59 protein-coding genes, 1 tRNA gene, 1 other RNA gene, 1 pseudogene, 1 riboswitch and 1 other annotated feature (2 of these 64 running past the window's edge) are annotated in these 57,671 nt (G+C 36.4%); of the genes and pseudogenes, 21 read left to right on the top strand and 41 right to left on the bottom strand.

Annotated features, from left to right (window positions below):
• Window positions 1–570 carry the beginning of an alanine/glycine:cation symporter family protein gene (locus DN394_RS08805; protein ID WP_064057605.1) on the bottom strand. It extends 861 nt beyond the left edge of the window, so 570 of the gene's 1,431 nt are visible here — the first part of the coding sequence; it begins with the start codon at window positions 568–570; its stop codon lies off the left edge, out of view.
• A gap of 300 nt (window positions 571–870) precedes the next feature.
• On the opposite strand from DN394_RS08805, the gene DN394_RS08800 reads away from it, so the two are divergent.
• Window positions 871–1,509: an NAD(P)-dependent oxidoreductase gene (locus DN394_RS08800; RefSeq protein ID WP_064473125.1), complete on the top strand. Its 639-nt coding sequence runs from the start codon at window positions 871–873 to the stop codon at window positions 1,507–1,509.
• A gap of 24 nt (window positions 1,510–1,533) precedes the next feature.
• Here DN394_RS08800 and DN394_RS08795 read toward each other — a convergent pair.
• The 4 genes and pseudogenes from DN394_RS08795 to DN394_RS08780 all read right to left on the bottom strand — a co-directional run.
• Window positions 1,534–4,662, bottom strand: a pseudogene (locus DN394_RS08795) (putative mucin/carbohydrate-binding domain-containing protein); the annotation flags it as partial.
• A gap of 536 nt (window positions 4,663–5,198) precedes the next feature.
• Window positions 5,199–6,119 carry a thioester domain-containing protein gene (locus DN394_RS08790; protein WP_098953694.1) on the bottom strand — a complete coding sequence of 307 codons (921 nt, stop codon included), beginning with the start codon at window positions 6,117–6,119 and terminating at the stop codon, window positions 5,199–5,201.
• A gap of 112 nt (window positions 6,120–6,231) precedes the next feature.
• Window positions 6,232–7,071 (bottom strand): aldo/keto reductase, encoded by an 840-nt coding sequence (locus DN394_RS08785; protein ID WP_098849068.1) that lies wholly within the window; start codon window positions 7,069–7,071, stop codon window positions 6,232–6,234.
• 16 nt (window positions 7,072–7,087) lie between these two features.
• Entirely contained in the window at window positions 7,088–8,251 is a 1,164-nt protein-coding gene (locus DN394_RS08780) for an MFS transporter (protein WP_176373392.1), read from the bottom strand.
• 373 nt (window positions 8,252–8,624) lie between these two features.
• On the opposite strand from DN394_RS08780, the gene DN394_RS08775 reads away from it, so the two are divergent.
• The 3 genes from DN394_RS08775 to DN394_RS08765 all read left to right on the top strand — a co-directional run bounded on the left by DN394_RS08775 (window position 8,625) and on the right by DN394_RS08765 (window position 11,068).
• Entirely contained in the window at window positions 8,625–8,969 is a 345-nt protein-coding gene (locus DN394_RS08775) for a winged helix-turn-helix transcriptional regulator (RefSeq protein ID WP_087982997.1), read from the top strand.
• A 435-nt stretch (window positions 8,970–9,404) separates the two neighbouring features.
• Window positions 9,405–9,845 (top strand): DUF1641 domain-containing protein, encoded by a 441-nt coding sequence (locus DN394_RS08770; RefSeq protein WP_001115312.1) that lies wholly within the window; start codon window positions 9,405–9,407, stop codon window positions 9,843–9,845.
• A 44-nt stretch (window positions 9,846–9,889) separates the two neighbouring features.
• Window positions 9,890–11,068, top strand: a complete 1,179-nt coding sequence (locus tag DN394_RS08765; RefSeq protein WP_097915657.1) for an NAD(P)/FAD-dependent oxidoreductase — start codon at window positions 9,890–9,892, stop codon at window positions 11,066–11,068.
• Between the two features lie 189 nt (window positions 11,069–11,257).
• Here DN394_RS08765 and tyrS read toward each other — a convergent pair whose 3' ends face one another.
• From tyrS to DN394_RS08740, 5 genes are all read right to left on the bottom strand, one after another.
• A complete protein-coding gene (gene tyrS / locus DN394_RS08760) occupies window positions 11,258–12,520 on the bottom strand; it encodes a tyrosine--tRNA ligase (RefSeq protein ID WP_001021111.1) in 1,263 nt (420 codons plus the stop codon).
• A 50-nt stretch (window positions 12,521–12,570) separates the two neighbouring features.
• Window positions 12,571–12,786, bottom strand: a binding site (T-box leader).
• A 108-nt stretch (window positions 12,787–12,894) separates the two neighbouring features.
• Window positions 12,895–13,809: a UDP-N-acetylmuramate dehydrogenase gene (murB, locus tag DN394_RS08755; RefSeq protein ID WP_001057099.1), complete on the bottom strand. Its 915-nt coding sequence runs from the start codon at window positions 13,807–13,809 to the stop codon at window positions 12,895–12,897.
• Between the two features lie 388 nt (window positions 13,810–14,197).
• Window positions 14,198–14,593, bottom strand: coding sequence for an SET domain-containing protein (locus DN394_RS08750; RefSeq protein ID WP_000573650.1), 396 nt, complete (start codon window positions 14,591–14,593; stop codon window positions 14,198–14,200).
• Between the two features lie 211 nt (window positions 14,594–14,804).
• Complete coding sequence (locus tag DN394_RS08745; RefSeq protein ID WP_098953693.1) at window positions 14,805–16,307, bottom strand: DUF4077 domain-containing protein; 1,503 nt, start codon at window positions 16,305–16,307, stop codon at window positions 14,805–14,807.
• Window positions 16,308–16,341: 34 nt separating this feature from the next.
• The gene (locus tag DN394_RS08740) at window positions 16,342–17,400 is read right to left on the bottom strand and encodes an endonuclease/exonuclease/phosphatase family protein (RefSeq protein WP_097915649.1); all 1,059 of its coding nucleotides are present in this window, start codon (window positions 17,398–17,400) and stop codon (window positions 16,342–16,344) included.
• Window positions 17,401–17,618: 218 nt separating this feature from the next.
• A riboswitch (Fluoride riboswitch) is annotated at window positions 17,619–17,678 on the top strand.
• Window positions 17,679–17,732: 54 nt separating this feature from the next.
• Between DN394_RS08740 and crcB (DN394_RS08735) the strand changes: the two genes are divergently transcribed.
• Both crcB (DN394_RS08735) and crcB (DN394_RS08730) read left to right on the top strand, forming a co-directional pair.
• A complete protein-coding gene (gene crcB / locus DN394_RS08735) occupies window positions 17,733–18,137 on the top strand; it encodes a fluoride efflux transporter CrcB (protein ID WP_179953646.1) in 405 nt (134 codons plus the stop codon).
• Window positions 18,134–18,490 (top strand): fluoride efflux transporter CrcB, encoded by a 357-nt coding sequence (gene crcB, locus DN394_RS08730; protein WP_000568598.1) that lies wholly within the window; start codon window positions 18,134–18,136, stop codon window positions 18,488–18,490. Before crcB (DN394_RS08735) ends, crcB (DN394_RS08730) begins: the two co-directional genes overlap by 4 nt.
• Before the next feature lie 33 nt (window positions 18,491–18,523).
• Here crcB (DN394_RS08730) and DN394_RS08725 read toward each other — a convergent pair whose 3' ends face one another.
• The 6 genes from DN394_RS08725 to DN394_RS08700 all read right to left on the bottom strand — a co-directional run bounded on the left by DN394_RS08725 (window position 18,524) and on the right by DN394_RS08700 (window position 21,545).
• Window positions 18,524–18,763, bottom strand: a complete 240-nt coding sequence (locus tag DN394_RS08725) for a DUF3947 family protein (protein WP_046960050.1) — start codon at window positions 18,761–18,763, stop codon at window positions 18,524–18,526.
• A gap of 63 nt (window positions 18,764–18,826) precedes the next feature.
• Entirely contained in the window at window positions 18,827–19,039 is a 213-nt protein-coding gene (locus tag DN394_RS08720) for a DUF3955 domain-containing protein (RefSeq protein WP_097915647.1), read from the bottom strand.
• A gap of 53 nt (window positions 19,040–19,092) precedes the next feature.
• Window positions 19,093–19,299 (bottom strand): DUF3955 domain-containing protein, encoded by a 207-nt coding sequence (locus DN394_RS08715; protein WP_088123718.1) that lies wholly within the window; start codon window positions 19,297–19,299, stop codon window positions 19,093–19,095.
• A 183-nt stretch (window positions 19,300–19,482) separates the two neighbouring features.
• Window positions 19,483–19,998 carry a spermidine N1-acetyltransferase gene (gene speG / locus DN394_RS08710; RefSeq protein ID WP_071723872.1) on the bottom strand — a complete coding sequence of 172 codons (516 nt, stop codon included), beginning with the start codon at window positions 19,996–19,998 and terminating at the stop codon, window positions 19,483–19,485.
• 142 nt (window positions 19,999–20,140) lie between these two features.
• Window positions 20,141–20,542 (bottom strand): phosphate-starvation-inducible protein PsiE, encoded by a 402-nt coding sequence (psiE, locus tag DN394_RS08705; protein ID WP_000671178.1) that lies wholly within the window; start codon window positions 20,540–20,542, stop codon window positions 20,141–20,143.
• Between the two features lie 43 nt (window positions 20,543–20,585).
• Complete coding sequence (locus DN394_RS08700; RefSeq protein WP_098705592.1) at window positions 20,586–21,545, bottom strand: nuclease-related domain-containing protein; 960 nt, start codon at window positions 21,543–21,545, stop codon at window positions 20,586–20,588.
• 418 nt (window positions 21,546–21,963) lie between these two features.
• Here DN394_RS08700 and DN394_RS08690 point away from each other — a divergent pair, with 418 nt between their 5' ends.
• On the top strand, window positions 21,964–22,929 hold the full coding sequence (locus DN394_RS08690) for a DUF4822 domain-containing protein (RefSeq protein ID WP_098705591.1): 966 nt from the start codon (window positions 21,964–21,966) through the stop codon (window positions 22,927–22,929).
• Window positions 22,930–23,122: 193 nt separating this feature from the next.
• On the opposite strand, the gene DN394_RS08685 is transcribed toward DN394_RS08690, so the two are convergent.
• On the bottom strand, window positions 23,123–23,554 hold the full coding sequence (locus DN394_RS08685) for an Lrp/AsnC family transcriptional regulator (RefSeq protein ID WP_097915642.1): 432 nt from the start codon (window positions 23,552–23,554) through the stop codon (window positions 23,123–23,125).
• 167 nt (window positions 23,555–23,721) lie between these two features.
• Between DN394_RS08685 and DN394_RS08680 the strand changes: the two genes are divergently transcribed.
• The 3 genes from DN394_RS08680 (at window position 23,722) to DN394_RS08670 (ending at window position 26,213) form a co-directional block, all read left to right on the top strand.
• Window positions 23,722–24,303: a beta-class carbonic anhydrase gene (locus DN394_RS08680; protein ID WP_000926491.1), complete on the top strand. Its 582-nt coding sequence runs from the start codon at window positions 23,722–23,724 to the stop codon at window positions 24,301–24,303.
• Between the two features lie 52 nt (window positions 24,304–24,355).
• Window positions 24,356–24,805, top strand: coding sequence for a cyanase (gene cynS / locus DN394_RS08675; RefSeq protein WP_033662787.1), 450 nt, complete (start codon window positions 24,356–24,358; stop codon window positions 24,803–24,805).
• Between the two features lie 127 nt (window positions 24,806–24,932).
• Window positions 24,933–26,213 carry a purine/pyrimidine permease gene (locus DN394_RS08670; RefSeq protein ID WP_098953691.1) on the top strand — a complete coding sequence of 427 codons (1,281 nt, stop codon included), beginning with the start codon at window positions 24,933–24,935 and terminating at the stop codon, window positions 26,211–26,213.
• Window positions 26,214–26,264: 51 nt separating this feature from the next.
• On the opposite strand, the gene alo is transcribed toward DN394_RS08670, so the two are convergent.
• The 6 genes from alo to DN394_RS08640 all read right to left on the bottom strand — a co-directional run bounded on the left by alo (window position 26,265) and on the right by DN394_RS08640 (window position 33,254).
• On the bottom strand, window positions 26,265–27,803 hold the full coding sequence (gene alo, locus DN394_RS08665) for an anthrolysin O/cereolysin O family cholesterol-dependent cytolysin Alo (RefSeq protein WP_046960058.1): 1,539 nt from the start codon (window positions 27,801–27,803) through the stop codon (window positions 26,265–26,267).
• 493 nt (window positions 27,804–28,296) lie between these two features.
• Window positions 28,297–29,049: an iron ABC transporter ATP-binding protein gene (locus DN394_RS08660; protein ID WP_046955601.1), complete on the bottom strand. Its 753-nt coding sequence runs from the start codon at window positions 29,047–29,049 to the stop codon at window positions 28,297–28,299.
• Window positions 29,046–30,110, bottom strand: a complete 1,065-nt coding sequence (locus DN394_RS08655) for an iron chelate uptake ABC transporter family permease subunit (protein ID WP_097915640.1) — start codon at window positions 30,108–30,110, stop codon at window positions 29,046–29,048. Before DN394_RS08655 ends, DN394_RS08660 begins: the two co-directional genes overlap by 4 nt.
• Window positions 30,107–31,123, bottom strand: a complete 1,017-nt coding sequence (locus tag DN394_RS08650; protein ID WP_098953690.1) for an ABC transporter permease — start codon at window positions 31,121–31,123, stop codon at window positions 30,107–30,109. Before DN394_RS08650 ends, DN394_RS08655 begins: the two co-directional genes overlap by 4 nt.
• A gap of 19 nt (window positions 31,124–31,142) precedes the next feature.
• Entirely contained in the window at window positions 31,143–32,159 is a 1,017-nt protein-coding gene (locus DN394_RS08645; RefSeq protein ID WP_097915636.1) for a siderophore ABC transporter substrate-binding protein, read from the bottom strand.
• 417 nt (window positions 32,160–32,576) lie between these two features.
• Window positions 32,577–33,254, bottom strand: coding sequence for a response regulator transcription factor (locus DN394_RS08640; RefSeq protein WP_098091911.1), 678 nt, complete (start codon window positions 33,252–33,254; stop codon window positions 32,577–32,579).
• A gap of 824 nt (window positions 33,255–34,078) precedes the next feature.
• On the opposite strand from DN394_RS08640, the gene DN394_RS08635 reads away from it, so the two are divergent.
• Together DN394_RS08635 and DN394_RS08630 are read left to right on the top strand one after the other, a co-directional pair.
• Window positions 34,079–35,029, top strand: coding sequence for a nucleoside hydrolase (locus DN394_RS08635; RefSeq protein WP_001125076.1), 951 nt, complete (start codon window positions 34,079–34,081; stop codon window positions 35,027–35,029).
• 884 nt (window positions 35,030–35,913) lie between these two features.
• Window positions 35,914–36,351: a hypothetical protein gene (locus tag DN394_RS08630; protein ID WP_141498566.1), complete on the top strand. Its 438-nt coding sequence runs from the start codon at window positions 35,914–35,916 to the stop codon at window positions 36,349–36,351.
• Window positions 36,352–36,519: 168 nt separating this feature from the next.
• Here DN394_RS08630 and ssrA read toward each other — a convergent pair.
• Both ssrA and smpB read right to left on the bottom strand, forming a co-directional pair.
• Window positions 36,520–36,874: a transfer-messenger RNA gene (ssrA, locus tag DN394_RS08625) on the bottom strand.
• Between the two features lie 125 nt (window positions 36,875–36,999).
• Window positions 37,000–37,467: an SsrA-binding protein gene (smpB, locus tag DN394_RS08620; RefSeq protein WP_001123908.1), complete on the bottom strand. Its 468-nt coding sequence runs from the start codon at window positions 37,465–37,467 to the stop codon at window positions 37,000–37,002.
• 123 nt (window positions 37,468–37,590) lie between these two features.
• On the opposite strand from smpB, the gene DN394_RS28910 reads away from it, so the two are divergent.
• Window positions 37,591–37,761: a hypothetical protein gene (locus DN394_RS28910; RefSeq protein ID WP_176522699.1), complete on the top strand. Its 171-nt coding sequence runs from the start codon at window positions 37,591–37,593 to the stop codon at window positions 37,759–37,761.
• Window positions 37,762–37,842: 81 nt separating this feature from the next.
• On the opposite strand, the gene rnr is transcribed toward DN394_RS28910, so the two are convergent.
• The 5 genes from rnr to DN394_RS08595 all read right to left on the bottom strand — a co-directional run bounded on the left by rnr (window position 37,843) and on the right by DN394_RS08595 (window position 42,699).
• On the bottom strand, window positions 37,843–40,269 hold the full coding sequence (gene rnr / locus DN394_RS08615; RefSeq protein WP_149293741.1) for a ribonuclease R: 2,427 nt from the start codon (window positions 40,267–40,269) through the stop codon (window positions 37,843–37,845).
• Between the two features lie 142 nt (window positions 40,270–40,411).
• Window positions 40,412–41,152 carry a carboxylesterase gene (gene estA / locus DN394_RS08610; protein WP_170930161.1) on the bottom strand — a complete coding sequence of 247 codons (741 nt, stop codon included), beginning with the start codon at window positions 41,150–41,152 and terminating at the stop codon, window positions 40,412–40,414.
• Between the two features lie 161 nt (window positions 41,153–41,313).
• Window positions 41,314–41,547: a preprotein translocase subunit SecG gene (gene secG / locus DN394_RS08605; protein ID WP_000557264.1), complete on the bottom strand. Its 234-nt coding sequence runs from the start codon at window positions 41,545–41,547 to the stop codon at window positions 41,314–41,316.
• A 94-nt stretch (window positions 41,548–41,641) separates the two neighbouring features.
• Window positions 41,642–42,334, bottom strand: a complete 693-nt coding sequence (locus DN394_RS08600) for an LrgB family protein (RefSeq protein ID WP_000078299.1) — start codon at window positions 42,332–42,334, stop codon at window positions 41,642–41,644.
• A complete protein-coding gene (locus tag DN394_RS08595) occupies window positions 42,331–42,699 on the bottom strand; it encodes a CidA/LrgA family holin-like protein (protein WP_000673212.1) in 369 nt (122 codons plus the stop codon). Before DN394_RS08595 ends, DN394_RS08600 begins: the two co-directional genes overlap by 4 nt.
• A 334-nt stretch (window positions 42,700–43,033) precedes the next feature.
• On the opposite strand from DN394_RS08595, the gene DN394_RS08590 reads away from it, so the two are divergent.
• A complete protein-coding gene (locus DN394_RS08590; protein WP_046955593.1) occupies window positions 43,034–43,984 on the top strand; it encodes a nucleoside hydrolase in 951 nt (316 codons plus the stop codon).
• 50 nt (window positions 43,985–44,034) lie between these two features.
• Here the strand turns inward: DN394_RS08590 and eno are convergent, their stop codons facing one another.
• The 11 genes from eno to DN394_RS08535 all read right to left on the bottom strand — a co-directional run bounded on the left by eno (window position 44,035) and on the right by DN394_RS08535 (window position 54,090).
• Window positions 44,035–45,330, bottom strand: coding sequence for a phosphopyruvate hydratase (gene eno, locus DN394_RS08585; RefSeq protein WP_000103948.1), 1,296 nt, complete (start codon window positions 45,328–45,330; stop codon window positions 44,035–44,037).
• Between the two features lie 30 nt (window positions 45,331–45,360).
• Window positions 45,361–46,890, bottom strand: a complete 1,530-nt coding sequence (gene gpmI / locus DN394_RS08580) for a 2,3-bisphosphoglycerate-independent phosphoglycerate mutase (protein ID WP_001231145.1) — start codon at window positions 46,888–46,890, stop codon at window positions 45,361–45,363.
• Window positions 46,887–47,642, bottom strand: a complete 756-nt coding sequence (gene tpiA / locus DN394_RS08575; RefSeq protein ID WP_001231045.1) for a triose-phosphate isomerase — start codon at window positions 47,640–47,642, stop codon at window positions 46,887–46,889. Before tpiA ends, gpmI begins: the two co-directional genes overlap by 4 nt.
• Before the next feature lie 32 nt (window positions 47,643–47,674).
• Window positions 47,675–48,859: a phosphoglycerate kinase gene (locus DN394_RS08570; RefSeq protein WP_001036333.1), complete on the bottom strand. Its 1,185-nt coding sequence runs from the start codon at window positions 48,857–48,859 to the stop codon at window positions 47,675–47,677.
• Window positions 48,860–48,998: 139 nt separating this feature from the next.
• Window positions 48,999–50,003 carry a type I glyceraldehyde-3-phosphate dehydrogenase gene (gap, locus tag DN394_RS08565; protein ID WP_000161234.1) on the bottom strand — a complete coding sequence of 335 codons (1,005 nt, stop codon included), beginning with the start codon at window positions 50,001–50,003 and terminating at the stop codon, window positions 48,999–49,001.
• A 26-nt stretch (window positions 50,004–50,029) separates the two neighbouring features.
• Window positions 50,030–51,058 carry a gapA transcriptional regulator CggR gene (cggR, locus tag DN394_RS08560; protein WP_001258183.1) on the bottom strand — a complete coding sequence of 343 codons (1,029 nt, stop codon included), beginning with the start codon at window positions 51,056–51,058 and terminating at the stop codon, window positions 50,030–50,032.
• 135 nt (window positions 51,059–51,193) lie between these two features.
• The gene (locus tag DN394_RS08555; protein WP_000869731.1) at window positions 51,194–51,439 is read right to left on the bottom strand and encodes a glutaredoxin family protein; all 246 of its coding nucleotides are present in this window, start codon (window positions 51,437–51,439) and stop codon (window positions 51,194–51,196) included.
• Between the two features lie 9 nt (window positions 51,440–51,448).
• A complete protein-coding gene (gene rpoN, locus DN394_RS08550; RefSeq protein WP_149293740.1) occupies window positions 51,449–52,756 on the bottom strand; it encodes an RNA polymerase factor sigma-54 in 1,308 nt (435 codons plus the stop codon).
• 272 nt (window positions 52,757–53,028) lie between these two features.
• A complete protein-coding gene (locus tag DN394_RS08545; RefSeq protein WP_149293739.1) occupies window positions 53,029–53,325 on the bottom strand; it encodes a hypothetical protein in 297 nt (98 codons plus the stop codon).
• Window positions 53,326–53,505: 180 nt separating this feature from the next.
• Window positions 53,506–53,581, bottom strand: a tRNA-Arg gene (locus tag DN394_RS08540).
• Window positions 53,582–53,736: 155 nt separating this feature from the next.
• Window positions 53,737–54,090 (bottom strand): YxeA family protein, encoded by a 354-nt coding sequence (locus DN394_RS08535; RefSeq protein WP_149293738.1) that lies wholly within the window; start codon window positions 54,088–54,090, stop codon window positions 53,737–53,739.
• A gap of 205 nt (window positions 54,091–54,295) precedes the next feature.
• Between DN394_RS08535 and DN394_RS08530 the strand changes: the two genes are divergently transcribed.
• From DN394_RS08530 to DN394_RS08500, 7 genes are all read left to right on the top strand, one after another.
• A complete protein-coding gene (locus DN394_RS08530; RefSeq protein ID WP_000216166.1) occupies window positions 54,296–54,502 on the top strand; it encodes a DUF1657 domain-containing protein in 207 nt (68 codons plus the stop codon).
• A gap of 93 nt (window positions 54,503–54,595) precedes the next feature.
• On the top strand, window positions 54,596–55,081 hold the full coding sequence (locus tag DN394_RS08525; RefSeq protein ID WP_046955592.1) for a YhcN/YlaJ family sporulation lipoprotein: 486 nt from the start codon (window positions 54,596–54,598) through the stop codon (window positions 55,079–55,081).
• A gap of 29 nt (window positions 55,082–55,110) precedes the next feature.
• On the top strand, window positions 55,111–55,587 hold the full coding sequence (spoVAC, locus tag DN394_RS08520; RefSeq protein WP_000095399.1) for a stage V sporulation protein AC: 477 nt from the start codon (window positions 55,111–55,113) through the stop codon (window positions 55,585–55,587).
• Entirely contained in the window at window positions 55,588–56,604 is a 1,017-nt protein-coding gene (gene spoVAD / locus DN394_RS08515; protein ID WP_149293737.1) for a stage V sporulation protein AD, read from the top strand. It abuts the gene before it with no gap.
• Window positions 56,601–56,951: a stage V sporulation protein AE gene (gene spoVAE / locus DN394_RS08510; protein ID WP_000575918.1), complete on the top strand. Its 351-nt coding sequence runs from the start codon at window positions 56,601–56,603 to the stop codon at window positions 56,949–56,951. Before spoVAD ends, spoVAE begins: the two co-directional genes overlap by 4 nt.
• A gap of 11 nt (window positions 56,952–56,962) precedes the next feature.
• Window positions 56,963–57,169, top strand: a complete 207-nt coding sequence (locus DN394_RS08505) for a DUF1657 domain-containing protein (RefSeq protein ID WP_000215899.1) — start codon at window positions 56,963–56,965, stop codon at window positions 57,167–57,169.
• 20 nt (window positions 57,170–57,189) lie between these two features.
• Window positions 57,190–57,671, top strand: partial view of a DUF421 domain-containing protein gene (locus DN394_RS08500; RefSeq protein WP_046955590.1) — the 5' portion only. It continues 388 nt past the right edge of the window; 482 of the gene's 870 nt are visible here — the first part of the coding sequence; its start codon is at window positions 57,190–57,192; its stop codon lies beyond the right edge, outside the window.

The following is a 57,671-nucleotide window of genomic DNA, read 5'->3' as shown; positions in this document are numbered from 1 at the left end:
AAGTACAATCCCTACAACATAACGCTCAATACCAAATGCATTTTTAAATGCTAATGTCACTGTATTCGCTTGTACTGAGTTGAAAATTAAACCGTAACTAATTGTAATAAGGATAGAGAACCAAATTCCCATCCAACGTTTATTTAAACCTTTTTCCATATAATAAGCAGGACCACCACGGAAGCCACTGCCATCTTTTATTTTATAAATTTGCGCAAGCGTACTTTCCACGAAACTTGAAGACGCTCCGATAATTGCAATAACCCACATCCAAAATACCGCTCCAGGTCCTCCCATAGAAATAGCTAACGCTACACCGGCTAAGTTCCCGATTCCAATACGAGCTGCTGAACTCATACAGAACGCTTGGAAAGAAGATACACTACCTTTTTTACGCGTCTTTCCAGTTAATCCATCACTCATTAGTCGAACCATTTCCCCTAAATGAGTAATTTGTACGAATTTCAATTTAATAGAAAAATAAAGACCTAAACCAATTAACATTGCAATAAGAATATATGACCAAAGAATTGTATTCGTTGATGAAACAAATTGCTCTAAAATATTCATACAATTAACCCCTCCTTTTCTCCATAAAACGAATTATATTTAAAAAACATTTAAAAATCAACATTTTTCGACAATTTGCAATTTCCAAATATTAGCCAAACACGAAGTAACAATATCTTTATGACTCTCCTCCCTCTAACTGTGCATACTAAAATAAAAAGTAAATCTACAAACTACCCCATTGACAAAAATACCAACCTGTAACTATAATGATTACATCAGATTGTAACAAACCTTATTACAACAAATTCATTTACTTTCAGATATACACTTTAACAAAACACTTTGGAGGGATTTATTATGAAAATCGGAATCATCGGAGCAGCTGGTAAAGCAGGAAGTCGTATTTTAAAAGAAGCATTAGATCGCGGACATGAAGTAACTGCAATCGTAAGAAATGCTGCAAAAATTACAGAAGAAAATGTAAAAGTTTTAGAGAAAGATGTATTCGCTCTTACATCTAATGACCTACAAGCATTTGATGTAGTTGTAAATGCATTCGGCGCTCCAGCAGGCCATGAACACCTTCACGTAGATGCAGGAAACGTACTAATTGAGGCTATGAAAGGTGCACCTAACACAAAATTACTTGTAGTTGGCGGAGCTGGAAGCTTATTTGTAGACGAAGAGAAAACAACACGTGTATTTGAGACACCAGGTTTCCCAGGCGAATACCTTGCAACAGCTCAAAACCAAGGTAAAAACTTAGAAATCTTGCAACAAACAAACGATATTACTTGGACATTCATCAGCCCTTCTGCACTATTTGCATTAGGAAAACGCACAGGCTCTTATACAGCTGGCAAAGACAACCTGCTTGTTAACGCAAAAGGTGATAGCTATGTAAGTTACGAAGACTTCGCTGTTGCAGCACTTGATGAAATCGAAAATCCAAAACATGTAAACGAACGCTTCACAGTTGTTTCTGAAGCTGAATAATAAAAAAGCTCGTAAAACGTTATGTTTTCCAACGAGCTTTTTATTTTTGTACCAGCTTAAACGATCTGATTCGGCATGATACACTTTCACTACATCTCCATACTCAAATGCCATATTATTTACTTGTTCTGCAAAATTCCGCGAAGTTTCTTGCCCTTCCGCTGTTACATGCTTTTTCTCTTTTCCGTTTTGATCATATAACGTAATTCCCATATATAATTCGTTGTTAAAGTAACTATGAATTTGTTCATTTGTAGACGTTACATGTAGTTTCTTGTCATCATGATTTAACGTTACAATAGAACGCACAACATTACTAAGCCCTTGGTATACAATGCTATCTCCATATGTTACTTCTACTGGTACTTCCGTTACTTTCTTATTCCCAAAACGATCTTTCGTTTCTACTTTTACTTTTTGTTCTCCGATTTTTATTGTAGTTGGTTTCTCTACAAACCCAACTACTTCTCCATCTTTTACTTCAACAAAGTTCTTCGCTTCTAACTTTTCAACTTCTGTTCCTACTACTACTTTTTGCGGTTTCGCCGTTACTTCTTGCAACATATCCATTCTCTCAAAGCCCTTTTCTGTCACTTTGAAGAATAGTTCTTTTGACCCTTTTTTCTCACCTTGACCAGTAAGGGTATTATTTTGATACCATTTCAAACGATCCGGTTCTGCGTGGAATACTTTTACTACATCTCCATACTCGAATTGCATACCATTCACGTGCTTCGCAAAGTTCTCTGATGTTTCTTGTCCCTCTGCTGTTACATGTTTTTTTTCTTTTCCATCTCGATCGTATAACGTGATACCCATGTATAGCTCTTTATTAAAATACTCATGAATCTCGCTATCCATATCAGTCACATGGAATTTCTTCTCTTCGTGCTTTAAAGTTACAATTGAAGCAATATCATCGCCATATCCTGCGTATACAATACTATCTCCATAAACCACTTCTACAGGTACCTCTGTCACTTGCTTATTCCCAAAACGATCTTTCGTTTCTACTTTTACTTTTTGTTCACCAATTTTTGTTGTATTCGGTTTCTCTACAAATCCAACCACTTCTCCATCTTTTACTTGTACGAATTCTTTCGGATCTAGTTTGTCTACATCCATTCCAACTACTACTTTTTGCGGTTTCGCCGTCACTTCTTGTAAACTATCTTTTAATTCGAACCCTTGCGGAGTAATTTGGAATAATTTATCTTTTTTGTTTTTAGCTTTCGTTTGATCTACAAGTGCATTATTTTTGTACCACTTCAAACGACCTGGTTCTGCGTGGAATACTTTTACTACATCACCATATTCAAAATCCAATCCATTTAGTTCAAGCGCAAATCGTTTTCCATTTTCTTGCCCTTCTGCCGATACACTTTTCTTTTCAATCCCATTTCGATCATATACCGTGAAACCCATATATTTTTCTTTTTCAAAACGGTAATGTATTTCATTATTAGTAAAGTTCACATTTAACTTCTTCTCATTGTGACGAAGCGTTACTGTCGACATTACAACATCTGAAAGTCCTTGAAAAACTATACTGTCACCATAAACTCCATTGACTTGAACAGGAATTGAATTTTTATTTCCTTTTTCATCCTCAATTTCTACTAACACTTCCTGTTTTCCACGCTCTAATTTAGACCATACAATCTTACCTGTTACTTTTACATTCTCACCTAAATTTTGAACGAGCTTACTTGCTTCATTCTCATCAGACTCTGTACCAACTACAAGATTTTGCACCTCATTAGCAGGTTCACCATACGGAACCTTATATGGTTCAACTTGCTTTTCACGAATATCATTACTATCTGTAGCTTTCCAGATTTCCTTCTCTAATTTAGGTAACTTTAATTTTTCTATTTTCTCTCTAATATCATGATTTGGCGTTAATCCCCATTCCTCAAAGAAAGGAATTAAATTTTGCCCTGCCACTTTTGATGTCATATAAACAAACATTTGCTTTTTCTCTTCATCAGACGCGGGCATTTCACTCTGTGGTAACAAACGATAAGCTTGATGTAACCTAGGATAGAAATATTCTCCATACACTACATTTAATTGCCAAAACATTGTAAGAGGATTAATGTCATCAATGATCCTTTCTGCTTTAGGCTTCTCTAAATATTCAAATGAGTTTTTATAGTGCTCATCCATTTCTAATCGGTTCCCTAACGCCTTTTGAACGGCTAATGAGTAAATATTTACTGTGACTTCGCTTACTTTAGACCACTTCCAAGGTGCTTGCTGATGTAAGTGTCCAACTTCATGCCATGGTCCCCATCCATCCTTTTCAAGCACTTCTATATCTAAAACTCTATTCATTGCGCTTGGAATATACCCTGTATGATAATTTGTCGCAAACATAAAGTCATCTTCATCAGGATTCCGTTTTTCAACAAACTGAACGTAATGATTTGGAGATTTTGCAACCCCAACACCGTCTTCAGATAATCCTGCTACTGCATTTTCCAAACGAATAATCTTATCGTGTAATTTCATTAACTTTGTTGGATCTGTATCGTTCATATGATCTTGAACAGCATTATAACTCGCAGTAATTAAACTTCTCTCACCTTTTAATTCAACTGCATAAGGATCCTTATATTTCTTCAACATTTCATCAAAATCTTTTTTCGTATGCTTACCTAAAATAAATAAAGGGAAGTGACTACCACCATTCGTAACTGAAGCTGTTACTTCTCCTTCGTTATTCATATTATAAAAATATAAAATACCGCCTCTTGGAGATGAAATAACATTTTTCCCTGGTTTTAAATCAAACTCTTCCGGGTCCTTTTCATCATAAGATCTCGTTCCAATAAAAGCTTGAATAGACTGCGTTCCTTTTATGTCAATTGTAATCTCTTCATTTGGCTCTGCATAAATTCCAGTCGGTTCATTCGCAGAAAGTTTCCAACTAACTCTTAAACGTTTATTTTCTTCATCCACGCTACCTTTACCAGGTAAATGAAACACTCTTTGCTCAAATTTATTCGCTTTAACCTCTTCTAAATTCCCGCCCTTATTCTCTTCCAAAGGTGCGGCATATCCTTTCGATGCTTCGAAAGCTACTGGTGATAATAATGTAGATATACATATACCAGCTACTAATACCCTACTCGTCTTTTTCTTCGACATAATCTGTTTCCCCTGTTCCTTTATTTAGAGAAACTATCCTATATATCCATTTAATAAGTAATCCTATTATTTTTATAAAAACATTTAATGAATAGACTAACACCTCGCGCACCTGTATCAATTACTACCGCATTCCTCTATATTGTGTCCTCCTCACTTCTCTATATTTGTGATGAGTTCTCTTCCTACATAAAAAGAGGATAATAAAAGATATTTTTATGTCTTGTCATCTATACATCTAAAAATGTGAATAATAATAGAAAATTACATTTTCTTCATATATGACCATCTATAGGTAGTTTTTTCAACTGAATTTTACACGCTTTCCACCTTGTTTGATAGCCTTTTCAATTAGAATAATGTTACAATTTTGTGAATTTAATCTATTAATCTTAACGTTTAGATTTTATTATATTTTGTTATTTCTAAATAGTTTTCCTAACATAAAAACAGTGTTTTATCTAGTTAATAATTATCTTGATATAATTTTAAATTTCATATATAAAAAGCATTGGTTAACACCAATGCTTTCATCCTTACCTTTTATATTGATTCGGTTTATGTGGTTCATTTGGAGTATGTGGTTTATTATTATCATGACCATTTGTTGTTTTCCAACTTACGGATAACTCCGGACTTGTTTCTTCTTCACTGCGCTCAAGTAATACGACTGCATTTTGAATTGTCGGTGTACCTTTATGTGCGATACCTTGTAGCCTCGTTAATTTTCCGATTACTTTAAAGCTAAATCCACCAGCTGGTGTTTGTTTAGGAATTAAGATGCGGAACTTTTCTCCTACATTAAATTCTGTTTTTGCTTCGCCTTTTTCGTTTACAAATTTCGCTCCCGCTGGTGCACCTGTTGCTTGTACTTTATACGTTCCACTTTTTGCATTTGTTTCTACTGTATATAAGCCTGTTTCAAAGAAATCATTTTTCAATACTGCTTGTTGTTCTTCTGCTGGTACGACACTCATCGTAATTTCTTGTAACTCTTCACTAGCACTTGCTTTTGCAACGATATCTTTCGTTACCTTTTCTACATTTTTATTACGGAAATCTAAATCATTAATATCGATTTGTTTTAACGCATTCCATACTGCAAGCTGCGTTGCGTAATGGGCATCTCTCCAATCAGAAACACCTAATTCTTGTGGACTCTTTTGTGGATATCCATTCAATAGTACGCGGTACACATTAATATCCACTTTCCCCATTTCCGGTAAATCTTGACCGCTCGGAGATTTTAAATCTACATTTAAGCAAAAAGCAATTTTGCCGTCTGCCGTTTTAATAAGTTCTGTTCGAATTGGCTTCTTTTTCGACTTACTATAACTCCAATTCATTTCATACTTTGTATGGTCCATAACTTCTGCGAATGCTTTTTGAAGTGGGAATAACACAAATAAAACACTTAAAAAAACAGCTAAAAGTTTGAACGATTGCTTTATATTCATGTTTACAGCCCCTTAATAAAAACTTAATACTAAGTAGTATTTAATTAGAAAGTATTTTTATGCACAAAAAAAGAGTGCATAAAAGCACTCTTTTTTCTTTCTTACTTTAATCTTAGAAATCGAAGTTATCAGGATCTGGACCAACGCGGTGATTTTGGTTTAATGCATCGATTTTTTCCATATCTTCTTTCGTTAACTCAAAGTTAAATACATCAGCGTTTGCAATGATGCGGTGTTCTTTCGTTGATTTTGGAATTGTAATAACTCCATTTTGTAAATCCCAACGTAAAATAACTTGCGCTGTTGTTTTACCGTGTTTCTCAGCAATTGCTTGTAATGTTTCGTTATCTAATAATTGACCTTGCATTAATGGTGACCATGCTTCCATTTGAATACCTTGTTCTTTACAGAAAGCTTGTAATTCTTTTTGTGTCAAACGAGGGTGGTATTCTACTTGGTTAATCATTGGCTTGATTTCTGCATCTTTCATTACATCTTGTAAGTGATGGATTTGGAAGTTACTTACACCAATTGCACGTACACGCTCTTCTTTATAAAGTGTTTCTAGCGCTCTCCATGTATCTTTATATTTTCCTTCTACAGGCCAGTGAACAAGGAATAAATCTAAATAATCTAGTTCTAATTTTTTTAAGCTCTCTTCATATGCTGCAATTGTTTCGTCATATCCTTGGTCTGCATTCCACACTTTTGAAGTGATGAATAAATCTTCTCTTGAAATACCAGTTGCTTCGATACCTGCACGGATTCCTTCACCTACAGCTTTTTCATTTCCGTAAATTGCAGCTGTATCGATGCTGCGGTATCCTGCTTTAATCGCTGATTTTACAGCCTCTACAAGTTCTGGTCCTTCTTCTACTTTAAATACACCTAAACCGAACCAAGGCATTTCTACACCATTATTTAATACTGCTTTACTTTGTAAGTTTTTCATTTTATTTTCTCTCCTTTTATTTTACTTGATCTCTTTTTTCTAATGTCATGCTCCACGCTGTTAAAATAACAGCAGCTACTACCATAATGCCGCCTACCCAAGCAGTATGGATTAATCCTAATGAATTCGTTACAAGGCCACCTATATAAGAACCTAAAGCAATCCCTGCGTTAAATGCGGCAATGTTAATTGCTGAAGCAACATCAACCGCACTCGGAACAAAGCGCTCTGCCAATATAACTACATATACTTGTAGCCCGGGAACATTCATAAATGCGAATAGTCCCATGAAAATAATTGTGATTAATCCAGCTACTTTAAATGGCGCTGTAAATGTTAAAACAAATAATATAATCGCTTGAATCAAGAACATGTAAAATAGTGCTCGAATCGGATTATGATTCGATAATTTTCCACCGACCATATTCCCTATCGCAATGGCGATTCCATACACTAATAAAATGATAGTAACAGTACTTGCTTCAAATCCTGTTACTTCCTGTAATAGTGGTGATAAATACGTAAATGTTACGAATGTACCGCCGTATCCAAGTGCAGTAATAGTGAAAACAAGTAACAGTCTTCCATTTTTAATTAGTTTGAATTGATCACGAAACGATACAGGTACACCATTTTTTAAATTAGATGGGACTAGTATGCTGTTTGCGATAAAAGCAATAATTCCAATTACAACAATCGCCATAAATGACGCTCTCCAGCCAAATTGTTGACCAATAAACGTTCCAATTGGCACACCTGTAATAGTCGCAACTGTTAATCCAGTAAACATAATCGCAATAGCACTAGCACGTTTATTCTCTGGTACAATCGCAGCTGCAATTGTAGATCCTATCGACATAAACACACCATGTGCAAATGCAGCTACAATCCTTGCAATAATTAATACAGTGAAGCTTGTTGCTACTGCCGCAATGCCATTACCAATAATGAAAATAACCATAATCCACATTAATAATGTCTTTCTCGACATACTAGCCGTTAACGCTGTTAAAACAGGAGCTCCTACCGCTGCCCCTAACGCATATAGAGAAACAGTTAAACCTGCTGTTGTAACCGAAACATTTAAATCTTTTGAAATCGATGGTAATAAACCGACACTAATAAACTCAGTTGTCCCAATTCCAAACGCACTAATTGCTAGTGCTAATAAAGCAAACATACTTCTTCGATTCGTCTGAACTTCCGAAGATGGTACTGTATATGAACTCAATTGAATTCCTCCTTATTACAAGAAATCCAATCATAATAGTGCGATAAAAAGGCCCTTTTATCTTCTAAAAAATATATTTAATCTCTACAAATGCTATTATGAATGGTTTCATTCTTTTTTTGAAGAACGCACTTTAAAGTACTATAGGCACCAAAAAGTAACATAGTCACTTTTCAGTACCGTACTACTCATTTGCTTCTCACATGTGCTATTATGAAACATATTTAACATGATAAAAAGTACGTACTTTAAAGTGCTATAGGTACTAAAAAGTAACATTTGTATGATTTAACTTATTTTACTCACACAAGGAGGGTTTCATATGAAGAAATACAATATTCCTGTAGAGGCGACCTTAGAAGTTATCGGCGGCAAATGGAAGGTTGTTATTCTTTGTCACTTAACGAAAGGTACAAAGAGAACGAGTGAACTAAAACGTTCAATGCCTGGTATTACACAAAAAATGTTAACGCAGCAATTACGTGAATTAGAAGACGATGGCGTTATTCAAAGAAAAGTATACAATCAAGTCCCACCAAAAGTAGAGTATTCTCTTACAGACTACGGTTGGTCTTTAGAATCGATTCTTGATTCTCTTTGTACTTGGGGCGAATGCCATCTTGAAAAAGAAGGTAACACTTCAATGCTAATTGCAGAAGGTGAATAATAGGAAAAAGGAAAAAACGAACATGAACTTGTTCATTTTTTCCTTTTTTTCTTATTATATATGTACATTTCTAACGGAAACAAAATATTTTATGCGCTTTCATACCTTGTCAGTACTACGTTATACGCTCAATATCAAATAATTAGGAATCATTTTTATGTTAACATAGGTGTATATAGTATATAATATAGGATATATATTATATACACTTTCCGGTAACGGAGCTTTTCCATTATGCGGACAAGCCATATATCGGACAGTTCATAAATAATAGGTAAGACGTTATGGTTTTAGATTTATGTTTGCAGCTTACTTGCTGGCATAAATTTAAAGGCATTTTATTGTGCTTTGTGAAACTTTGTATAAAGTTTCGCAAACGTTTACTATCTTACCTATCAAAAATAAGAGTATTGCTATCGTAAAGGAGAATTGGAGATGCCAGAAACTATGACTCAAACAAAGCCAGAACAAGAAACTGTACAAATTTCTGCTAGCCAAGGACAACTTGATGTACTTGATCAGTTGTTAAAACCTGAGGTACAAGAATCATTAACAACACTAGTAGAACAGCTTCCAAAATTAACTGAGCTTGTTAACATTTTAACTAAGTCTTATGACTTCGCTCAAACTGTTGCTACTGATGAAGTATTAAAAAGCGACACTGTTAGTGCAATCACAGAGCTTGTAGAACCTGTAAAAGATACAGTGAAAGGCATGGCTGCTACTGCAATCGAAGCGAAAGATCGTGCTGATGAAAGCAACGAAGTTATCGGCCTGTTCGGTCTATTAAAATTATTAAAAGACCCACAAGCGCAAAAAATGTTCCGCTTTGTGAACGCATATCTTCAAATTAGTGCAGAACGTAACAATAAATAAGTTAACTTATAACAACAATTAGTAAAGACGGGGGATATCATACTATGTCAAAACAAATTGTCATCTTAGGCGCTGGTTATGGCGGTCTTCTTGCCGCTTTAAACGTACGTAAATATTACAGCAAATCAGAAGCACAAGTTACAGTGATTAACCAATACCCAACACACCAAATCATCACTGAACTACACCGCCTTGCAGCTGGTAACGTTGCTGAGCAAGCAATTGCAATGCCACTTACAAAGCTTTTCAAAGGTAAAGACATCGATCTTAAAATTGCAACAGTTGAGTCATTCTCAGTTGATAGCAAAGAAATTAAATTAGCTGGCGGCACTACTTTATCTTACGATGCACTTGTAGTTGCTTTAGGAAGTAAAACTGCTTACTTCGGTATTCCAGGACTAGAAGAAAACAGCATGGTATTAAAATCTGCTGCTGATGCAAACAAAATCTACAAACACGTTGAAGACCGTATTCGTGAATACGCGAAAACGAAAAACGAAGCTGATGCTACAATCGTAATCGGTGGTGGCGGATTAACTGGCGTTGAGCTAGTTGGTGAGCTTGCTGACATTATGCCTAAACTTGCAAAAAGCCACGGCGTAAATCCAAAAGAAGTTAAACTTCTTCTTGTTGAAGCAGGTCCAAAAATCCTTCCAGTATTACCAGACCACTTAATTGAACGTGCAACTACTAGCCTAGAAGCACGCGGTGTTACATTCTTAACAGGTCTTCCTGTAACAAACGTTGCTGGCAATGAAATCGACTTAAAAGACGGTCAAAAACTTGTTGCTAACACGTTCGTTTGGACAGGCGGCGTACAAGGTAACCCATTAATCGGTGAATCAGGTCTTGAAGTAAACCGTGGCCGTGCAACAGTTGATGCATACCTACAATCTACTTCTCACAAAGACGTATTCGTTGCTGGAGACAGCGCTGTTGTCTTCGCTCCAGACGGACGTCCATACCCACCAACTGCACAAATCGCTTGGCAAATGGGTGAGTTAATTGGATACAACTTATACGCAGCACTAGAAGGCAAAGCTTTCGAAGAGTTCGCACCTATTAACTCTGGAACACTTGCTAGTCTAGGACGTAAAGATGCTGTTGCTACAATTGGAGCAAGCAATACTCCACTTAAAGGCTTACCAGCATCATTAATGAAAGAAGCAAGTAACGTTCGTTACTTATCACACATTAAAGGTCTATTCAGCTTAGCTTACTAATCTGAATATAAGCCCGAACCATGCCCTGCATGGTTCGGGCTATTTTTGTCCGTAATTTTCTCTAACTTATTTATTCGGCAGAAGAATCATATAACCCTTTTAATTATCTAAATTTACTGATTATTTTATGTCCAAATTGTGTATAGGAAAAGATGGAAGTATTCTTCCTACTCCCATCCTTCACACAAACTACTCTCCTAACTTCACAAGGCTGTAGTTCTTCTTCCCTTTACGAATAATAATAAATCGTCCATCAAATGAATTTTCTACAGTAACATCTGTATCCACATCCGTTACTTTTTCGCCATTCATCGAAATAGCTCCATTATTAATATCCTCACGTGCTTGTCGTCTAGATGGCTCAATTCCTAAATCAACTAGCCATTCTACGATGTTTTTCGTCTCTTTTGAAGACTGGAATGTTGGCATCTCTTTAAAACCTTGCTCAATTTCATCAGCTGTTAACGATTTAATATCTCCGCTAAATAACGCTGCTGTAATCTTCTCAGCTTGCAGGAGTGCCTCTGCTCCATGAACGAATTTCGTCATTTCTTCCGCTAATACTTTTTGCGCTTCACGTCTATGAGGCTCTGTTTCTACCTTCACTGCCAATTCATCAATGCGCTCTTTCGTTAAGAACGTAAAGTATTTCAAGTATTTCACTACATCACGGTCATCTGTATTCACCCAGAATTGGTAAAATTCAAATGGTGTTGTTTTTTCAGGATCAAGCCAAACTGCACCACCTGCTGATTTACCAAACTTCGTTCCATCTGATTTCAATAATAACGGAATCGTTAATCCGAATACCTTCGCTTCGTGCCCTTCTAACTTACGAATTAAATCTAAACCACTCGTAATATTTCCCCATTGGTCACTACCACCAATTTGCAGTTGAACATCTTCTTTCGTGTATAAATGATGGAAATCCATCGCTTGCAAAATTTGGTACGTAAATTCTGTGAAAGAAATTCCTGTATCTAAACGACTTGCTACAATATCCTTCGCTAACATGCTATTAATGCTAAAGTTCTTCCCGTAATCACGTAAAAACTCAATAATGTTTATTTCATGTGTCCAGTCGTAGTTATTTACCATCTTCACTTCGCTATTTCCGCCAAAATCAAATAGCTTTTTCATTTGCGCTGTTAACGCATCCACATTATGCTGAACTACTTCTAACGTTTGAAGTTGACGTTCTGATTGACGTCCGCTCGGATCACCAATTGTTCCTGTTGCCCCACCAATTAAAATAACTGGATGATGGCCAGCTAACTGGAATCTCTTCATCATCATAAACGGAATCAAATGTCCAATATGCATACTATCACCAGTCGGATCAACTCCGCAGTATAGTGAAATCTTTTTCTCTTCTACTAGCTTACGTAAACCTTCTTCATCAGTCTGTTGATTCACAGCGCCGCGCCATTCTAATTCATCAATAATATTCATCTTTTGTCATCCCCTTTATTTTTTAAAACAAAAAATCCCTATGTCTATGACATAGGGACGATTATTCACCGTGTTACCACCCAGTTTGTATAAATAGCATAGCTACTCATACCACTCTTAGCAATAGTATCGATTGCCAATCCGCTTAGCATTACCTAAGATACTCCAGAGTGTACTTCGCAAGTTTGTTTGTGCTAGGTTCCAGCAACCCCTAGCTCTCTCGTTAACAGTGACAAACTGCTACTGGGCTCTTTCAACGTATGTTATTTGTTAAATTATTAGCCATTATATTGAATTGAAAACAAATTGTCAACAATACCCAAATATTATTTTAAAATAATTCATACTTTTATACGCTTTTAATTCAAAGATTATTATAGATCTTCTCCAATAATCCTTACTTCTCGCTCTAACTTCACGCCAAATTTCTCTTCAACAGTCTTTTGTACAAAGTGAATTAAATCGATGTAATCTTGTGCTGTTCCATTATCAACATTCACCATAAATCCAGCGTGTTTTAAAGAAACTTCCACTCCGCCAATTCGCTTACCTTGTAGTCCTGATTCTTGAATCAATTTACCAGCAAAGTTATTTGGTGGGCGCTTAAATACGCTACCGCATGAAGGATATTCTAGAGGTTGTTTTGACTCACGTTTAAACGTTAAATCATCCATTTTTTCTTTAATTTCTTCACGCACACCTTCTTCAAGCTCAAATCTCGCTTCAAGAATAATGTAATGGTTGTTTGCAAATACACTCTTACGATATCCAAATTCAAATGCTTCTTTCGTTAAAGTACGTAACTCTCCATCACCTGTCATTACGACAGCTTCTGTTAATACAAACGATACTTCACCGCCGTATGCGCCAGCATTCATATATAAAGCTCCGCCAACTGAACCTGGAATACCACAAGCAAACTCAAGACCCGTTAAATTATGATCTAATGCAATACGTGATACATCAATAATTGCTGCACCACACTGTGCCACAATCGTCGTTCCTGTTACAGTCACATCTGTAATGTGAATTAAACTTACGGTAATCCCGCGTATTCCACCATCTTTAATAATGACATTCGATCCATTTCCTAAAAACGTAACTGGAATATTATATTCGTTAGCATATTTGATAACCTCTTGAATTTCATCATAATTTGTCGGTGCAACGAACACATCTGCTTTTCCACCAACTTTAATATGCGTATGATTCTTTAACATTTCATCTTGTTTCACATGACCTTCAGGCAATACCGTACTTAAATATTTATAAACCTCTTGCATATTCATTTTACAATTCCTCTATTTCTATATTCTTTTTATCCCGTTATACGGGCCCATAATATCCCCACATACATGAACGAACCAAAAGTGGTGGATACAGTGTACCCAAAATCAATTCGAGACACCTATAAACCTCTTAATTTATAAGAGGTGCCACTCATATTAAAATATATATTGCATAATAAAGCAACCCAAATGGGCTACTAAACTTGACATGTCATCAGAAAGACAACAATTTGTAAAATATATTACTTTTTCAAAACACTATCCTTCAGTATCTTACTATACCATACGAAAATAAAGTGGTATTTTTTTGTAATCTTTACTTTATTTTCATCAATAAAAAAGATGCTTTTACCTATGTAAAAGCATCTTTTTTATTACTTATTATAATTTACTTTTCGTTCTCTTCTTTTTCCTTATCAAACCATAATAGCTCATCGTCATCAACTTCACCATTATAATTGATTAAAATCTCTTCTCCCGCTTTTATATCTTTGTAAGCAAAGAAGTTAAACGTGTGATTCTCAAAGACAATATCATACGTTGCATTCGGATTATATGCATGATTAAATAACATGCCGTATCCTAAAAGGAATGCTGTATGATTTACCCCATACTCAAATGCGTAGTCAGCAAGTAACGTTTTCTCAATGTGTTCATGCTGTTCATTCGGATAAGAGATAACTGGTGCTGAGTGAATCAACTCACCCTTTTTAATATCACGAGTTGCAAATACACCTCTATTAAATTCTCCATCACTAAGTTCAGAAGTCTTAACTTCGATCATATGCGTCACCTATATAATTCTTTCTTTGAAGTATTTTAATTCCGCTATTTGCGGGGTTCAACTAATAATCAGTAGCGTATAGCCCCACTAATTAAAGTCTCACTTTATCTCCTTAAGCTTGGCAGAAAACTCAAAGAAAAGCAATTAAATTCCTATTAAGTATTCGTTAAAATGAAAAAGAGCACACATAGTGTGCCCTTTTCAATCAATATTACTTTTCTAAAATATCTTCTAGTAACTTCACTTGCTCGCTAACAGTATGCAACGTCTTCACCGATATATCATTTCGATGTTTTTCTTCTTCCACACTTGCTAACACTTCTTCTGTAGCCGCAGAAGTTTGCTGAATTACATTAGAAGCATGTGTAACATCCTTTACGATATTCGTCGTTTTAGCCTGGAAATTTTCTTGATGAACAACAATCTCTCTCATTACATCATTAATTGCATCAATAAACTTCCCTAAATCCGTTACATTTGTTAAAACGCTTGCTAGCATTTCATTACATTCTTCTTGTACTCTTTCTGATTTTTCTACCTGCACTTCCACCTTGCTTGCTTGATTACTAAACTCCTTCAAAATCCCTTGAATTCTTCCAGCTGAACGATTCGATTCTTCAGCAAGCTTTAATACTTCATTCGCTACAATAGCAAACCCTTTTCCATGTTCTCCTGCTCTTGCAGCTTCAATATTTGCATTTAAAGCTAGCAAGCTCGTCTGACTTGAAATATTCGTTATTACATCTACAATTTCATTAATTTGCTTCGACTGCATCATTAAATCTCTAAATATAATTCCCGATTGTGAAACAACATCATTTAAACTTCTCATGTTAGCTTCAAAATTTCTTAAAGTATTCACACTACCCTTTGAAATCTCTAAACTTTCATCAACACGAATTGATGCATTTCTTACTTGAGAGATGATTTGTTCAATATTTCCTTCCATATCATTCAATACTTCTACTGAACGTGACATCATCTCTGATTGTGATTGCGTACCAACTGCCACCTCTTCAAAAGCGAAATTAATTTCACTCATCGACTCCATTGACGTATTCATATTTTGTCTTAAATGATTGAAATTACTATCTAACTTCACAACTGTTTCTTCAATAAGCCTTTGCGTCTCTTCTAGCTCCTGAGCTTTTCTCATTACTTCTTGCTTCTCATCACTTAAACGAGCTAGCAAATTAGAGCCAATCTTCGTTACGCCCCACATTGCGATCGTTACGATTGCTAACAAGCTTGCGAAGTTTGCAGCCTCAGATGCCGCTGTATAAGCAAAAAATTGCTCCGGCCAATAACTACAAAGAATAAATGTGATAACAACCGCCACTCCACCGAGAATGATAACGAGACGTTCACTTAAATAAATAAGTGAAACTGCTAGTGTAAAGTAGATCATTTGAAATACAGCTGGGCTTTCATTAAATGCTTGTACCATAATGAAAGACATCATAAGCAACATAAATGTCATGATGTATTTATACACTGATTCCATACTTTTTATAAAAGTAAAAAGTGTTCCAAATACAACGACAGAAATGCCACAAGTCCAAAACGCTATTGCTCTCTCTGTAAAGATATATCCGTAATACCCAATCGCGATTATTCCAAGAAAGAAACTAAAAATCGTAATGAACAGCAATAAATGATTTTTCTGTGATTCTTTCTCAAGGTTAGAAAAACAAGTTCTCTTTAACCACTCCATATATGAAGCCCCACCTTCTACTTATACATATCGATTACTTCAGCTTAAATACCGCACTTACTGGGTTATGATCGCTATTTTCAAACTTTAAATCTTTCCCTTGTACATTTACAATTTCCACATTCGGTGAAACGATAAAACCATCAATAATCGTGACAAAGTTTTCACCTTCCACATACTTCTTCACATCATCTCTCACCGTCATAACAGACGGATCTACAGCCCACTTAAAGCCACCATCAGTAAAGTCCTTCGGTAACTCTACTAACCACTCAGGACGCTCTTTCACAAACTTCGGATCACTTAATTGAACGTTAGAAAGTAATTGATTCCAATCTCCGCCCATTATTACGTAATCACCATTTTCATAATGCTTGTTCATATATTCTTTTAAAAACTCTACTTGCTGTTTTCTAATTTTCCCGCCTTCATCATACGCAGACAAATGTAAATTTACGAGTCTCACAAACTTCCCATTATTAACAGGTATTTTATGCTCAACAATTGCTCGATCTAAATCAAACAAACGCTTCGGCCAAGGCTCCATTCCAGGAAGCTGGAACCTCTGCGCTGTTTGAACTGTATATTTAGAAAACGTACTTAATCCGGCATCCGCATATCCCATTGGACTTGTAATTGGTACAGGGACCCATTTTGTATCATAGTTCTTTCCGAACGACAAAGCATAATCAGGTAATCCTTTTTTCAAAAATTCATGCCCATTTACATCAAAAGATCGCATTGATTTTATATCAACTTCTTGTAATAACGTAAAATCACTATTCTCATTTTGTAAAAACGAAAGCATTTTCTTTAAATTCGTTTCCGTTTGCTCTTTACTACTTGAACCAGAACCTTTTCCACCATCCATAAAGAAGTCTTGATCCTTATCTAATCCAGCATATCCAATATTAAATGTTGTAACTTTAAATTCATTTCCTGTCGCTAATACGCGCTCTTTATTATTTTCCACCTTCAAACTTATAACATCAGCAGGCTGTTCTTTAGTAAGTGTCATATACGCTAAAAAACCACCTACAACTCCCACTCCTACTAAAATACATATAAGTACTATTTTTAATAATTTCTTCAAATAAACGCCCCTTTTCTAAAACATGCAACTTAATTATCTTTATTTTCAGTTAAATAAAACTGAATGACAGACATACGAAATATTTTATCACATAGAAAACCCTATATCACTATATTTAGTTTATAAGTAAATATTCTTGCTCTTACATCAGCAAAAAATACAAAATACCCCAACTTCTTCACTGGAAATCCAACGCGATGTTTAGTACACTATATGTAATAATCATAGGCGATGGAGTTCGCCATAACTGCTGCTTAGCTAATGACTCCTACCAGTATAACTACTGGTAGGAGTCTATTTTTTTGAGCAAGCTATTTAAAGAGGTGAAGAAATTGATTTATATTATCGTTGGCATAGCCGGTATATTAGGAGCCCTTTCTCGCTATTATTTAGGTCTTACTATTCATACTTCATGGAATCATTCATTTCCGCTAGCCACATTGCTCATCAACTTACTCGGCTGCTTCCTATTAGCTTGGCTGACTACCTATATCGCTCGGCGAAACATCTTACCGTCAGAAATTATCACAGGCATTGGAACTGGATTCATCGGTGCCTTTACGACGTTTTCAACATTCAGTGTAGAAACTGTGCAATTAATCCATCATTCTGAATGGGGTACGGCTTTCTTATATGTATCATGCAGCATACTTGGTGGTCTCATTATGTCTGGTCTTGGCTATACACTAGGTGATTTCTTAATTAAGAAACATCTTACGGAAGGTGATCACTTATGATAGAAGCTTTATTAGTGGCAACAGGTGGATTTTTCGGTGCTATTACACGATTTGCAATTAGTAATTGGTTTAAAAAAAGAAATAAAACTTCCTTTCCAATTGCTACATTTCTCATTAATATAACAGGCGCGTTTTTACTCGGATATATAATTGGAAACGGAGTCACTACAAGCTGGCAATTATTATTAGGTACTGGATTTATGGGTGCCTTCACGACATTTTCAACATTTAAGCTAGAGTCCATTCAGCTCTTCAATCGTAAAAATTTCGGCATACTATTTCTATATTTAAGTACTACTTATATTATTGGTATCCTTTTTGCATTCCTTGGAATGAAACTAGGCGGAATATAAAAAAAGAAAGCGACTCTCATCAGTCGCTTTCTTTCATAAGAAGTATGTCCCGCCATATGGAATGGAAAATAAACCCGCTGGATGCACATCGTAATGTACAATTTGCATCGGAGGCTGTGAATACGGCATATACTGCCCTTGCATCATTTGTGCAAAATATGCTTGCTGCTGCATTTGAATCGCTTGATTCACAGCATGAATTGTCCCCTGTGCTCCTGCCAAAGTAATAGCCGATCCGACTTGCCTTTCAGGATAACAATAATGATTCACCATGATTCAGCTCACTTTTTATTTTTCTTCCTTATCGTATGTTTCTATTTCATAGCAAGTGTTTTATTACGCTGTCTTTTTTCGAAGCACCGAGAAAAGAGCCACACACAAAATCGCAACAATTCCAGTGAAAGTAAATAAATATGCTAACGGAATTAAGTAGAATGGTTCCACTAACGTTCCATCTCGTTTTACTTCCGAACCAATTACATTAAACATAATGATACATAACACTCCTAAAAATATTGGACTAGAAGCTAATAAGTATTTTTTCTTCATCATAATCCTTCCTTTTTATACTCTAAGATTGAAAATTTAACCACTTTGTTCTATTACTGTTTTTTTAACCTTGAAGTAATAAATCCAAATAACGAAATACCAATACCACTAAAGAACAGTAAATAACTTATTGGTACTAGGAAAAAGTAAGGTTCTATAAGCAAACCAGTTCCATCCATTTTACTAGTTGCACCGTGTATGAATAAACAAGTAGCTCCTAATGATATCAATACAATTGCTAATAAATATTTTTTCATAATATATTCTCCTTTGATTTCACAATTAATTTATCTGCATTCCTTTTTACTATTCTCAATACCATCATAATAAGCTCACTAACATTTCAAGTCAACAACTATTTATTGTTTTACGATAAATAGTTGTTGTTAAACATAGTAAAAAAAGACTATAGACAATGATTGTCTATAGCCTTTTTCACTCCATTATTTCGTTCTAAAATATTCCTTCTGGAACATGCACATTCTTATCGCATTATGGTAGTTGCCATCAACGAAGAACTCGTCGAGAAGTTCTCCTTCTACCATAAATCCAACCTTTTTATAAACGTGTACAGCTTTTTCATTCTCTTTATCGACAACTAAATATATTTTATGCATATTTAATACGGAAAAAGCGTAATCCATCGCTAAACGCGTCGCCTCTGCTGCATAACCATATCCTTGATAATTTGGATCAATAATAATTTGGAATTCTGTTCTACGGTGAATATAATCGATTTCCACTAACTCGACCAATCCAACCATCTCATTATCTTTCTCAACGATAAATCGGCGTTCACTTTGATCATGTATATGTTTATCGTATAAATCCTGCAGCTCTACAAATGCCTCATACGGCTCTTCAAACCAATACGACATAATATGGGCATTATTATTAAGTTCGTGTACAAACTTTAAATCTTCCCGTTCTAAAGGACGTAACTTCAATTCCTGACTCATTGCTATAACCTCCAAGTAAAAGAAACCTCTTCACTTATTTTCTCAATTTTTTTCAATTTCAAACGCCCTAATTTCATTGTAAACTTTCAAGTAACTTGAAGGTCAAGACATAAAAAAGTAGTGCAAACTTATGTCTGCACTACTACTCTTTTCTCAAATCTCTCATATTTGATATGTATAAAGCAATGACTAAAACAAGAATGGATCCCGCATATAACAACGTCTCCATCGGTTCCTCATGAGATACGATAATTAAACGAATTAACGCCGTAATTCCGATATAAATAAAATAACGTAACGGGAAATGATAATTCGACTTAAAATACTTAATAATCAATGCGATGAACTCGAAGTATAAGAAATAAACGATGATGCTCTCAACCAATTTATACGATGTATATTCCTTTGTTGAAAATATGTATTGAATAAATGTAATCGTCTCGTTAATTAAAAAGATCGATAAAACAATGGACAATATAATTAACGCTATATTCAATATCCACTGTAAAACGCTAGCTATGTAATGATCGATATTAAATTTCATTTCACACTCTCCTTCACGTAAATACTTATTTATTATAGCAAAATTATGATTGAAACGTAGTTAAATCATATATTCGTCCCTTGTTGTCACCTGTGTGGGGGATATTCATTGTTTGGAGGAGTCTATGAACTGTTGCACTTGATTGAACATGGAGAAATTCCTTTAACTGCATATTTGTACAAGTTCCACTAATAAGAAGTACATAATCATGTATGGCATCCTCATGTGCTACTTTAGAGATAACTTTACAATTTGAACAATACCACCCTTTTTTTAATTTCAACATCGGCATTATAGAGCATACCTCACATCGTACGCCGTTTAACAATTCTCCTTTTTTGATTTTAAATTGTTCAAGGATATTTTGCTGTAATGGAGTATGATGCCTTACTATTTGACAAATAAGATCGTCTACATTTTTTATAGTTTTTTTGTTATATTTACTCTCAAACCATTTTATTTTATGAGGTAAATTTGCACTGTGGATAATTTTATTGGGGAGATTATCGTCTGAAGCTTTAATAATAGTTCGTGGATTACTAATAACAACGAGTGATTCAATCGGAAAACGAGAAAACCCATTTAAACTTAACCATTTTCTAAACTGTTCCTCTTGTCTTTTCACTTGTAAAATTGGATCTGGAAAGCCTTCTGAATTCCCCTCTGATATTCTAATAAGCTGATTAAACTTTGAATCAAATAGTAACGTACCTGCTATATTTTTTATTTCGAGGAAAAGAAGAAAATATGCTGAAATGATAATCGTATCAATTTGAAAATGGTGATTTTGATCGAACAACCTTATATCGTGCAAAATACTATATGTTTCTTCTGGCAAAAAACTTAGTGGATAATTGATAGCTTGTTCACCTTTGTAACCTGCTTTATGCTTCGCTAAACTTTCTGCAACCATATCCCGTTTCGGATGGTGAGCAGGTAATCTTCTAGATAACGCTTCTAATTGCCGTAAATACATTGGCATTTGTCGTTCTTTCACAATCATCTTTAGCCCTCCTCAAAATATATCAACGATTTTTCAAATATATCTATCATAACTCACAATATATCAACGATTTTTTCAATATATCAACGATTCGACATAGAATATCGACTTACCGACAAAAATCGACACAACATGCACCCATAAAATCCTATACACAGTATAGCATCACATCTAAAATCGCACTGTAAGCATAATGCTAATCCGCCCATTTAATTACGCCACTTTCAAAATGAGAGATTTACATTCACCTTATGTAAAAGAACTTTTTATAAGTATGAAAAAATTTTAGGAATTAGTTTATCTTTTTTTAATGTTTTATTTAGAGGCAGTTTATACTCGGCCATTAACATAATAAACGTAGTAATTACATTCAGAAACACGAACTATTTAAAATCATAAAATAAGGAGACGATAAAACATGAACAAAAAAACGAAAGCACTATCATCTATATTGCTCGGATTCACATTAGCACTAACAGGATGTGCTGGTACTAAAGCTGAAGAAAATCATAGTAAGCCGAAACAAGAACAAGCTGCCAAAGAAACAAAAAAGGAAAATAAGTTAACGAAAGGCCAAAAAATGGCTAACATTCTTAGCGATACAAATTGGCAAGGTACAAGAGTGTATGACAAAGATAAAAATGATTTAACAAAAGAAAATGCAAACTTCATTGGCCTTGCGAAATATGATGCAAAGTCAGGAAGATATGAATTCTTTGATGCTAAAACAGGTGCAAGTCGTGGCGATAAAGGAACTTTCTTTATCACAAATGATGGGAAAAAGAGAATATTAATTTCAGAATCAATGAAATATCAAGCTGTTGTTGATATGACAAAACTAAATAAAAATGTATTTACTTATAAACGAATGGGGAAAGACGCTAACGGTAACGATGTAGAAGTTTTCGTTGAACATGTTCCATATAAAGAAAAAGAGCTTTCTTTCACTGATCCGGACAAGCAACTGAACACGACTACAGGCGATATCGTTAAAAACGTTGATGGAGATAAAATTTTAGGTGGAACCCTTTGGCACGGAACAAAAGTATTAGATGAAGCGGGTAATGACGTAACACAGTTTAATTCGAATTTTATAAGTCTAGCAAAATTCGATGACAAGTCTAATAAATACGAGTTCTTCAATAGCGAAACAGGTCAAAGCCGCGGTGACTATGGTTACTTCGATGTTTTACACGAAAATAAAATAAGAGCCCATGTTTCAACTGGAAATAATAAATATGGCGCGGCTCTTGAACTTACTGAACTAAATAATAAGAAATTTACGTATAAAAGAACTGGTAAAGACCAAGCGGGTAAAGACATCACTATATTCGTTGAACATGAACCTTATACAGGTGATATGAAACCACAATTTAGTTTTTAAAAACATTTTATTACAAATCCTGTACTGAGCTACAGGATTTTTTTAAGGCGAAATTATTTATGACTCCATTAAAAAAGCCTTACTACACATAAATTGTAGTAAGGCTCCGACTATTTAAGATGAAAATTTTATTATGTCTATACAAATAAGGTTTAGCAAATAATGTTGCCATCCCCTCCAAGGAAAAGAAACCTTATTTCAACTTTCCTATTGATAAGTTAACACGATAATTCCCGTACTTTAATAGTCGTCCTAGAAATTTATCTAAGTCTTCATTGGAAGCAAAATGTGTTTTTAATAAATAACACCCCTCACCGCTTATACGGTCTACTTCAGAAATCCCTTCTTCTTTTTGAAAGAAATTCATAAACTCTTGATGATTAGCTGTTGTTACGAATAAAGTAACAAATGCAGTCACTACTTGTCCTAATTTGATTCGGTTTATTGCGATTGTATATTGTTCAATAATCCCTAAATCCTCTAATCTTCGAATTCGATTTCCTACAGCCTGCCCCGTCATATGTATTTTTTGACCAAGTTCTTTCCATTGTATTCTTGAGTTTTCTCCTAATAATTTCAGTATCTCAAAATCTGTTTGATCAATGATATAAACCAATCCTTTCATCGTGAAAGTAGAAAGCCAGAAAGTGTTTCGCCAACTTATTCTGCTTGTCGATACAATTCACTATACTTAGTTTATCCTCTTACATCACATTGTTTATCAGTTACATTTACTTATAACACAGAGGACGCAACAAAAAAATACATCTAGATTTAAAGGAGGTTACAAATATGTTATTACAAGAGATTTTATCGTTCAATGAACAATTTGTAGAAAATAAAGAATACGCTCCTCGTGAAGCGACAAAAATGCCTAAAAAACGTATGGTTGTTGTTTCTTGCATGGACGCTCGTTTAATTGAGCTACTTCCAAAAGCTTTAGATATACACGATGGTGATGCAAAAGTTATCAGAAATGCAGGTGGTAAAATTGCTTCTGCTTTCGATAGTGTTATGCAAAGTGTTGTCGCATCAGTATATGATCTAAATGCAGATGAAATCTTCCTTATCGGACACCAAAGATGTGGTGCGAGCCAAACGAATCCAAAAGGAACACTTCAAAAAATATTAGATCGTGGAGTAGCTTCACCAGAAATTTTATCAGCGATTGAATATGCTGGTGTTGACCTTGAAAAATGGTTATTTGGATTCGATGATGTCAACGGTTCAACTCAAGCTAATGTTGATTTAGTAAGAAATCATCCACTTATTCCAAAAGATGTTCCTGTACATGGTTTAGTTATTGATCCTCACACAGGTAAATTAGATTTAATAGTTGATGGATATAAAGCATTAAATGGTATGAAAAATTAATTATTACTTAAATGAAGGGAAGTTATTAGATATGAAAAAACAAGTATTAGATATGAATAGACAAGAAGCTACGCAAAAAATTCTAGAGGCAAAAATTAAAAAAGGGTTAACTTGGGAAGAAATTGCAAAAGTAAGTGAACACTCTGAGACTTGGGTTGTAACAGCGTTATTAGGACAAGCTACAATGACACGTCCAGAAGCAGAAAAAATCGGTAAACTATTAGAATTAGATGAAGAAGTAGTTCAAGCATTAACAGTAGTTCCACTTCGTGGCCAAGTAATGGAAATGCCACCTACTGACCCGATTGCATATCGCTTATATGAAATGATGTTACAATATGCACCAACTATTAGAGAATTAATCTTAGAAAAGGCCGGCGAAGGTGTAATGAGTGCAATTAACTTCAACCTGGGTGTGGATACACAAGAAGATCCAAAAGGTGGCGACCCCCGTATCGTGATTACACTTAACGGGAAATTTTTACCATTCCGTACATGGTAATTAACTAAAAAACTATATATGTAATTAAAATAATTTTATTAATTTACAAAATCTATCCTTTTTAATCTAACTGTGTAGAAAGGATGGATTTTTACTATGAGATTCTTTTTCGGCAAAGGAGAATAATATGAATAAAAAGCACTTCGATACGAGCTTTAGTACTCTACAATGGTTTGTGTTTCTATTAGCAAATGCAATTGCATTACCTATCATTATTGGTGGCATATTCCATTTACCAATAGAAGATATCTCAACATTAATGCAGCGGACTTTTTTAGTCGTGGGAGTAAGTTCGTTTCTACAAGCGTGGTTTGGGCATCGCTATCCCATAGCGGATGGGCCAGCAGGTTCATGGATAAGTATATTTGTCATATTGGGACAAGTAGCTATGCATCAGGGACAAAGTCCAAAAGATGTATTACAACTTTTAGAAGGCGGGTTAATTATTGCGGGTATATTACTCTTCGTTCTTGGTATAACAGGGCTTGTTCAGCGAACCTTACGTTTATTTACCCCTTTAGTTACAGGAACCTTTCTTTTAATCTTAGCACTTCAGCTTAGTGGTGTGTTACTAAAAGGAATGATGGGATTACAAGGATCTGCAACTCATCCCGACTATACAATTGCTACTATTGCGCTCTTTGTTTTTGCCCTTATTACTTTCTTATCAATTAAAGGGAAAGGATGGATGAAAAGTTACGCTGTGTTACTTGGAATTTCATGTGGTTGGCTTTTGTATGCAGTATTAGGAAAATCATCTCATATGCCTTCACATACAACGCTAGTTAAGTTACCAGAGATATTTGCTTGGGGCACACCTAGATTCGATATTGGAATGACTCTAACTGCGACTTTATTCACCTTTCTTTTAGTTGCAAATACAATTGCTGCTATTTCGGCTGTAAAACAAGTGGCTCCGTTATCTAAAGAAAATGAAAAACAAACACTGAACTGTGGTGTATGGGTCGGAGGTATATCACATATTATCTCATCATTGTTCTCTACAATTGGAATTGTACCATTACCTGCATCAGCAGGATTTATTCAACTAACAGGTCAAAAAAAGGTGAAGTCGTTTCTTATAGCAAGTCTTATATTAGCAGGTATTTCTTTTATCCCCTCAATTGTAAACTTTATATCCTTGCTACCAGGTCCTATTGCTAATTCTGCACTTTTAGCTACATTTGTCCAAGTAATAGGCATTTCATTTCAATCCATTTTACGTGAAGAATTAAAGCAACGCCGATTAACTATATTAGGAATTTCATTATTAATCAGTTTGGGAATAATGTTTCTTCCAGAAAGTGCATTTAGCGGAGTCCCTTCTTCCTTACAATATGTTTTAAGTAACGGATTACTCGTAGGTACTATGATCGTTATTTTGCTAGAACAGTTTTGGAAAGAGTAAAATTTGTGACTAAGTAAAAAAGCGCCCTGATTACAGGGCGCTTTTTTATACCTAATGACTAATACTAGCCGTTGGGTATAATGTTGTTCCTCCAATTGAAACTTTTATTTCATTTGTTAATGGAACATTTTGTTCATTAATAATTGTTCTCCACCATTCCCATGCAAGACCAGTACATTCTCTAGCTACGATTTTTATATTTTTTGAATTTGGTGGAAGAGGGATAACTGTAGAGTAATGAGCTGTTTTGTCTCTGCCGCTACCATCCCATGTTTTATGTGTTAGTACTTCTTTCCCATTTTGATCAAATGTGAATTCATCCCAAGATACATCAAATTGAGCAACGTAAGCACCGTAATGATCAAGTGTCATTTTAGCACTTGAATATTCTGTAGTTGTCGTCTCAATATAATCTGTATTGTTATGAACAGCAGCAGTTGCATTATCTTTTAAGAAAGTGCTTGTATATGAAATTGGGTATGCTGGATTTTTAAAACTTAATTCAGCATTATCTTTAATGATATTTCGGATTTCATTGAAATCTTTTGTAACAACCTTGTTATGCTCTTTCGCATCTCCGCCTAATACTACAGCAGTAAAGGTACTTTCTTCAAAAATATCTTTGTACTGTCCATTCGTTTCGACGCTGTTATTCTTAAGTAAGGCTTTAAAAGCAGCTTGTACATCTTTGCTCTTAGATGTTGTTTCTAATTTTACATAAACAGTTCTACCATAAGCTACATTCGAGACCATAACAGGTGGGGCCGAATTACTTACACCTTTACGAGTTAACTCACCAAAAGTAACACTATTATCAAAAAGATCGGATGGATTGTTAGGTAGTTCAGCACTTACGGTATAAAATATTTGCTTATATGCCGCTACCATCACTTTTTTCTCTCCATTTGCAACCGCATTAAAATCAATGTTTAGACTGTTATCAAGATATTTGGCGTTAACGTTAAGGGCACTTGCGATTTGTGATTTACTATAAACCATAGATTCTGTATACTGCATTCTTGCGGGTAACGTATGTGTTTTAGAATACTTTTCATTCCAAGTAGATACTAAATCATCTACTGCTCCAGCCACATTACCATATGTCGGATTTTGGACAGTAATTGTATTTTCTTTTCTCATGCCAGGTAAGTCTATACTAATATTCAAAGGCTTTCTCTTAGCCACTAATAAACTCGGTTGATTGTCTGCAAAAGCTTTATTTGCAAGTTGTACCGCTCCTGGATACGTACGATTCACCACAGAATCAATAATCGAAATATCGACTGGTGAAGTTGTAAGTGATTTTTTCTCGCGTTCCACTACTACAAATTTACCATTTGAATTGATACTTTCTTTCGGAACAAAGCTCTCTACTTTATCACCATTTACAGCTAAAACCTCTTGATTATTATATTTAAGATTTGCTATACCAGTATCAATGCCACTAGCATTTTTGGTTACATCAGTTGCATTACCTACTTGTGTTTCTGCGAAGGAAATAGATGAATAATTAATAGTGCATAGACTAACTAATAAACACGCAAGGAACTTTCTTCTTTTAGTGTTTTTCTTAATATTCAGAAAAATCACCCCGTTCTTTTTTTAGTAAGATATGATAATGATTGATAAATGATAGCTAACTAATAAACCTACATAAATGCTTTTAAAAGTTCTTGAATTAACGGGATTACGCCACCTACAAATTTCAAAACTGCCATTGCGATTTCCATATTATTTCCTCCTTTTTTATTGCTACGAAAATGTAATTAATCTTTATGCCCTCATTATAGTGACCCCTTACACTTTTATCAATACACTCTTATATGCAATATTACATACTAAGAACCAAGCTGAATTCTTATAAAAAATTATACAGAGATAAATTTTTCATTTGGTAGATACTTGAAAAATCGAAGCATTCCTTTGTATTTTATGAGTAATTTACAAGTTTATTGTTGGAAGCATCGCAGGACCGGAAGTAATGAAATACCTGTGGGACAGAGCTATCATCGACAATCGCAAAAAAAAGCTGCTGCCTATAAAATATAGACAGCAGCTTTTTTTTTGCATACTCATTTTGTAACTAATAAACAGCAATTGGCCCATAAGGACCCTTGATAATTTCTATTTTTGTTTCAAAAATATCTGTCAAAAGTGTTGGGTCCATAACCTCTTCTACTGTTCCAAAAGCAGCAATTTGCCCATCTTTCATAGCACAAATTTTATCAGAGTATTTAGCTGCAAAATTTATGTCATGCATAACAGTCAAAATTGTTCTTCCGAATTCATTAGCTGCACGTCTCAAATGCTCCATCATTTGAACAGAGCGCGCAACATCAAGGTTGTTCAGAGGCTCGTCCAATAGCACATATTCAGTCTCTTGGCACAATACCATCGCTACATATGCCCTTTGTCTTTGACCACCAGAAAGCTCATCTAAATATCTATTCTCTAAACTAGTTAAATCTAAGAAATCGATATATTTAGAAATGATAACCTCATCTTCTTTAGTTAATCTTCCCTTTGAATACGGAAAGCGCCCAAATCCAACTAGTTGTCTAACAGTAAGCCTCGTTACAAAATGATTTTCTTGTCGCAATATGGTCAAAATTTTTGCTAAGTCTTTTGATTTGGATTCAGAAACATCCATATTTGCTACTTGAATTTGACCTTCATCCATATCTAAAAGTCTTCCAATCATCAAAAGTGTCGTGGACTTTCCAGCGCCATTTGGTCCAATTAAAGAAGTAAAGCCTGCTTTTGGTATTTCAATATCCAAAGGTCCTATTTTTACCTTATCAGTATAGAACTTTTTAACGTTATCAATTTTTATCATAAAGCCCTCTTCCTTAAAACTATAGTTAAGAATATGATTCCACCAAATAATTCAATAATAACTGAAACTACCCCTTGAGCATGGAATACATGATACATTAAAAAGTATGCACTCGTCATTATTAAAAATCCTATAGCAAAAGCCATTGGGAAAATATATCTATGATCATAAGTTGACGCCGCCTGATAACTCAAAGTTGCTACTAAAAAGCCGTAGAAAGTAAGTGGCCCAATTAGAGCTGTTGAGATAGACATCAAAATAGCAACTAACACAAGCGTATAAATTACACTAGGTTGATATTTAACCCCAAAAGAAGTAGCAACATCCTTCCCTAATGACAAAACATTCAACTTCTTAGAATGAGCAAAAATTAATAACGCTACAATTATGATCATAGGAATTACAACAGGAAAATATGCAGGGTCTGCATGATTAACAGAACCAAATAATCTCGCTTGTAAAATATCAAATTCTGAAGGCGCAAGTAGTTTTCTCATAAAAGTTGACACAGAATTTAGCCCGGTACCAATAATAATTCCAACTAAAAGCATAAGTTGTAAATTCCCGTATTTACCGGAAAGTAACCATCCATAAAGTATCAAACTCATGAAGACCATAACAACAACTTGAAATAAAAATGATCCAATTCCATTAAAGTTTATTAATGCACTAGCACCAAAGAAGAATATTGTACTCGTTTGAATTGCTGAATAAAGTGATTCGAAACCTAAAAGCGAAGGAGTAATAATCTTATTGTTCGTAATGGATTGGAAAGCAACTGTCGACAAGCTATGGCAAACTGCCGCAATAATCATCGCAACAATAGCTACTATCCTTCTCTTAACAACTGGGATAAAAGAAGGTGAATCTATCGGAACTGGATTGTTATACACTAAAAGTCCATATGAAGAAAGGAGACCTAAACCAATCAATGTGATCAGTAAAATCCAATAACGTCTTGCTTCCTTCTTAGAACGAAAAGCGCTAGCTGATCTACTTTCATTATGAAGGCTAGAATCGATTTCGACATTTTCTTTATTTCTATATTCTAATGTGATCATCGTAGCCTCCTTGGTTTTCTTTGTCTCAATAAAATAGTAATAAACACGACTGCTCCCACTGTTGCAAGTATTAAAGAAACAGGTAATTCAAAAGGCTTTATAATTGTTCGAGAAATGATGTCACAGGCAGTTATTGACCCCATTCCGATCACACAAACCCAAGGTAAATTACTCCTAAGATCATCACCTCTAAACATTGAAACGATATTTGGCACAATTAATCCTAAGAAAGGTAAGTGTCCAATAACAGCTGCAACAATTCCAACTGCAACAGAGATAAGACCAGTCCCAAAAAGAACAATTCTATTGTAATTAACTCCAAGGCTTATTGCGACATCTTCTCCTAGTCCAGCTAAAGTCAATCTATTAGCATACATAAAAATAAGAAAAGTAATGATAACAATCAGCCATAAATATTCATATCTTCCCACCTGAATGTTAGCAAATGAACCTACGAACCAAGTTTCAATACTTTGTGTCTTTTGAAAAAGGAGTCCCAAAAAAGTAGACACTGCAGAAATAACTGCTCCAAGCATCAATCCAATAATCGGGACAATTAAAGACGAACGAAGTTTAACTCTTCTTAAAAATAAAAAGAAAATCATAGTTCCTATAAAAGAAAAAATGATTGCACCAGTCATTCTTTGCACTAAAGTCGGGGCAGGGAATAATAAATATACAAAAAGCAGGCCTAAGCCTGACCATTCAATAGTCCCCGTTGTAGTAGGTTCAACAAAACGATTCTGTGTAATAAGTTGCATGACGAGCCCTGCCATCGCCATTGCAGCTCCAGTAAGCATTAATGCAACTGTTCTCGGAACACGAGTGATGAAAAACATCTCCATTCCGTCCTCTTGTCCACGTATATCATAAACTCCAGTAAACAGTGATATAATCCCTAAAATTATAACAACTATAACCGCTATTATAAAAGGTGTTGTCCATATTTTATTGTGATTATAAAACTGGGGTTGAGAAATATTCTCAACCCTAGAAATCATATTTTTTGACACTGTTTCGTACCCCTTTACACTACTTAGCTAAAGTTTTTGCAAGATTTCCAAATAACTCTACATAAGTCTGAATTGATTCATTTGTGTAAGTATCTTCTGGTGCATAAACAACTTGTTTTTTAGAAACAGCAGTTGTATTTTGAAGAGCTGGTGATTTAGAAATAACATCCTTAGCAGGTGTTGACTTAGCTGCATCAGATGTTGCAGCATCACGATCTAATACGAAAAGCCAATCAGGATTTGTTTGTGCAATAGCTTCAACAGAAACGTCATCACCTTTATGACCTGCAGTAGAATTAGACACTTCTAATGCTGGAGTCCAACCGAAAATTTCATACATTGGTCCCCAAACACGACCAGAATGTGGAGCAGCAAAACCAATATTCCCACCAGTAACGATAACACTCATAACTTTATCTTTTCCGTTATAAGCAGATTTTGCAGTTTCAATAGATTTATCAAAATCAGCCACTAATTTTTTAGCTTCTTTATCTTTATCAAAGATTTTCCCTAAAGTAATTGTAGAATCTTTAAGTCCTTTTACTAAGTTTTTCCCAGGCGTAGTAGATTTCTCAGAAACATCAAAATTAAGATCAATAACAGCTGCTTTTGGCACTAATTTTTTGATCTCTTCGTAATGATCAGCAAACCTTTGACCAACGATTACAAGGTCAGGGTTTGCAGCTGCAATAATTTCAAGATTTGGCTCACGGTGATTCCCAATATTTTGAACTTTTTCATCCTTTTTATATGCTGAATCAGCAGGCATGATATCCTTTGGAGCAGCCGCTAATTTAATTCCCCAATCAGCTAAAGTTTCAAACGTTCTATTGTCTAAAGCAACTACATTCTTTGGATTTACAGGAACAGTAACCTTTCCATGTGCATCAGTGATTTCAACCGTTTTTGGCTTATCACTACCATTATCTTTATTATTAGCCTTCGAAGTTTCTTTACTTGAATCCGAGCAAGCTACTAACATTAAAGTGAAAATTGCTAGAATACTTACTAATTTTAAAAGCATAGTTTTTTTCATACGTATACTCCTTATTATGTAATTTAGTTCGAAAATGATAAAGTTCATAGATTAAATTAGATAGTAACTTTTTATGTATCTAAATTGCTATTGATAATCATTTTCATTTGAATATCCTGTTAATAAGTATAGTCATTAATTCTGTGAAAATCTTGTGAATGGTGTGAATTCATAAAACCAAGCATAATTTGGATGCCAGAAGTAATATTTGAAGTCAGGCATGTTGATTAACCATGATTTCTCCTACAAAACATACCCACTAATAACTAGTATTTTCATAATCCATTTCCTGATAAAAATATTCCTTTTACGTCTTTTAATACTTCTCAGAAACTATTTGATTATCAGATTTAATAGAAAAAACGAGTACAACTGAAGGAAATAGTTTTACTCGTTTTTTCTATTATCTTATTTTTATCATTCAACCATTGAATAACCTCTGCCATGTATCGTTTGAATATATCTGTCTTTCTTCTCACACTTTAACTTTTTTCTTACATACCCAATATATAAGTCTACTACATTCGGATTTACTACTACGTTATATCCCCAAACCTGGTTCAAAAGCATTTCCCGGCTCAATATTGTATTTTTATTCTTGATTAAAAATACGAGTAAATCGTACTCGCGCTTCGTAAGCGAGAGATTTTTTCCGCCCTTTTTCACAATATTGCTAGATGCATCAACAAAGAGATCTTTAAACTGAAAAAAGTTTATCTCATTTTGCTGGTTACAGTCACTTCTCCTTAAAATCGCTTGAACCCTTGCTACTAATTCTTCTTTCGCAAATGGTTTTCTTATATAATCATCTGCTCCTGCTTGTAACCCTGCTATACAATCCTTACTAGAAATATTGTCGGTCACAATAATGATCGGTGTCGTTTTAACAAGTCGTATTTGTCTACAAATTTCTGGTCCCGATATACTTAATGAATCCCAATCCAATATGATAATATCCCAATCTTGTTCATATATTATATTTAAACCTTGGTTTTCATTGTGAAGTTTTAAAATAAAAGAGCCTTCTTGCGTTAGACCGCTTACGATTTTCTTCGCTAAAGACCTTTCATTCTTAATTACTAACACCTGCCTCACCGATGGTTCACCTCTACTTCAATATAGCTTAGTTAGATAAAAAATTATCTCAAAAAAATAATTTAAGATTTATAAATATTAAATTCCTAAAAAAGCCATTCTAACAGCTTATTAGGAGAACTCTATATAATCTTACAATAGATATGGATGAAAACACAAAGGATATGAAGATTCAAATATATATTATGTAATCATTAAAGGTAGCTATAGTATCTACCTGTTTATCATCAATAACTATTTCTTCATTTTTTGTTTCAGGGATACTGCCCCATCCCCATAACGAGATTTTTATCTTCTACAGTTATTTATGAGAGTACAGCCGAGATACGTATAATTTTAAGTATTAGTCTTGCTTTTATTTTATCTATTTACAATAAAGTTTCTCTCTTGATCTATATGGGTTAACACTAATCACACAATTAAAAACACTTTGTTTTAAACGTCTTTATTGTAAATTAAACAACTTTATTATTTGTATACACCATTACCAGAAAAACTCCCTAAAAAGTAGAAAAACAAATAACCAGTTCCTTAACATACAAGAAATCGATTATTTTGTATCTAAACGTACAATTTTCTTTTTTTGATATGATGAGCCCTAATGATATTGCCCAATCCGGTGTAAACTCCTCAATAACAATGGATCTTTTCATATTTCTAATGCACCTTATGTATTTTGCGCTTAAACATAATATTAAAATTAGATGAGCGAAGCCACGTCAAGTGAATAGAATTCACTCTTTAAGAATACATAAAATATATACACACAAGTTTAGCCTACTCATTAGTGAACATAGGATTCTATAAATTTTGGAGGGAGAGGTATGCCAAAAAAGGTTCTCCTGTTTACAGATTTGGGAATTGACGATGCGTTTGCTATACTGTACACCTTTTTTCGTAAAGACATTCAACTTGTAGGAATTGTAGCCGATTATGGAAATGTATCAAGAGAAAATGTAATAAGAAATATTAACTATTTGAAGTACATTGCGGGAAGAGAAGAGATACCTGTATTCCTTGGTGCTTCTGTGCCGTTGACAGGTATATTGATTCAGTATTTCCCTGAGGTACACGGAAAAGTCGGATTAGGTCCTATTATTCCCCCTGAAATTCCATATCCAATTTACCCCTTAAATGATATTTATCAAATTATAGAATCAAATTTAGAAGATCTTACAATTATCAATTTAGGAAGACTTTCTTCGCTAGCCACGACTTTTGTATTGAATTTAGAAACAATGCGAAACGTAAGAGAATGCATTTGCATGGGGGGAGCTTTTTTCTATCCAGGTAACGTAACTGCTGTGGCTGAAGCTAACTTTTACGCAGACCCTTATGCAGCAAATTTAATTCTGCAGCATGCGAAGAACTTGACAATTATTCCTTTAAATGTGACACAACATGCGATTGTTACACCTGAAATGGTCCAGCAAATTGATACATTTCATCGGAATACACAAGATCTTGCAGGACTCATCATCAAGCCCATGCTAGACTATTATTATAATTTCTACTCCAAGTCTAATCCTGGTATAAGTGGAAGTCCTATGCATGATTTTGTAACAGTGTGGTATTTGCTAAATCAAGAGGCTGTTAGCCTTTCAAGAGTACCCATTAAAATAATTCCTGATCAAGGAGAAGGATTCGGTCAAAGCATTGCAGATTTTCGCTTTGTTGCTAATCCAGGCTATAAAATGCATAATGTAGCTTTTCAGTTTGATTATGAAAGATTCAAAAAGGATATTATGGAGACGTTCTTAAAGAAGAGAGTATAACATGCTTTATTAATTTCAGATAATAAGAATCACGCGAATAAAAATTCACTTTACTTAATGTACAGAAATTCGAATTTTTTAGGTTAAAATTCGCCTAGTAGGGCCCCCCCACATGCCCATCGAACCAAAAAGATTATTTATTAGTTTTGGGGTATTTGCTTTTCCTATCTTGATTGTAATATGGTCCTTAAAATGTAACAAGAAGCGTAAAATGGCTATTCTACGCTTCTTGTTACATTTTATTATCGTACTTAAAATGTTGCAAGAAGCGTAAAATGGACGCTTCTTGTTACATTTTATTTTCGGAAGTATAAGTTTGCCACAAACAAAAAGAACCATAACCTTGCCAATCCGGCAAAATTATGGTTCCTATCATACAATGTCACTTTACTTATAAGTTGGCCGCAGTTGGAAGCATAAGTTGACCAAAACGGCCATCTTATGCTTCTTGTTACATACAAAATGTAATTTGAATCATAAGTCCGCCACAATTTGAAACATAATATTTCCATAAAGCTTAGTTTTTAGAGAACATTCTTGTTACATTTGAAGCATAACATTGCCATAAATCTTTTATTAACCTATAAGCTCGCCTCAAGGATTAAGATATTAGAAGTCCATCTCCAACCTTTAAAATCAAAAAAGACCAAATTCTGATAAAGAACTTGATCCTATCATTTATTTTTATTAACCAAATTAACTGAATTTTAGTTGGGTATTTTTTATTTTAGGGAATTTTTATTTTGTTAGCTTGATAGCAATGTGGCACCTTACAGGGAAGTGGTAAAATATATGGGGAACAACGTAAAAGAGGTGAAGGGTTGATGGAAGAAATACGAGATATAAAGGTAGCGAGAAAAAGTACTTTAAGGCGGGTTCTGTTTGTGATTGTGTGCCTAATTATTTGGGTGTTTATTAGGATGTTTCTTATTGATAATGAGGAGAAATGGGTTTTACAGCATTATGAAGAACATACGCGTGTGTTCTATGAAGTAAAGAGTTATGAAAATCTTGAGGTATTACATAATGTAAATCCGGTAACTGTGATGCCAGACATTCAAATGATATGGGAGAACTATAGCAACCTTCAATCTGTGTATCGTATGAAAATAGAGTATCTCGACAAGGAAGGGCAAGTGCGTACGATTGAGCAGGCAATTCCTGTCGCGTACACCGACTTGGTCGATAAACCTATGTTACAGATAACACTGGTGAAAGATTATAAGAATTTAAGGTACATAGATAAAGAGATAAATCCAGGTCTTTATGTGCCGACTAATATGGAAGCTGAAATAAGACAACAAAAAAGTTATTCAAATTAAATAAATAACTGAATAATAATTAGGGGTCATCATCATACATACCCATCATTTTAAGAAATTAGTTATTCCCTATAATGTTTTTCTAAAAACAAAAAGAACCATAACCTTGCCCAAACGGCAAAGTTATGGTTCAAATCACACAAAATAAAAAAACCACCAAATATGTATTGGTGGAGACGGTGGGAGTCGAACCCACGTCCAAAAATATCGGCACTTAAGCTTCTACGAGTGTAGTCGATATATTAGCATTTCGCGAACTCTTCGGCCTATCGACAGGCTTCCAAGTTGCTAGTCTGATTGTTCTCTTCCTTCGCCCTCAGACGGCGAACTCCGGCGTAGTCCACTTAGTTTGAGTCCCTTACCCTACCACATGGACGATGGAGGGAGGAACCTTTAGTGCAATTAAGCAGCTAAAGAAAGATTGTTTTGTTTGCCAATTATAGGCTTTGACGTTTTAACGAGGCCGATCCCCTCGACTCGCAACCTAAGCTCGAACTATCCCTGTCGAATCCGTAACGTCCCCATGATAAAAATGGAGCATACGAAGAAATATCGTGATAGCTACTAAGAGCTGTTTTTCAATGTGCAACAATCTTACATAAGTTATTATAACATACGCGCGTCGTTTTACAAATGTAAATATCTGTATTACATCTTTTGACGATCACGGAACGCGCGTGCAATTTCACGTTTTGCTTCTTTCTCTTTTAAATCGTTACGCTTATCATATTGCTTTTTACCTTTTGCTAAACCAAGTGCCATTTTCGCGAATCCATTTTTTAAATAAATTCTAACTGGAACTAATGCATAGCCTGTTTCTTTTGAAGCACCCGTTAACTTCTCAATTTCTTTTTTATGAAGAAGTAACTTTCTCGTGCGAAGCGGATCATGGTTGAAACGATTCCCTTGCTCATATGTACTAATATGCATATTATGTACCCATACTTCACCATTATGTACACGTGCAAACGCATCTTTCAAGTTTACGCGTCCAGCGCGAATCGACTTAATTTCCGTTCCTTGAAGGACAAGCCCTGCCTCGTATGTTTCTTCAATGAAATAATCATGAAATGCTTTTTTATTTTGTGCAATAACCTTACCTGAACCTTTTGGCATATAACGTCCCTCCTCTATTTTTACTATTGTAACAAATGTTATAAAAAAGCGAAAGTGGCTCGCTCAGAATCTTTGGACATTGGAACTCCCGACAGAGAAGCGCTTTTTGCTTCGTCCGAGGGAGTGAAATGGCCAATAGATTCTAGCCACTGTAGCTGGATTCCATTAAAAAAAGCGAAAGTGGCTCGCTCAGAATGTGAGGTGGATGGAGCTTCTGACCTTGAGGCGCTCTTTGCCTCTCGGGAAGAAGCGAAGCCGCCGAACATTCTAGCCACTGTAGCTAGATTCCATTAAAAAAGCGAAAGTGGCTCGCTCTCAAGCCACCAATAAAAAAGAAAAAGCCCCGCTTTTCATCAAAGCGAAGCCTCTCTTCTCTTACTTACGCTTTTTCTTTTTCTTCTTGAATCCTGGTACATTTTCAAAGAAGCCTTTTTTCTTCTTACCATTACCGTTACCATCTTTTTTCCCTGGCTGACTAGCGGATGTGGATGCTGATGCTGATGCGGATCCTTTTCCTTTTCCTTGTCCACCACGATCAAACTTTCTTCCTGTGCCGCGCTCATTACTACGTTCGCTACGTCCACCGCGTTTCTTTCTGCCTGTTCTTGGCTGTTCGATAACGACTGGACGATCTTTGAACTTACGACGAGGCGTACCTTTCATGCCAACGATTTCAAAGTCGATAGCACGCTCGTCTTTGTTTACGTTAATAACACGAATTGTAATTTCGTCTCCGATGCGGAATACGTTACCTGTACGTTCTCCAATCATTGCGAAATGTTTCTCGTCATAACGGTAGTAATCATCCGTTAAGTAGCTAACGTGTACAAGACCTTCAATCGTATTTGGAAGCTCTACGAATAAACCGAAGTTTGTTACAGAGCTAATCATACCGTCATACTCTTCGCCAATCTTATCAACCATATACTCTGCTTTTTTCATTTCGTCTGTTTCACGTTCCGCTTCAACAGCACGACGTTCCATATTAGAAGAGTGCTCTGCTATCTCAGGTAAGTTTTCACGCCATTTTGCTTGTGTTTCGTTGTCGACTTTACCGTTAATGATGTATTCACGAATTAATCTATGAACGATTGTATCTGGATAACGACGAATTGGTGATGTGAAATGTGTGTAGAACTCTGTTGATAAACCGAAATGTCCTAAGCTATCCGCATCGTAACGCGCTTGCTTCATTGAACGAAGCATTACTGTTGAAATAACTACTTCTTCCGGCTGTCCTTGAACCATTTCAAGAATTTGTTGCAACGCACGAGGATGTATTTCGTTCGCACGTCCTTTTACTGCGTATCCGAAGTTCGTTACAAACTCGAAGAAACGCTCCAGCTTATCTTCTTTCGGATCTTCATGGACACGGTACATGAATGGTACGTTCATCCAGTGGAAATGCTCTGCTACTGTTTCGTTCGCAACAAGCATAAATTCTTCAATTAACTTCTCTGATACAGAACGATCACGCATGACAACATCTGTCGGTTTACCTTCTTCGTCTACTAATACTTTCGCTTCTTTAAAGTCAAAGTCAATTGCACCACGGCGCATACGTTTTTCACGTAAAATCTGTGCCAATTGACCCATCTCTTTAAACATCGGTACGAGCGGCTCATAGCGTTTGATTAACTCTTCGTCCTCATCTTCTAAAATGCTTCTTACGTCAGCATACGTCATACGCTCTGTCGTTTTAATCACACTTTGGAAAATCTCATGCTTTACAACATCACCTAAGTTGTTGATTTCCATTTCACAAGATAACGTCAGACGGTCTACTTTCGGATTTAATGAACAAATACCGTTAGACAGACGATGCGGAATCATCGGAATTACACGGTCAACAAGATATACACTCGTTGCTCTTTCCGCTGCTTCTACATCAATTGGAGAACCTTCTTGAACGTAATGACTTACATCCGCAATATGAACACCAAGCTTGTAGTTACCGTTCTCAAGCTTCGTTACTGTAACAGCGTCATCTAAATCTTTCGCATCTGCACCGTCAATCGTTACGATCATTTGGTCACGCAGGTCACGGCGATCTTTTAAATCTTCTTCTGAAATCGTTTCTGGTACACTGTTTGCATGCTCCATCACTTCTTCAGGGAATGCTAAAGGTAGATGATGTTTATGGATAACTGATAAAATATCTACTCCTGGATCATTTTTATGACCTAGAATTTGAATAACTTCACCTTCTGCACTTAAACGATTCTCTGGATAGCTCGTAATTTTCACAACTACTTTATGGCCTTCTACAGCACCCATTGATGCACTTTTCAAGATAAAGATATCACTCGTCCAACGCTTATTGTCAGGTACAACAAATCCAAAGTTTTTCGATTCTGTATATGTACCAACTAGTTCTTTCGTGCCGCGCTCTAAAATACGTACAATTGAACCTTCTTGGCGTGATCCACTTGATTGTGCGCTAACACGCGCTAATACTGTATCGCCATGAAGTGCACCGTTTAACTCTGTAGGTGGGATGAAAAGATCATCGTCTCCGGTTTTCTTCTCTTCTGGTACAACGAATGCAAAGCCACGTGCATGTCCAATTAATTTACCGCGTACTAAATTCATCTTTTCAGGAAGACCGTAACGGTTACTACGTGTGCGAATAACAAGTCCCTTCTCTTCCATCGTTACAAGTGCCTTTACAAAATCTTTAAAGCCCTCAGAACCTTCAATTCCAAATGCCTCTTCTAACTCTTGTATCGTTAGCGGTTTATACGCTTCTTCTCTCATAAATAATAACAACTTATCAATATTTTCTTGTATGATTTCTTCCAAGCAGAAATACCTCCTTTAAACCCTTATATTATTTAGTGTATCCGAAAGACTCGGGATGTATAAAGCGAAACTTTAATACTCCCCTAATGATTTTTACAGTTTTCACAAAAAATTCCTTATGAAAAAAAGAGGCAACTAGATCTTACCAATCTAGTTGCTCCAAGAAGTTATATACATCCTCATGTAGCTCGTCACGTTGCTTATCAAGTGTAATGACATGCGTAGAGTCTTCATACCATTTAATGTCTTTTAACGTAGATTCTACACCGTTATAAATAATGTTAGCACTATCTGTATTAATCATTTCATCATGACGCGCTTGTACAACAAATGTAGGTGCATAAATCATATCCACATTGTTACGTACGTCAGCAATTAATTGTTGTAATGCTTTTAATGTATTCATCGGTGTCTTTTGGAATTCCAACATTTCTTGTTCGATTTGCTCTGGTGATTTTTGCTCACGTTTTTTATATTCGCGGGCATATGCCAATATACCTTGGTACATCGTTTCTTCACTCTTAATATACATTGGTGCACACATTGGTACTACACCTAAAACCGGTACTGTATAACCTAATTTTAAAGAAAATACGCCGCCAAGTGATAATCCAGCAACAGCAATTTTCTCAAAGCCTTTATCTTTTAAAAGCTGATATGCTTCCATTACGTCTTGCCACCAATCTTCAGGACCTGTATGAACAAGCTCTTCTGGTGGTACACCGTGCCCTTTAAAAATTGGCGCATGACAAGTGTAGCCTTTCTTCTCTAAGAAACGCCCTAACATACGTACATCAGCTGAGTTTCCTGTGAAACCATGTAGTAATAAAACAGCGCGGTCTCCACCCTCAAATGTAAATGGTTTCGGAGATGCTAATTTCATCATGTACTTCTCCTCTTTCTCTTCTGTAATCTAGTCGTATTCTTTCTATATCTAGTGTACCATATTTATATTTCTATAATCTAATTAGAAACATCTTTCAAATGGCAAAATAAAAAAAGAAGAACCATTAGTACAACTTACTAACGCTTCTTCTTTCAATTCTATAAATTGAAGTACGTAACACCAATTGTTAATACAAAGAACAATACAGCTAAAACAATTGTAATACGGTTTAATACCGCTTCAATTCCACGTGCTTTTTGCTTACCAAATAATTGCTCTGCACCGCCTGAAATTGCACCTGAAAGGCCTGAGCTATTACTAGACTGCATAAGTACCATAACAATCATTAAAATCGATACAATAATAAGTAAAACGGATAATAACGTATGCACTTGGCGTACCTCCTACAAAGATTCAGTTATTTTAACTGTAGCATAAATTCTATAGAAAAGCGAGAGCTATAGAGTCGCTCTCGCTTTTCTTCTATTACATAAACATCATTGCAAATAACGGCCCGAGCAAACATGTCAAAATTGCTGTTAATGTCATTGTTACCGATCCAATAACACCTTCATGTTCATTATTTTTCATCGCTCTCATTACACCCATAATATGAGAAGCACATCCAAATCCGATACCTTTACCAACTGAGTTTGTAACGCGGCTCCATTTTAATAAAAGTGGGCCGGTAATCGTTCCAGTAATACCTGCGATAACAACGAAAGCTGCTGTTAATGACGGTACACCACCAACTTGCTCTGAAACACTCATCGCAACTGGCATTGTCACCGATTTTGGTAAAGAAGATAAAATTAAGCTTTTATCTGTTCCCATAAGTGATGCAATGGCAAAATCACTTGCGATTGCAACTGTTGTCCCTACTAATACGCCACCAGCAATCGGTACAACATATTTTTGCAGAACGTGACGTTGTTTATAAAGAGGAATTGCAAATGCTACAACACCGGGTCCCAGCAGTTTTGCAATCCAGCCACCACCGCTTTCCATATAATGTTGATATGGTATATCAAGCATGATAAATAAGAAAGCCATTAATCCTGTTGCTACAAGCATTGGAATGGTGAATGGTGTTGGAAATAATTTATAGATTTTTTTAGATAATTGGTATAATAGCACCGTAAAAAGAACCCAACCGATTCCGATTAATATTTGGCTCATCGCGACTCTCTTTCCTTTCTATTCGCAAGATATTGTCCTGTATGTCCTGCGACAATAATAATTAAAAATGTACTCGCTACAATTGTAATGAAAAGAGAAATTCCTTTACTCATAAAAAAAGCACCGTAATTCATTAGGCCAAGCGTTGGCGGAATTAATAAAAACGGCATAATAGCAACGAGTGTTTCTGCTCCTAAATCGAACCATTTCACTGGAAGGACTTTTAGGCTAAGTAAAACAAGTAAGAGGAACATTCCAATCAAACTTCCTGGAATCGGAATATTTAACACTTCTTGTACCCAATTTCCAACCATATAAAAAACGTAAAGAGCTGCAATTTGGACAAGAATCTTTGTAAATTTCATGTTCATCATCCCTCATGTTTATACGATCTTCTCTTAATATCTTTATCATAGTATAAATTGTAAAAAGCTGCAATTTATCAACTTGACAGCAAAAATAGCTTATGTTAGACGCTTACAACCTTGATATGACTGGATTTTCAGACGAAAATTACGTCAAAAACCTTGACCTAATATAAAAAGTTTTTATTTTCTGAATTTTAAAGGTTGTTATTTCAATAAAATAATCTTTTTATCCTTAAGCTTACATATAATAAAGTGAAACTTTCATTAGGGGTAGTTTTCTTCATCCCTACAATCGGACTTTTACGGGATAAACAAAATAGGTGGTGAACATATGCCAAAAAAAGTTCTTATTTTTTGTGATCCTGGCATTGATGATACGATGGCTCTCCTCTTAGCATTCTTTATTGATGAAATAGAAATCGTCGGCATCGTTGCTGATTACGGCAATGTTCCAAAAGAAATGGCCGTACAAAACGCTCATTTTCTTAAGAACGAAGCAAAGGATAGAAATATCAAGATATTTGGTGGATCAGAACGCCCACTTACTGGCGCCCCTCCTGCTTTCTTTACGGAAGTACACGGGAAACAGGGGCTCGGGCCAATTATTCCAAAGGGACATGTGACTAACGGAGAAATGGAGAATTTTTTCGAAGTTATTCCTCTTATTGAACAGTATAAAGATGAATTAATCATTGTTAGTTTAGGCAGACTTACCTCCCTAGCAATTTTATTCATCTTATGTAAACAGCTCATGAAGCAAGTTAAATCTTACTACGTAATGGGCGGTGCCTTTTTACATCCTGGTAATGTTACCCCTATTTCCGAAGCAAACTTTTATGGCGATCCTACTGCCGCTAATATAGTCCTTCAATCCTCACCTAACATGTACATCTATCCATTAAACGTCACTCAGTATTCCATCATTACACCAGAAATGGCTGAATACATTGAAGCAAAAGGAAAAGCCCCACTCGTCAAACCGTTATTCAATCATTATTACTACGGATATTATAAAGACGCCTTACCGCATTTAAAGGGGAGCCCCTTCCATGACACAATGCCAATACTCGCTTTACTTGATAACTCTATGTTTACGTATCACAAGTCACCTATCGTTGTCATGACAGAATCTTATGCACAAGGAACAAGCATAGGGGAATTTCGTTCTTTAGGAGAATCTAAGCCATTTATTGATTGGCCAAGTCATCAAATCGCAATTGATTTTGATTATAACCGCTTCTTTAAACATTTCATGTCACTTATGACGGGTGAGCAATTTTAACATAAAAAAACAGACCGTGATTTCTCACGGTCTGTCATTATTTTCTACAATTATCGTTTGATGTTGTAGAAAGATTTGATACCATCGTAAACAGCGATTTCGCCTAGTTCGTCTTCGATGCGTAATAATTGGTTGTACTTAGCAATACGGTCAGTACGGCTCATAGAACCAGTTTTGATTTGGCCAGCGTTAGTTGCAACTGCGATGTCAGCGATTGTAGCATCTTCAGTTTCACCAGAACGGTGAGATACAACTGCTGTGTAACCAGCACGTTTAGCCATTTCGATAGCTTCGAAAGTCTCAGTTAAAGTACCGATTTGGTTAACTTTAATTAAGATTGAGTTAGAGATACCTTTTTCGATACCTTCAGCAAGTTTTTGAGTGTTAGTTACGAATAAGTCGTCACCAACTAATTGTACTTTATCACCGATACGCTCAGTTAATAATTTGTGACCATCCCAGTCGTTTTCGTCTAAACCATCTTCGATAGAGATGATTGGGAAGTCTTTGCAAAGCTCTTCGTAGAAATCAACCATTTCTGCAGAAGTTAAGCCAGTACGGCCTTCGCCTGCAAGGTCATATTTACCAGTCTCTTTGTTGTAGAACTCAGAAGAAGCAACGTCCATTCCTAAGAATACGTTCTCGCCAGCTTTGTAACCAGCTTTTTCGATAGCTTCAATGATTACTTCTAATGCTTCACGGTTAGAACCAAGGTTTGGAGCGAATCCACCTTCGTCACCTACTGCAGTGTTAAGACCTTTGTCATGTAATACAGCTTTAAGTGCATGGAATACTTCAGCACCCATACGGATTGATTCTTTGAATGTTGGAGCACCAACTGGTAAGATCATGAACTCTTGGAAGTCTACGTTGTTATCAGCGTGAGAACCACCGTTGATGATGTTCATCATTGGAGTTGGTAATTGTTTTGCATTGAATCCACCAAGGTAACGGTATAATGGAAGACCTACGAAGTCAGCTGCTGCGTGAGCTACTGCCATAGATACACCAAGGATAGCGTTAGCGCCTAGTTTACCTTTGTTTGGAGTGCCATCTAATTCGATCATAGCACGGTCGATACCAGCTTGGTCAGTTACGTCGAAACCAACGATTTCTGGAGCGATTGCTTCGTTAACGTTGTTTACTGCATTTAGAACACCTTTACCAAGGTAACGAGATTTGTCACCGTCACGTAATTCTACTGCTTCGTGCTCACCAGTAGATGCACCACTTGGTACGATAGCGCGTCCGAAAGCGCCGCTTTCTGTGTAAACTTCTACTTCTACAGTTGGGTTACCACGAGAGTCAAGGACTTCGCGAGCATAAACATCAATAATTGTTGACATAATAAATTCTCTCCTTTTTATATAAGCAAATTATTTAATAATTGTTTTACCTGTCATTTCTTTCGGTTGTTCCACATTTAAAAGCGTAAGCATTGTTGGAGCGATATCTCCTAAAATACCACCTTCACGAAGCTCTACATCATTTTTTGTAACGATGAAAGGAACCGGGTTAGTTGTATGAGCTGTCATTGGTCCACCATCAGCAGTTAACTCCTGATCAGCATTACCATGGTCAGCAGTAATAAGTGCTACACCATCTTTTGCAAGAATCGCTTCTACAACTTTTCCTAAACATTCGTCAGTTGCTTCTACTGCTTTAATTGTTGGTTCCATCATCCCAGAATGGCCAACCATATCACAGTTTGCAAAGTTAAGAATGATAACATCATGTTTATCATTTTCGATTTCATTTACTAAAGCGTCCGTTACTTCGTAAATGCTCATTTCAGGTTTCAAGTCATAAGTTGCAACCTTCGGTGAGTTAATTAAAATACGCTCTTCTCCTGGGAATTCAGCCTCACGACCACCGCTAAAGAAGAATGTAACGTGCGGATACTTTTCAGTTTCCGCGATGCGAAGTTGCTTTAATCCCGCTTGCGCAACAACTTCACCTAATGTGTTATCAAGGTTCATTGGCTTGAATGCCACGTAACCATCTACAGTTTCACTGAAATGTGTCATACAAACGAATTCAGGAATGTGAGGTACTTTTTCACCACGATCGAACTCACGGAAGTCTTCGTTTGTAAATACACGAGCAATTTGAATTGCACGGTCTGGACGGAAGTTATAGAAGATAACTGCATCATCATCATTGATTGTTGCAACTGGCGTGTTATCTTCGTTAACAATTACAGACGGCAATACGAATTCATCATAGATACCGTTCGCATAAGAGTCTTCTACACACTCTTCTGCTGATTTATAAGTAGGGCCTTCACCATTCACCATAGCACTGTAACATTTTTCTACGCGATCCCAACGCTTGTCACGGTCCATAGAGTAATAACGACCAGAGATAGTCGCGAATTGTCCTACTCCTGTTTCTTTAATTACTTCATTTGTTGCATCGATATAACCTTTTGCTGTTTGTGGTCCAACATCACGGCCGTCTAAGAATGCATGGATATAAACTTTCTCCACGCCTTCTTTTGCTGCTAAGCGAAGAAGAGCAAACATATGGTTCATGTGACTGTGCACACCACCATCAGAAAGTAAACCGAATAAATGAAGAGCAGTACCTTTTTCTTTTACGCTTTTAATTGCATTTTGGAAAGTTTCGTTCTGATCGAACTCACCTTCACGAATCGCAACGTTTACGCGTGTTAAGCTTTGATATACGATGCGGCCGGCACCGATATTTAAGTGACCAACCTCAGAGTTACCCATTTGACCTTCTGGAAGACCTACTTCCTCACCACAAGCTGTAAGCGTTGTGTGAGGGAATTTGTTCCAGTAACCATCAAAATTAGGTTTCTTAGCTTGTGCTACAGCATTCCCATGAGTTTCTTCACGTAGTCCGAAACCATCAAGAATGATTAAAGCTGTTGGCTTTCTCATTTTACCGCCCCCAGAAGACCTAAGAACGAAGCAGGCTCTAAGCTAGCACCGCCAACTAAAGCGCCGTCGATGTCAGATTGTGCCATATACTCTTTAATGTTTTCTGGTTTTACGCTACCGCCGTATTGAATACGAACAGCTTCTGCAGCTTCTGTAGAAACAGCTTCTGCAACAACTTTACGGATGTGCGCACATACTTCGTTTGCATCTGCAGAAGAAGAAGATTTACCTGTACCGATAGCCCAGATTGGCTCATAAGCGATAACAGTTGCTTTAACTTGCTCTTCTGTTAAACCTGCAAGTGCTTTTGTCACTTGACCTGCTACTAGATCAAATGTTTTTCCGCTTTCGCGCTCTTCTAAAGTCTCACCACAACATACGATTGGTGTTAAACCATGTTCAAATGCTGCAAGAGTCTTTTTGTTTACTGACTCATCTGTTTCAGCAAACATTTCACGACGCTCAGAGTGGCCAAGTACTACGTAGCCTACTTTTAAGTCGCTAAGTGCTACTGGGCTAATTTCGCCAGTGAATGCACCATTTTTTTCGAAGTGCATGTTTTGTGCACCTACTTGTAAATCAGTTCCTTCAGCCTTAGCTACTAAACGCTCTAAAAATAAAGCTGGAGAGCAAACTACTGCATCAACAGCTGAAGCTGCTGGGATTTGACCTTTAACTTCCTCTACGAAGCTAACTGCTTCAGATAGAGTTTTATTCATTTTCCAGTTACCTGCGATAATTGGTTTACGCATGCTTTGCACCGTCCTTTTTCTTTGGCTGCTACTTATTTGTCGTTAAGACAAACTACACCTGGAAGCTCTTTGCCTTCCATGAATTCTAATGACGCACCGCCGCCAGTAGAAATGTGGCTCATTTTATCAGCCATACCGAATTTTTCAACAGCTGCTGCAGAGTCACCACCGCCGATAACAGAGTATGTATCTTCTGCATCTGCTAATGCTTGTCCTACTGCTTTTGTACCTTCTGCGAATGGAGTCATTTCGAATACACCCATTGGTCCATTCCATACAACAAGCTTAGAATTTTTAATTACATCTGCATAAATTTCACGTGTTTTAGGACCGATGTCCACGCCTTCCCAAGTAGAAGGGATAGAGTCGATACCTACGATTTGAGTTGTTGCAGTTTCAGAGAATTCCTCTGTGATTACAACATCAACTGGCATGTAGAAGTTTACGCCTTTTTCTTTTGCAAGTTGCATAAATTCTTTAGCTAGTTCGATCTTGTCGTCTTCACATAGAGATAGACCAATTTCATGACCTAAAGCTTTAACGAATGTGTAAGCAAGTCCGCCACCGATGATTAAGTTATCTACTTTGTCTAATAGATGACGAATTACACCGATTTTATCTTTTACTTTCGCACCACCGATGATAGCTGTGAATGGACGTTCTGGGTTAGAAAGTGCTTTTCCAAGTACATCTAACTCTTTTTCCATTAATAATCCAGATACTGCTGGTAGGTAGTCTGCGATACCCGCTGTAGAAGCGTGAGCACGGTGAGCTGCACCGAATGCATCGTTTACGAAGATATCAGCAAGAGCTGCAAATTCTTTCGCAAGTTCTGCATCGTTCTTTTCTTCGCCCGCATAGAAACGTACGTTTTCAAGAACTAATACGTCGCCTTCGTTCATTGCTGCAACCATTTCTTGTGCAACTGGTCCGAATGCTTCGTCTGCTTTTTTAACATCTTTACCAAGAAGCTCGCCTAAACGTGCTGCTACTGGAGTAAGACGTAATTCTTCTACTGCTTGACCTTTTGGACGGCCTAAGTGACTTGCTAAAATAACTTTCGCACCTTGCTCTACTAAATATTGAATTGTAGGAAGAGCTGCACGGATACGAGTTTCATCTGTAATTTTGCCTTCTTTCATAGGTACGTTGAAATCAACGCGGCAAAATACACGCTTACCTTTTAAATCTACGTCACGAATTGATTTTTTGTTCATTGGATTTCCCTCCGACTACTAGTTAGGATTGACAAAACCCACTCAAAAGCTTAACACATTTGCTTTTAAAACGAAAGAAGAGAGAGAGGGAACAAACCCTCTCCCTCGTTTTGTCATTGATTACTTATATAATTAAGAATTAAAGACCTTTAGAAGTCATGTATGCTGCTAGGTCTACTACGCGGTTAGAGTAACCAGTTTCGTTATCGTACCAAGAAAGTACTTTAACCATGTTACCTTCCATTACCATTGTAGATAATGCATCGATTGTAGAAGAAGCTGTACATCCGTTATAGTCGATAGATACTAATGGCTCTTCGCTGTATCCAAGGATACCTTTTAATTCGCCTTCAGCTGCTGCTTTGAATGCTGCGTTTACATCTTCAACTGTTACTTCTTTGTCAAGTTCAACAACTAAGTCAACAAGAGAAACGTTAGCAGTTGGAACACGTACAGCTCCACCGTTTAATTTACCTTTAAGTTCTGGTAATACTAATGCTACAGCTTTAGCTGCACCAGTAGATGTTGGGATCATGTTTTCAGCTGCTGCACGAGCACGACGTAAATCTTTGTGTGGTAAGTCTAAGATTTGTTGGTCGTTAGTGTAAGAGTGAATTGTTGTCATCATTCCGCGTTTTACGCCGAATTTTTCGTTTAATACTTTAGCGAATGGAGCTAGACAGTTTGTAGTACAAGAAGCGTTAGATACTACGTTGTGGTTAGCTGCATCATATTGTTCGTGGTTAACACCCATAACTACAGTGATATCTTCGTCAGAAGCTGGAGCTGAGATGATAACTTTCTTAACTGATCCACCTAAGTGTTTTTCAGCGTCTGATTTTTTAGTGAAACGGCCAGTAGATTCTACTACTACTTCTACTCCGTAGTCGCTCCATGGTAATTGAGCTGGGTCACGCTCAGCGATAACTTTAATTTCTTTACCGTTAACAACGATGCTGTTTTCGTTAGCAGATACTTCTGCATTTAAAGTTCCGTGAACTGTGTCATATTTTAAAAGGTGAGCTAATGTTTTAGCATCTGTTAAGTCGTTGATTGCTACTACTTCTACCTCAGAGTTGTTAAGAGCTGCGCGGAATACGTTACGTCCGATACGTCCAAATCCATTAATACCAATTTTAGTCATTTGAATTTCCTCCTTGGGGGATTATATTAAAGGGTAATACCCTTTGTTAACTGTTTTGCTGCACCTTCATCTGTAATTAGAATTGAAGTGTGCCCTTGTTTAATTACAGCCTGTATTGCCTTTGCCTTTGAAGAACCTCCAGCGACTGCAACAACGTGAGATACATGTTGTAAATCCTCAAGTTGCATACCAACTGTTCTTACTTTATGAACAACATTTCCTTGTTCATTAAAGTAGTAACCGAAAGCTTCGCCTACTGCTTCGCTTGCTTGAATCTTTAACCAATCTGCTTCTGAAGTATTTCTGCGACGTGCCATTGTTAACGCATCACCTATTCCATGAATGACGATATTGGAAGATCGAATCAACTCAAGAACTTCTTTCACGGAAGGCTCTGTCACAATAGACGCATATGCTTCGCTACTAACATGGTCTGGAACATACAATAAGCGATAATTACTCATCGTATTTTGCGCCATCTTGGCACAAATGGTATTGGCTTCTAATTCAACACCCTCTCCAATTCCACCACGCGCTGGGACAAATAGCATATGTAAATCTTTGCAATCAAGCTGCATCATGTCCGCAGCAGCAGCTAGCGTAGTTCCTCCAGCCACAGCAACGATATTATTCGCTGTCAGACGGTCTTTTATACAAGTCACACAAGCACGGCCCATCTCCAGTTTGACCCAAGGTGATTCATCACTATCACCAGGGACAACGAAAACTTCATCCAAGTCTAATGTTTCCTTAAGTTGCTTTTCTAAAACCTTTAACCCGGAAATTTCTTTCATAAAGTCTTCCAAAGCAAGAACTAAAGCTGTTCCTTCTTCTGTCAAAGTCATTCCAGAAGAAGCGACGTGAACTAAGTTTTGTTCTTTCAAAACTTGAACTTCACTTCGCAATACTCGTTCTGTCATACCGAGACTTGCTGACAAGTTTCTTCTTCCAATCGGCTGCATGAGCCTAATGTATTGAAGAATTTGCATTCTCGTTTGCATAACAGGTAGCAGATCAGGTAATAATTTTTTTGTGTTCTGAATCCATGAGCGCATATCTTTTCTCCTCACTACATTGGTTCATTTTCCCTCGTGGTCACTTTACGTCCCGTAGTGACATTTTGTGTCCCACATAGGTTAAAAAAATAATCCCTGCTACGTGTATTATTGTAACAGGAGATAGAAACTTATTCAACTCTTAACTGCATTCTTTATATAGTTTATTATGACACCTTTGTGAATGTTACCATATTCTACTTGTTTTCCGCCTATTTCTACCACCGGAATCATTAGATGATATTTTTCTAAAAGGTCATTATCTTCATATATATTTATTTCCTCGATTTGAAAAGAATATTCACATTGTACTTCCTCTAAAACTTGTTTCGCCTGCACGCAAAGGCCACAATCCTTTTTTGTATACAGTACAACTTTCATATTCTTCACCTATCCGATCGTTTTTCGTAATGATGACGCTGGAATGTGCATTTGTTCTCTATACTTTGCCACTGTTCTTCGAGAAATAACGATTTCATGCTCTTCTTCTAATAATTTTGAAATCTTTTGATCTGAAAGTGGCTTTTTCTTATTCTCCGCCTCAACAAGCTTTTGGATAAAACGTTTCACAAGCTTTGTAGAAACTGCTTCATCTTCAGTAGTCGAAACAGCATTACTAAAGAAAGATTTCATCTCAAATAAACCATGTGGTGTTTGCACATATTTATTTCGTGTTGCACGACTAATTGTAGATTCATGCACACTTAACTCTTCCGCTACCTCTTTTAAAGCAAGCGGTTTTAAATATTCTGGACCTTCCCAGAAGAAATCACGTTGTTTTTCCATAATAATAGTCATCACTTGCAGAAGCGTTTGTTTTCTCTGTTTTAAACTGCGCATAATCCACTGCACATGCTGATACTTTTCTGATACATAAGATGCTACTTCACTTTCACTATTATTCAGAAGCGCACTATACTCAGAATGAATTTCAATTCTCGGCATATTTCTCTCGTTCATTTGTAAAACGAGACGATCACCATCTTTTTTCACCGCCATATCAGGCACGATATACAGTGGTTTATCAGAAGAAAACGCAAGACCTGGTTTCGGCTGTAATGACGTAATACAGTTCACTGCTGATTGCAATTCTTCATTACTACACTTCAACACTTGAACGAGCTTTCGCCAATCTTTCTTCACGAAATAAGCGAAGTGATCCTCTATAACCTCTTCAGCTAATCCATTCCGTCTTTGTAAGCGCTTCAATTGTAAAGTTAGACATTCCTGAATATTACGCGCTCCTACCCCTGCTGGCTCGAGTGATTGGACAAGCTCTACAAAGCGGGCGACTTCATGAATCGGTGCGGAAAGGAGATCCGCTAACTCTTCGTTCGTTTCTTGTAAATACCCATTTCCATCCATGTTCATAATAATGAAAGAAGCTATTTTTCGCTCTTCTTCATCTATTTTATAATACTGTATTTGATTTAATAAATGTTGCTGAATCGTTGTTGAATCTACACTGTAGATTTCCATCTGATTCTCGACTTGTTTGCTGGTACTTTTACTGTTGTTAGAGCTCTTTTTCTTCTCCCTCTCAAAACCACCTAACTCAATAAGGGGATTCTCTAACGATTGCTCATACAAAAACTCCGATAATTCTTGTACATTATACTGGAGCATTGTAATCGCTTGCCTTAACTCTTGTGTCATTGCCAAACGTAAGCTTTGTTCTTGTAAAAGACTTGCCTTCAAACTAATCTCCCCCTTGTTTCTATTGTACAATAAGTTTGGTAAAAGGAGAATGCTATCACAGACACCCATTCCAAAATATTATTAATTTATATGTATTAATGAGATTTACAACTTACAACCGAAATTTGAATAATATTGAAAGAAAATAATAGCACGATAAAAAATTATTACCACATACTAATAGTAAATCTTATCACCAGATATAACAAGTGTTAATAAAAAGGTCTGCACTTATACTTTTAAGTGCAGACCTTTTTATGCAGATAGATTCATTATGCTTCGTTAAATATAACATCCCCTTCTTCAGCAGGCCATTCACCTTCTAATTCCATGTCGTCTAACATCATTTCAGCCGTAAAGACAATCGCTATTAAATCCTTATGGTAGTCTCCGCTAGGCAAATAGTGACTAAGTCCAAAACAATCCCTATCAATTTCTTTATAGTGCAATTCCATATTTAACATGAATTTCAACATCTCATCGCCTGTAATTTCACCAGAATCAGATACAGCAACGGTTCTACGTTCGTTATCCCCTAAAATGCTTAAATTTCCACTAATTTTACGCACCTGCAATCCCCTCATACTATAATTTTTAGATAATTTTAGTATAAGCTCATTACAAAATTAACAGAAGTACCTTGTATGGCCATAACAAAAACCCCCTATACACGATTATTTCTAATCACATACAAGGGGTTGTTTTAGATGTACTATTTATTTTCAACACGTAACACCAACAATACATAACGCGCCCAGAGGGATTCGAACCCCCGGCAGACGTGGTACCGGAAACCACCGCTCTATCCGACTGAGCTATGGGCGCATGATTATAAAATACACTTCATTTTCTCTCCATAATAATAGCAATAAAAACCATTTAAATCAATAAAAACTCTTTGATAGCACATTGTATATACGATATTTCCTGCATAAAAACGCCCCCTATTTTCTACATTTAGGAGGCAATTCTTAACGGTCTTATTTCTCTAGTTTCTCTTTAATCTCTTTTGGAATTTCATCCGGTTGTACTTCTTGGTACGTTTCGATATACTCACCTTTCGTTTTAACCTTTACATATGCTCCTTCTCTAAGCCCACGAGGTGCATAAAACTTAACATCTCTTCCTTCGCCCGAAGCGTAATAACCAGTAAGTTTATAGTCTCCAGCTACCTCTCCAACTGTAGATAGTCGGCCAGATTCTTTCGCTTTTACATATACAAAGTCTTCTTTCACAAGCGGATTATATCTATCAGTCACCTCATTATGAGAAAAGCTTGCCACACCAATAACTAATATAAAAAGTCCAATTAAACCTAATAATAATTTCTTCATTTTTCTCTCCTTCAAATGTCCTTTTAACTTGCTTTACTTTCTTTATTCTAGGAGAAAAAGTTTTTTTCCACTATCGCTTTCCCTTACATGTTCATTACAAAATTGTAATCCACACATGTAACACCCCTAAATTTTCCAATCATAAATTCACCCCAACTCACAAATTATAATCTTTGAATTGATATTCCAAAGGGGGCTTCATTCAATGACTGTAATTACGAAATTAAAGCAAACTGTTTCTGGATTAAAAAGTGCACAAGCTAGCTTAGAGGGATTCGCTCTTGATACGGATAACCAACAAGCAAAGCAACTTTTTCAAACAGCTGCGCAGCAAACACAAACGATTATCGATTCTTTAAACCCACGCGTTGAAGAAGTCCAACAAGAAGAACCACAATACTCACAGCAATAACGGATTCGTCATGCTGTGAAATAGAAAAAGGATGATATGCAGTCATCCTTTTTCTATCACATTACATATTGCAATAGAAATGGAATGATAATCATGCGAAAACTCGGTCTCATAACCGCATTATTTGCCCTTCTATTTAGCTCTTTTACCGGATGTGATAATAGTCCCTTAGATAAAAAAGTGAAAGAAGAAGCAAAACGAACGGAGAAAGAAAAAGGTCCTAAATTAACAAAGACGAGTACGGAATCCTTTAATCAATCTATATCACAAGGAGCCAAGAAAAGGGCTCTCGCTATGGATGAAATTACAAAAAGCACAGCAGTGAATTCAAATTTGGATCTCTACATAGCAGTTCTACCTGAACATCACGAAAGGTTTGGATTAAAGCCTCTGCGTAAGAAGCTTCAAAAGCAGCTAAGTGATGAGCATCCTACTTTCGATGTTCGTGTAAGTACTGATAAAAAAATCTTTATGTTACTCGAAAAGCTTGAGAGCAAAATTAAGAAAAAAGAAGTATCTAAAGACGAGATCAATAAGCAATTAAAACTCATTGGGAAAAAAATGGAGTCTAACACTTAACGCTTTTTAATAGAAAAGGAAGGATCGCAATGTCTAGTAAAGATAAGAACTTAACCCCTGTGCAACAAGAGTATAAAAAATTCGAGCAAGAACGCGAACCGAAGCGCCCTGTCTTGAAAAATTGTATTAAAGCCTTTTTCGTCGGTGGTTTTATTTGCTTCATCGGACAACTCATTTCTACGTTTTATATCACATATTTTGACTTCACTGAGCGTTCAGCAGGAAATCCAACAGTCGCAACTCTCATTTTCATTTCCATGTTACTAACTGGTTTCGGTATATATGACCGCTTTGGGCAGTTTGCTGGAGCAGGCACAGCTGTACCCGTTACTGGATTTGGTAACTCTGTTATTGCCGCATGTATCGAACACCGAACAGAAGGGTTCGTACTCGGCGTTGGAGGAAATATGTTTAAATTAGCCGGCTCTGTTATTTTGTTTGGTGTATTTTCAGCTTTCGTCATCGCACTTATTAAAACGATTCTCGTTCAATGGGGAGGGCTATAAATGTTACAAGGACACCGAACGTGGGTATTTGAAAATAAACCCGTTATTATTTCGACAGGAGTCGTTGGTGGACCGTTTGAAGCAAAAGGAAACATTCCAGAAGACTTCGATATCCTTCATGAAGATTTATGGCTCGGACAGGATTCCTATGAAAAAGCCCATAAAATTTTATTCGAAGAAGCTTGTAGTCGCGCTACTGAAAAAGCCAAGCTTCGTAAAGACGATATTCAATTCGTACTTGCAGGAGATTTAATTAATCAAATCACTCCAACAAGCTTTGCCTGCCGTACACTCGGAACACCATATCTCGGATTATTTGGCGCTTGTTCTACTTCTATGGAAGGATTAGCACTCGGGGCAAGCATTGTAAATGCAAAAGGCGCAAAATATTTATTAACTGGGGCATCTAGTCATAACGCCGCTGTAGAGAAGCAGTTCCGATATCCAACTGAATACGGCGGTCAAAAACCGCCTACCGCACAATGGACAGTAACCGGGGCAGGTGCGGCTATTTTAAGCGACACTGGACATGGTCCTAGAGTAACATCTGCCACAATCGGACGAGTGATTGATATGGGATTAACAGATCCTTTTAATATGGGTGGTGCGATGGCCCCAGCGGCTGTCGATACGATTGAAGCCCATTTACACGAACGACAAATTGACGCCTCTTATTACGACTTAATTGTAACAGGTGATCTTGGACATGTCGGTCGCGAAATTGCTTATGACTTACTACATAAACACGGAACGAAAGTAACGAGCGAAAAGTTTCAAGATTGCGGCATACTCATTTATAGAGAAGGGCAACCTGTCATAGCTGGCGCTAGCGGACCGGGATGTTCCGCAACAGTCGTGTACGGTCATTTATTAAACCGAATGAAAAGGGGAGAATTCAAAAAAATACTCGTCGTTGCGACAGGCGCTTTACTATCTCCACTTACATTCCAACAAGAAGAAACGATTCCGTGTATCGCTCACGCCGTTTCGATTGAATTTGGAGGTGCAACGCAATGATTTTTTTCTGGGCTTTCGTCATCGGCGGACTCATATGTGTAATTGGCCAACTTATGTTTGATGTCGGCAAGCTAACACCCGCTCATACAATGGCAACACTCGTTGTTGCCGGTGCTATACTGGACGGATTCAACCTGTATGAACCATTAATCGACTTTGCTGGAGCCGGGGCAACTGTACCTATTACAAGTTTCGGTAATGCCCTCGTTCACGGCGCAATGGAAGAAGCTGCAAAACACGGCATCGTTGGCGTCATTACCGGAATGTTTAAAGTAACAAGCGCTGGTATTTCTGCTGCTATCATATTCGGATTCATTGGTGCATTACTATTCAAACCGAAAGGATAAGAGGTGTTTGTATGACAGTTATCGCTAGCGTTAAAACCTGCCTTGCTAGTGTAAGGGGCGCTCAAGCAAGTTTAAGCTCCCTCTCACTACATTCACAGGACGCGGAATCAAAACGCGTATTTCATGAATGTATGTTAGAAATGGACAGCATCATCGCTGATTTACAGAATAGAGTTTCATTATTAGAACGTGAAGAACCTCAATATAAAGGGTTTTAAGTAGACTGGAGGAAATGACTATGTCTCACCTGCCGGAATGGACACTTGTCATTCTTCGCTCTGTATTCATATTAATTATTTTATTCGCTATTACGAAATGGTTAGGGAAAAGACAAATCTCTCAGCTCTCCTTTTTTGAATACATAGCCGGAATGACAATCGGTGACATCGCTGCCCAAGTATCTACAGGGCTCGATTCAAAATTTTTCCACGGCGTCTTTGCGATACTCATTTTCGCTGTGGTACCTTTTTTCACAGGAATCCTCTCCTTAAAGAACAAAACAGCTCGCGACTTCTTTGAAGGGAAATCTACCGTATTAATAAAAGATGGAAAAATACTCGAAGATAACTTAAAGAAAGAAAAATATACAAGTGACGAATTACTAGAACTACTCCGTGGAAAAAATGCTTTCAGCGTAGCTGATGTTGAATTTGCCGTACTAGAACCGAGCGGAGAATTAAATGTATTATTGAAGAAAGATCGCCAACCACTTACAGCAAA

Origin of the sequence: Bacillus sp. BB081 (genome assembly GCF_008368895.1) — a bacterium.
Lineage (GTDB): Bacteria > Bacillota > Bacilli > Bacillales > Bacillaceae_G > Bacillus_A > Bacillus_A wiedmannii.
Note: the sequence above shows the minus strand (reverse complement) of the source record. Positions and strands in the feature narration are given on the sequence as shown.

Coding starts and splice junctions, on each gene's coding strand:
- tpiA (WP_001231045.1), bottom strand. CDS start 47,642: ATGCGTAAACCAATTATCGCAGGTAACTGGAAAATGAATAAAACTCTA.
- estA (WP_170930161.1), bottom strand. CDS start 41,152: ATGAAATTAGCATCTCCGAAACCATTTACATTTGAGGGTGGAGACCGC.
- DN394_RS08570 (WP_001036333.1), bottom strand. CDS start 48,859: ATGAACAAAAAATCAATTCGTGACGTAGATTTAAAAGGTAAGCGTGTA.
- DN394_RS08685 (WP_097915642.1), bottom strand. CDS start 23,554: ATGAAAGGATTGGTTTATATCATTGATCAAACAGATTTTGAGATACTG.
- DN394_RS08655 (WP_097915640.1), bottom strand. CDS start 30,110: ATGATCACATTAGAATATAGAAATAAAGAAAATGTCGAAATCGATTCT.
- DN394_RS08635 (WP_001125076.1), top strand. CDS start 34,079: ATGCCAAAAAAGGTTCTCCTGTTTACAGATTTGGGAATTGACGATGCG.
- DN394_RS08530 (WP_000216166.1), top strand. CDS start 54,296: ATGACTGTAATTACGAAATTAAAGCAAACTGTTTCTGGATTAAAAAGT.
- gpmI (WP_001231145.1), bottom strand. CDS start 46,890: ATGAGAAAGCCAACAGCTTTAATCATTCTTGATGGTTTCGGACTACGT.
- DN394_RS08785 (WP_098849068.1), bottom strand. CDS start 7,071: ATGAAAAACTTACAAAGTAAAGCAGTATTAAATAATGGTGTAGAAATG.
- spoVAD (WP_149293737.1), top strand. CDS start 55,588: ATGTTACAAGGACACCGAACGTGGGTATTTGAAAATAAACCCGTTATT.
- DN394_RS08775 (WP_087982997.1), top strand. CDS start 8,625: ATGAAGAAATACAATATTCCTGTAGAGGCGACCTTAGAAGTTATCGGC.
- cynS (WP_033662787.1), top strand. CDS start 24,356: ATGAATAGACAAGAAGCTACGCAAAAAATTCTAGAGGCAAAAATTAAA.
- DN394_RS08790 (WP_098953694.1), bottom strand. CDS start 6,119: ATGAATATAAAGCAATCGTTCAAACTTTTAGCTGTTTTTTTAAGTGTT.
- DN394_RS08525 (WP_046955592.1), top strand. CDS start 54,596: ATGCGAAAACTCGGTCTCATAACCGCATTATTTGCCCTTCTATTTAGC.
- DN394_RS08535 (WP_149293738.1), bottom strand. CDS start 54,090: ATGAAGAAATTATTATTAGGTTTAATTGGACTTTTTATATTAGTTATT.
- DN394_RS08595 (WP_000673212.1), bottom strand. CDS start 42,699: ATGAAATTTACAAAGATTCTTGTCCAAATTGCAGCTCTTTACGTTTTT.
- DN394_RS08720 (WP_097915647.1), bottom strand. CDS start 19,039: ATGAAGAAAAAATACTTATTAGCTTCTAGTCCAATATTTTTAGGAGTG.
- DN394_RS08670 (WP_098953691.1), top strand. CDS start 24,933: ATGAATAAAAAGCACTTCGATACGAGCTTTAGTACTCTACAATGGTTT.
- psiE (WP_000671178.1), bottom strand. CDS start 20,542: ATGAAATTTAATATCGATCATTACATAGCTAGCGTTTTACAGTGGATA.
- DN394_RS08725 (WP_046960050.1), bottom strand. CDS start 18,763: ATGGTGAATCATTATTGTTATCCTGAAAGGCAAGTCGGATCGGCTATT.
- cggR (WP_001258183.1), bottom strand. CDS start 51,058: ATGCGCTCATGGATTCAGAACACAAAAAAATTATTACCTGATCTGCTA.
- DN394_RS08745 (WP_098953693.1), bottom strand. CDS start 16,307: ATGGAGTGGTTAAAGAGAACTTGTTTTTCTAACCTTGAGAAAGAATCA.
- DN394_RS08555 (WP_000869731.1), bottom strand. CDS start 51,439: ATGAAAGTTGTACTGTATACAAAAAAGGATTGTGGCCTTTGCGTGCAG.
- DN394_RS08800 (WP_064473125.1), top strand. CDS start 871: ATGAAAATCGGAATCATCGGAGCAGCTGGTAAAGCAGGAAGTCGTATT.
- DN394_RS08600 (WP_000078299.1), bottom strand. CDS start 42,334: ATGAGCCAAATATTAATCGGAATCGGTTGGGTTCTTTTTACGGTGCTA.
- murB (WP_001057099.1), bottom strand. CDS start 13,809: ATGAATATGCAAGAGGTTTATAAATATTTAAGTACGGTATTGCCTGAA.
- gap (WP_000161234.1), bottom strand. CDS start 50,003: ATGACTAAAATTGGTATTAATGGATTTGGACGTATCGGACGTAACGTA.
- DN394_RS08680 (WP_000926491.1), top strand. CDS start 23,722: ATGTTATTACAAGAGATTTTATCGTTCAATGAACAATTTGTAGAAAAT.
- DN394_RS08770 (WP_001115312.1), top strand. CDS start 9,405: ATGCCAGAAACTATGACTCAAACAAAGCCAGAACAAGAAACTGTACAA.
- eno (WP_000103948.1), bottom strand. CDS start 45,330: ATGTCAACAATTATTGATGTTTATGCTCGCGAAGTCCTTGACTCTCGT.
- DN394_RS08590 (WP_046955593.1), top strand. CDS start 43,034: ATGCCAAAAAAAGTTCTTATTTTTTGTGATCCTGGCATTGATGATACG.
- DN394_RS08660 (WP_046955601.1), bottom strand. CDS start 29,049: ATGATAAAAATTGATAACGTTAAAAAGTTCTATACTGATAAGGTAAAA.
- spoVAE (WP_000575918.1), top strand. CDS start 56,601: ATGATTTTTTTCTGGGCTTTCGTCATCGGCGGACTCATATGTGTAATT.
- speG (WP_071723872.1), bottom strand. CDS start 19,998: ATGAGTCAGGAATTGAAGTTACGTCCTTTAGAACGGGAAGATTTAAAG.
- DN394_RS08780 (WP_176373392.1), bottom strand. CDS start 8,251: ATGTTTGCTTTATTAGCACTAGCAATTAGTGCGTTTGGAATTGGGACA.
- DN394_RS08690 (WP_098705591.1), top strand. CDS start 21,964: ATGAACAAAAAAACGAAAGCACTATCATCTATATTGCTCGGATTCACA.
- DN394_RS08700 (WP_098705592.1), bottom strand. CDS start 21,545: ATGATTGTGAAAGAACGACAAATGCCAATGTATTTACGGCAATTAGAA.
- tyrS (WP_001021111.1), bottom strand. CDS start 12,520: ATGAATATTATTGATGAATTAGAATGGCGCGGCGCTGTGAATCAACAG.
- DN394_RS08750 (WP_000573650.1), bottom strand. CDS start 14,593: ATGATCGAAGTTAAGACTTCTGAACTTAGTGATGGAGAATTTAATAGA.
- DN394_RS08645 (WP_097915636.1), bottom strand. CDS start 32,159: ATGAAAAAAACTATGCTTTTAAAATTAGTAAGTATTCTAGCAATTTTC.
- DN394_RS08765 (WP_097915657.1), top strand. CDS start 9,890: ATGTCAAAACAAATTGTCATCTTAGGCGCTGGTTATGGCGGTCTTCTT.
- crcB (WP_000568598.1), top strand. CDS start 18,134: ATGATAGAAGCTTTATTAGTGGCAACAGGTGGATTTTTCGGTGCTATT.
- DN394_RS08505 (WP_000215899.1), top strand. CDS start 56,963: ATGACAGTTATCGCTAGCGTTAAAACCTGCCTTGCTAGTGTAAGGGGC.
- smpB (WP_001123908.1), bottom strand. CDS start 37,467: ATGCCAAAAGGTTCAGGTAAGGTTATTGCACAAAATAAAAAAGCATTT.
- spoVAC (WP_000095399.1), top strand. CDS start 55,111: ATGTCTAGTAAAGATAAGAACTTAACCCCTGTGCAACAAGAGTATAAA.